The following is a 57,671-nucleotide window of genomic DNA, read 5'->3' on the forward strand; positions in this document are numbered from 1 at the left end:
CTCTGTGGGAGCGGGCTTGCTCGCGAAGGCATGATCAGCAACCCCCAAGGACTACCGGCCAACCACCTTGGCCGGTTTCAACACCAGCCACAACGCCACGGCAATCAACACCCCGCCATAGATATGCGCCATCGACAACGGTTCATCGAGAAACAAGGCCCCCCACAACACCCCGAACGGCGGGATCATGAACGTCACCGTCATCGACTTCACCGGCCCGACCGAAGTCAGCAGGCGGAAGTAAATGATGTACGCGAGCGCCGTGCACCCAAGGCCCAATCCCAGCAGCGATAACCAGACACTCCAGCCACCCCAGCTCGCCGGCGGCTGGGTGATCACGCTGTAGCCGAACAGTGGCAACAGGAACAGGGTCGCCCCGAGCATGCTGCCCAGCGCCGACAAACGGCTGTCGAGACCGCCGGCCTGATCCAGCCAGCGCCGGGCAAGAAACCCGGCGAAACCGTAGCAGGTCGTGGCCAGCAGGCAGGCGAGGGCGCCCATCAGCAACTGCAGATCGAACGCCACCGGCCCGGCACGGGTCAGGATTCCGACGCCAACCAATCCCAGGAACACTCCGCCCAACTTCGCCGGAGTCAGCTTTTCACTGAAGAACAGCCCGCCGATCAGCACGCCCATCAACGGCGTGGTGGCATTGAAAATCGCCGAGTAGCCCGCCGGCAGCACCTGGGCTGCTACGGAATACAGGGTCGCCGGGATGCCGGAGTTGATCACCCCGAGCAGCATCACTGTCTTGAGTTTGCCCTTAAAGTCCCAGCTGATGCGCATCAGTCCCAAGATCACCAACAGGCTGGCAGCGGCGATCGACACCCGAAAAAACCCGGTGGGCACGGTGCCGATGACCGGCGCGATGATGCGCATGAACAGAAAGCTCGCACCCCAGATGGCTGCCAACGACAGCATGCGAAAAATATCGACGGGGTTCACGGCACGGTCCTTCCTTGATTGGCGCGCAAGTGTCGCGCCAGTCGGGGCACAAGGCAATGGTTGCGTTGCGTAACAAAGGGCCACTAAGCTCAGGCTCCAATGACAAGAACAGCCGCCGAGGTTTTACCTATGCCGCAGCAATGGCCAGCCGCCGATATCGCCCGAATGATCCTCGATGGCTTTGACGATTACCGCGAGCATTTCCGCCAGATCACTGACGGTGCGCGTGCGCGATTCGAACAGGCCCAGTGGCAGGAAACGCAGTCGGCATCGGCCGCGCGGATCAATCTCTACGAAGACAAAGTCGCTGAGACGGTGGAACGCCTGCGCTCCTCTTTCCAGACCGAGGCGTTGATGGACGTCAGTTGCTGGCCGCTGGTCAAGAGCGCGTATATCAGCCTGATCGACCTGCGCTTCGACGATGAACTGTCCGAGACCTGGTACAACTCGATCTTCTGCGGGCTGTTCAGCCATGACCTGATCAGCGACGGGTGCATGTTCATCCACACCACCCGGCCGAGCCTGCGCCGTGCTCGGGCCGCGCAAACGCGCATCTACAAGCCCCAGGGCCAGTTGTCCGGAATGCTCGCGAGCATTTTCTCCGACTACCGTTTTGGCGAAGATTACGCCGACCTGCCAGGAGACCTGCGCCGCCTCGAAGCGCAACTGCGCGAGAACTTGCCGGACTGGGTCTGCAAGGACCCGGAACTGAGCGTCGAACTGTTTTCCTCGGTGCTGTACCGCAACAAGGGTGCGTACCTGGTGGGGCGCATCTACACCCGGGACGAGCAATGGCCGCTGGTGATTCCGCTGCTGCACCGTGAAGGTCGCGGGATCCAGATTGATGCGCTGATCACCGATGAAGCCGACGTGTCGATCATTTTCTCGTTCACCCGCTCGTATTTCATGGTGGATGTACCGGTGCCGGCCGAATTCATTGGCTTCCTCAAGCGAATACTGCCGGGCAAGCACATCGCCGAGCTGTACACCTCGATCGGTTTCTACAAGCATGGAAAGTCCGAATTTTACCGGGCGCTGATCAACCACCTGGCCAACACCGACGACCAGTTCATCATGGCACCCGGCGTGCGCGGCATGGTGATGAGCGTGTTCACCCTGCCGGGCTTCAATACCGTGTTCAAGATCATCAAGGACCGCTTCTCGCCGTCGAAGAACGTCGACCGCGCCACGGTGATTGAGAAGTATCGCCTGGTGAAGAGCGTCGACCGGGTTGGCCGCATGGCCGATACCCAGGAATTCGCCGACTTCCGTTTCCCGTTGAGCAAGTTCGACCCGGCATGCCTGGAGGAGCTACTTGAAGTGGCAGCCTCCACGGTGTCGGTGGAAGGCGACACGGTACTGATCCGCCACTGCTGGACCGAACGACGGATGACCCCGCTCAATTTGTACCTGGAAAACGCCAATGACGATCAGGTTCGCGAAGCGTTGGAGGATTACGGCCTGGCGATCAAGCAACTGGCGGCGGCGAATATCTTTCCTGGCGACATGCTGCTGAAGAATTTCGGCGTCACCCGTCACGGCCGCGTGGTGTTTTATGACTACGACGAGATCTGCTTCCTGACCGAAGCCAACTTCCGCCATATCCCGCAACCGCGCACGCCTGAAGATGAAATGGCATCAGAACCGTGGTATTCGATCGGGCCGCTGGATGTGTTCCCAGAAGAATTTCCGCCGTTCCTGTTTGCCGACGCGGGGCAAAGGAAGCTGTTCGATCAGTTGCATGGCGAGTTGTACAACGCCGATTACTGGAAAAGCCTGCAGGAGGCAATTCGGGCGGGCAAGGTGATTGATGTGTTCCCGTATCGGCGCAAGGGCCTCGATAACGAGTGACTTGTTGCGCCCGCTGCGCGGCCGATCGCGAGCAGGCTCACTCCCACACTGGAACTATTGCGACCACAAGAATGGGGGCGCCGCAGTCAAATGTGGGAGTGAGCCTGCTCGCGATCGGCCGCGCGCGGTCGTAAAATCTGCGACAATCGTCCGCCTGCGCCACTAGACGACTGAATTGCGTACCCGATGACCGACGAATCGCCCTCCATCGACAAACTGCTGAAAAACCTCGATCACGCCATGCTCGCCGACCGCCACCGGCTGCGTCGGCAGCTGCTTGAGCTGCGCAAGAAGCCGGACGAAGCCAAGCTGGCGCAGTGGGTGACTCGCATGCAGGCGTCCTGCGACCAGGTGCTGGCGCGGCGTGCCAGCCTGCCGGTGGTGCGTTATGACGACAGCCTGCCGATCGCCGCCAAGCGCGATGAGATCAAGGCTGCGTTGCTCAAGCATCAGGTATTGATCATCGCGGGCGAGACCGGCTCGGGTAAAACCACCCAGTTACCGAAAATCTGCCTGGAAATCGGCCGTGGCCAGCATGGCCTGATCGGCCACACGCAACCTCGTCGAATTGCCGCCCGCAGCGTGGCGAGTCGGGTTGCCGAAGAACTGGGTACGCCATTGGGGGCGCTGGTCGGCTATCAGGTGCGGTTCGAGGACCAAAGCGATTCCAACACCCTGATTAAACTGATGACTGACGGCATCCTGCTGGCGGAAACCCAGAACGATCGTTACCTGGAACGCTATGACACGATCATCGTCGACGAAGCCCACGAACGCAGCCTGAACATCGACTTCCTGCTGGGTTACCTGAAAACCCTGCTGCCCCGTCGCCCCGACCTTAAGGTCATCATCACGTCGGCCACCATCGATCTGGAGCGCTTCTCCAAGCATTTCGATGATGCGCCGATCGTTGAAGTCTCCGGTCGCACCTTTGCGGTGGAAACCTGGTACCGCCCGCTGACCCTGGAGCAGGACGAAGAGGGTAACCGCGTCGAAGATGACTTGACCGTGGATCAGGCGATCCTGGCCACCCTCGACGAAATTGCCGCGTTCGAACGCAGCGAGCGCAAAAGCCCTGGCGATGTGCTGGTGTTCCTGCCCGGCGAACGAGAAATCCGCGACGCTGCCGACATGCTGCGCAAGGCCCAGCTCAAGCACACTGAAATCCTGCCGCTGTACGCACGGCTGTCGCCGGCCGAACAGCAGCGGATCTTCCAGTCGCACCCGGGCCGTCGGGTGGTACTTGCCACCAACGTTGCGGAAACCTCGCTGACCGTGCCCGGCATCCGCTACGTGATCGACAGCGGCACCGCGCGTATCAGCCGCTACAGCTATCGGGCCAAGGTCCAGCGCCTGCCCATCGAAGCGATTTCCCAGGCCAGCGCCAATCAGCGTAAAGGCCGTTGCGGCCGGGTCGAACCGGGCATTTGCGTACGCCTGTACAGCGAAGAGGATTTCATTGGGCGCCCGGAATTTACCGACCCGGAAATCCTGCGCACCAACCTCGCTGCCGTGATCCTGCAGATGCTGCATCTGCGCCTCGGCGAGATCACCGATTTTCCGTTTATCGAACCACCCGATGGTAAAGCCATCAGCGACGGTTTTAACCTGCTACAAGAGCTCTCGGCGGTAGACCGCAACAGCCAGCTGACACCGCTTGGTCGCCAGCTGGCGCGGCTGCCGGTAGACCCGCGCATGGGCCGTATGCTGCTTGAAGCCGCTAGGCTCGGTAGCTTGCAGGAAGTGCTGATAGTCGCCAGTGCCATGTCGATCCAGGACCCACGCGAGCGTCCACCCGAGCGCCAGCAGGCTGCTGATCAGGCCCATGCCCAGTGGAAAGATGTGGACTCGGATTTCGCCGGGCTGGTCAATCTGTGGCGTGGTTTCGAGGAGCAGCGCCAGGCACTGACCGCCAGCCCGCTGCGCAACTGGTGCCGCAAGAATTTCCTGAATTACCTGCGCCTGCGCGAATGGCGTGACTCCCATCGCCAGCTGAGCCTGATCTGCCGCGACATGCAACTGAGCCTCAATAAAGAGCCGGCGGATTACCCGAAACTGCACAAAGCCGTGCTCTCCGGTCTGCTTAGCCAGATCGGCCAGAAGGCCGACGAGGGCGATTACCTCGGTGCTCGTCAGCGACGTTTCTGGATTCATCCATCGTCCGGCCTGGGCAAGAAACGTCCGCAATGGCTGATGACCGCCGAGCTGGTGGAAACCACCAAGCTCTATGCGCGTATGGTCGCCAAGATCGACTCTGACTGGATCGAGCCGCTGGCCGGCCACCTGATCAAGAAAAACCACTTTGAACCCCATTGGGAGAAGAAGCGCGGGCAGGTGGTGGCTTACGAGCAAATCACCCTGTTCGGGCTGATCGTGGTCGGTCGCCGTCCGGTGCATTACGGTCCGATCGATCCGGTGGTTTCGCGAGAGCTGTTCATCCGCGAAGGCCTGGTGCGGGGCGAGATTCAGTCCAAAGCCAAATGCCTGTCGGCCAATGCGCAGTTGCTGGAACAGCTCGACGAACTGGAAGCCAAGGCCCGTCGTCGCGACATCCTGGCCGACGAAGAAACCCTGTTCGCCTTCTACGATGCGCGGTTGCCGGCGGAGATCCACCAGACCGCGACCTTCGACAGCTGGTATCGCGTCAACAGCCAGAAAGATGCGCAGTTGCTGATCATGCGCGAGGAAGACGTGTTGGCCCGGGAGGCCAGCGAAGTCACCGCGCTGCATTATCCGGACACCCTGCACATCGGCGATCTGGAGCTGGCCCTCAGTTACCATTTCGAACCGAACCATCCCCGGGACGGCGTGACCCTGCGCGTGCCAGCGCCATTGCTACCGATGCTGCCACCGGAGCGCCTGGAATGGCTCGTGCCTGGCGTAATCGAGGCCAAGTGCATAGCCCTGGTGCGCAACCTGCCCAAGGCTCTGCGGAAAAACTTTGTGCCGGTGCCGGATTTCGTCAAGGCCGCACTGCAGCGCATGACGTTTGCCGAGGGCTCATTGCCCCAGGCACTGGGGCGCGAATTGCTGCGCATGACCGGCGCGCGGGTCAGCGATGAAGCCTGGGCTGAGGCGGCGCAGCAGGTTGACAGCCATCTGCGCATGAACCTGGAAATCGTCGATGGCCAAGGCAAATTCCTCGGCGAGGGGCGCGATCTGGCCGAACTGACTGCGCGTTTTGCCGAGGCCAGTCAGGCCGCGCTGGCCGTGCCGCACACTGCCAAAAGTCAGCAGCCGGTGGAGGCGAAGGTGTTTGCCGCAGTGGCGGAGAAAACCCAACAGAAGATCGCCGGGCTGTCGATGACGGTCTACCCGGCGTTGGTGGAAGAAGCCGGCACCGTCAAGGAAGGGCGTTTCTCGACCCCGGCCGAAGCCGAATTCCAGCATCGTCGCGCCTTGCAGCGCCTGCTGATGCAGCAACTGGCGGAGCCGGCCAAATTCCTCCGTGGCAAGTTGCCGGGGCTGACTGAGCTGGGGTTGATGTACCGCGACATGGGGCGCATCGACAGCCTGGTGGAAGACATCCTGCTGGCCAGCCTTGACAGTTGCATTCTTGAGGGCGAAGACCCGCTGCCCCGCGATGGCGCCGGACTCGCGGCATTAGCTGAGCGCAAACGCGGGGGGTGGACCGAGCACGCCGAGCGCTTGGCGAGGTTGACCCTGGACATTCTCAAGCTCTGGCATGGTCTGCAGAAGCGCTTCAAGGGCAAGATCGACCTGGCACAAGCCGTGGCCTTGAACGACATCAAGCAACAACTTGGCAACCTCGTGTATCCGGGCTTTGTGCGCGAGACGCCAATGCAGTGGCTCAAGGAATTGCCGCGTTATTTGAAAGCCATCGAGCAGCGCTTCGAAAAACTTGGCGCGCAGGTGCAGAAGGATCGGGTCTGGAGTGGCGAACTGTCCGGTCTGTGGGCGCAATACCAGACTCGCGCGAACAAGCACGCCCAGGAAGGCAAGCGCGATCCGCAACTGGAGTTGTATCGCTGGTGGCTGGAGGAATACCGGGTTTCGCTGTTTGCCCAGCAGTTGGGCACCAAGGTGCCGATCTCGGACAAGCGCCTGAATAAGCAGTGGACCCAAGTCGAGCCATAAACGCTGTAGCAAGGAAGATTACCTGTGGCGAGCGAGCTTGCTCGCGCGGGGCTGCGCAGCGGCCCCCAAATTTTGTGAGCGCTGCGCACCCAAGCGGCAGCAAGCTCCCTCGCCACAAAAGCTCCCTGCCACATTGGGTCCGTGTTTCATCCAGCAAATAGGGCCAAACCCCGCGCTTTATGGCAAACTTCGCGCCTATAAACGCCGGCCCTGCGGTTTTGAGCCTTCGCGGCTGCAGGCGCACCGGAATAAAGCGATGCCAGGTTTGCGTCCCCCGGATGGGAATAGACCCTTTGTGTGTTGGTACGTCGGTGCCAATGCTTTCTGCCTGAACAGATTAGAGAAACGACCATGCATAATGTCGTCATCAGTGGCACCGGCCTGTACACCCCGGCCAACAGCATTTCCAACGAAGAGCTGGTGCAGTCTTTCAACGCTTATGTCGCGCTTTTCAACGCCGACAACGCCGAAGCGATCGCTCGCGGCGAAGTCGAAGCCTTGACCGAGTCCAGTGCCGCGTTTATCGAAAAAGCCTCTGGCATCAAGAGCCGTTTTGTCATGGACAAGGACGGCATCCTCGATCCGCGGCGCATGGCGCCACGTCTGCCGGAACGTTCGAATGACGAATGGTCGGTGCTGTGCCAGATGGCCATCGGTGCTGCCGAGCAGGCTCTGCAACGCGCCGGCAAGACCGCTACGGACATCGACGGTGTTATCGTCGCCTGCTCCAACCTGCAACGCGCCTACCCGGCCATTGCCATCGAAGTCCAGGAAGCGTTGGGCATCCAGGGGTTCGGCTTCGATATGAACGTTGCCTGTTCGTCAGCGACCTTTGGCATCCAGGCTGCAGCCAACAGCGTGCAACTGGGCCAGGCCCGGGCCATCCTGATGGTCAACCCGGAAGTCTGCACCGGCCACCTCAATTTCCGTGATCGTGACAGCCACTTCATCTTCGGTGACGCGGCCACAGCGGTGATCATCGAGCGTGCCGACCTCGCTACCTCCAAACACCAATTCGATGTCGTCAGCACTAAGCTGCTGACCAAGTTCTCCAACAACATCCGCAACAACTTCGGCTTCCTTAACCGCGCGGCGCAAGAGGGCATCGGTGCCAAGGACAAGCTTTTCGTGCAGGAAGGCCGCAAGGTATTCCGCGATGTATGCCCAATGGTGGCCGAGCTGATCGCCACTCACCTGGAAGAAAACCAGTTGAACGTGACTGACGTGAAGCGCTTCTGGCTACACCAGGCCAACCTCAGCATGAACCACCTGATCGTGAAGAAGCTGCTGGGCCGCGAGGCTACGGAAGAAGAAGCACCGGTGATTCTTGATACCTATGCCAACACCAGCTCTGCGGGTTCGGTGATTGCGTTCCATAAGAACCAGGAAGACCTGGCGGCGGGTTCGCTGGCGGTGCTCAGCTCGTTCGGCGCCGGCTACTCGATCGGCAGCGTGCTTCTGCGCAAGCGCTGAAGTTCATACCCACCTATACACATTCACTGTAGGAGCGAGCTTGCTCGCGATGGTCGTCAACAATGCCGCTGGGAGCCTGGCACCCCGCGGCGCTCTCACGACCATCGCGAGCAAGCTCGCTCCTACCGTGGAACGGGGGAATGTGCGAACGCAAAAAACCCGCAATGCACTATCGGACGGATGATGGGGACCGATAGCGCAAAGCGGGTTTGGAAAGGCGACTCGGGCATCCCTGCCCGAGCCGAACAGCGGGTTATCAGAACTTGGCTTCAGCATCCAGTTGCAGGGTGTTGATTTTCGAGTCGCGCAAGGTGGCGTTGGTGTAGTCGGATTTCGCCATCAGGTAAGTCGCGCCGAGGGAGAAGTTCTTGTCCAGCTCGTAGCTCACCTTCAGCTTGCTGCCGCGCGAACCGGTGAAACCGTTGGCGAAGTCAGAGTCGGTGAAGGCGCCAACCACTGCGTTACGCTGTACGTCGCGATAGTTGTAGTCCAGGCCGAAACCGTAGACCTTGGTCTTCACACCTGCCAGCCAGCCCATGTCCTGATCGTTGCTGGCATCCTGGTTATTGACCACCTGGCCATACAACGACAGCGGCATTGCCAGGCCACCGATGTCCAGCTGACCGAAGCCTTCGTACAGCTTGAATTGCTCGTTCGGGGTGTTGCCGTTGGTGGCCAGTACCGATGGAATGCTGGTGCCGCCTGCGGTGATGTCGTCGTCGTTGTCATAGCCGTAGATGCTGCCACCCAGGGTCAGCTTCAGGTTGTCGGTGATGGCAAAGCGCGCGCCCAACTGGCCGGCGTACAGGCGCAGGTCGTGCTTGAACTGCACGCCTTCACCGTCGACGTTATCCTTGAGGGTGTAGTGACCGGCGCTGCCGAACAGTTCGGTGCTCGCGCCCAGCGGGTATTTGTAAGTGACGGCCAGGCCTTCCGGGCTGATATCGCTATCCCAGATGATGTCGCCCATGCTCACCCATTGCTGCGGCATCTTGCCGCCTACGATGTGCAGGTTCTTGATCGCGTCTGGGTGGTAGTCGACGTAACCCTGGTCCAGCCAGATAGACTTCTTGTCAAAGTAGTTGTCCAGGCTCTGGTTGGTGGAGCGAGCGTCGTCGTTGTTGCCGGTAGCGATACGGATACCGGTGTCGACTTGCGGGTTGATCTCGGTGTAGGCACCCAGGCGGGCACGAACGCGTTGGCGATTCGCATCCCGGTTGTTGGAAACGCCATCGTTCTTGATGGTTTCCTGACGGAAACGCACGTCGCCTTTGAACTGGGTCTTGGCCGCCCAGGCCAGTTTCTGGTCGAAAGTGCTCAGTGCGTCTGTCTTCTTCGCGGTGGCCGCGATCTGCTCGTTGGTCTCTTGCTGAGCCTGACGGGCGATTTGCTGGTCTTTCTGATCCCTGGCCAGCTCGGCTTGCAGTTCGCTGTATTGCGCATTGGTAATCGAGCCGTTTGCCTTGAGCATGTCGAGCAGTTTGGCGTCGACTGCGGCACTGGCCGGAACGCTCATGGCCAGCAACAGACCACCACACAGGGCCGCCGCAGTTTTCGTGGAAGCAAGACGCATATCAATCTCCGAAGATGAGAGTGGATGACTGAGCCATCCAGGGCACAACCGACCTTTGATGGACGGAACACAGTGGCGGGGTAGACCCCGACGCTCTAAAAACAGGCGCCAGTATCGCGATCGTTTATGACAGCGCGGTGGCAAAGTGATGGCGTTGCGATGACGATACGAATTCGCCTGGAATGCCTTTTCCAGAGCACTGCGGTCGGATAGGTCGTGTAGCTTGCGCCGCGATAAGCGATACTCGCGGGGCTTTCACGCATTCAGGTGAAGAGGAATTTATGCCGTTGCAGCGACTGGAAAATCTGTCCGAAATTGCCCCGCATACCTGGGATGCCCTGGTTCCGGAGGCCCAGCCGTTTCTGCGCCATGCCTTTCTCAGTGCCTTGGAAGACAGCGCCAGCATCGGCCCGCACTCCGGCTGGCAGCCCGAGCATCTGTTGCACGTCGAGGGCGATCGGCTGATCGCCGCGCTCCCCAGTTACCGCAAGTGGCACTCCTATGGTGAGTACGTGTTCGATCACGCTTGGGCGGATGCCTGCGAGCGGGCGGGTATCGACTATTACCCCAAGCTGCTGACTGCCGTGCCGTTCAGCCCGGTTAGCGGGCCGCGCCTGCTGGCGGCCAGCGTGGAGGAAGGCTTTGAATTGCTGCAAAGCCTGCCGGGTTACCTGGAGATCGAAGGACTTTCCAGCGCCCACATCAACTTCACCGATCCTTTTACCGATGCCGCACTGGCGCAGCAGCCGGGCTGGTTGCAGCGAATCGGCTGCCAGTACCACTGGCAAAACCGTGGTTACCGGGATTTCCAGGATTTCCTCGACGCCCTCAGTTCGCGCAAGCGCAAGCAGATGCGCAAGGAACGCGAGCAGGTCGCGGGGCAGGGCATCGAGTTCGAGTGGCTGGAAGGGCGGCAACTGAGCGAGGCGCAGTGGGATTTTGTCTATGCCTGTTACGCCAACACTTATGCGGTGCGGCGACAGGCGCCCTACCTGACGCGGGCGTTTTTCAGCCTGTTGGCCGAGCGTATGCCCGAGTCAATTCGGGTGGTCCTGGCCAAACAGGGCGCACGCCCGGTGGCGATGGCCTTCAGCCTGGTGGGGGGCGGCAGTTTTTACGGGCGCTACTGGGGCTGCCTGGCGGAATTCGACCGCCTGCACTTTGAGACCTGTTTCTATCAGGGCATGGATTATGCCATCGCCAATGGCTTTCAGCGCTTCGACGCCGGCGCTCAGGGCGAGCACAAGTTGATCCGCGGCTTTGAACCGGTGATCACCCATTCCTGGCACTACTTGCGCCATCCCGGTCTGAAGTCGGCGGTCAAAGACTTCTTGCAGCAGGAGCGTCGGGGTGTGCTGGCTTACGCCGAGGACGCGAGGACCGCCCTGCCTTATCGACAGGAATGATCCTCGCACCCGGTCTCAGCCGTCTTCCTTGCCCAGCCAGCGGTAGGTCACTCCGCCGACCACCGCACCGAGCAACGGCGCGACCCAGAACATCCACAACTGCGCGATCGCCCAGCCTCCAACGAGCAGCGCCGGACCGGTACTGCGGGCCGGGTTGACCGAGGTGTTTGTCACGGGGATCGAGATCAGGTGGATCAGCGTCAGGGCCAAGCCGATGGCGATTGGTGCCAGTCCCGCCGGCGCGCGCTTGTCGGTGGCGCCGAGGATGATCAGCACGAACATTGCCGTCATTACCAACTCGCAGACAAAGCCTGCCGCCATCGAGTACTTGCCGGGAGAGTGTTCGCCGTAGCCGTTGGAGGCCAGCCCCGCCGACAGATCGAACCCTTCCTTGCCGCTGGCGATGTAGTAGATCAGGCCTGCAGCGATAATCGCGCCGATCACCTGAGCGACGATGTAGGCAGGCAGTTCCCGGGCCGGGAATCGACCGCCGACGTACAAACCGACAGAGACTGCCGGGTTCAGATGACAACCGGAGATATGGCCAATGGCGAAGGCCATGGTCAGTACCGTGAGGCCAAACGCCAGGGCCACACCCAGTACCCCGATTCCAAGCGGAGAAGACGCGGCCAAGACCGCACTGCCGCAACCTCCCAACACCAGCCAGAACGTGCCGAACAACTCAGTAACTGAACGTTTGAACAGAGACATGAGAGCGTCCTTGATAGGCTTCCTATCGAGACTGTATCGAGTTATGCATCCTGCAGATTTACGACAGGCTCGTCTCCAGAACCTTGCCTGAGTACAGCAGGATTTTTGTGGAATGCCAGCGCCGAAAAAACCGCCAGGGCGCGTGGTCAAGGGGCTATGGCGGTTTTATGTTTGTAAGTTGCTCCCACAGGGGCGGGGGGAACTCAGTCGATCCCGACGAATCCGCCCGTCTGGTGCTGCCACAACCGCGCATACAATCCGCCATGGGCGAGCAATTCGGAATGGCTGCCGGTTTCCGCGATCCTGCCGTTTTCCAGCACTACCAGGCGGTCCATCCGCGCGATGGTCGAAAGCCGGTGGGCGATGGCGATCACGGTCTTGCCTTGCATCAGGGTTTCGAGGCTTTCCTGGATCGCGGCCTCGACTTCCGAGTCCAGTGCCGAGGTGGCTTCGTCCATGATCAGGATCGGCGCGTCCTTGAGCAGCACCCGGGCAATGGCGATCCGCTGGCGCTGGCCGCCGGAGAGTTTCACACCTCGCTCGCCCACATGCGCATCAAACCCGGTACGGCCTTCAGAGTCCGACAGCAGCGGTATGAACTCATCGGCGCGGGCCTTGCGCACGGCTTCCCAGAGTTCAGCGTCGGTGGCGTCGGGTTTGCCGTAGAGCAGGTTGTCGCGAATCGAACGGTGCAGCAGCGAAGTGTCCTGGGTGATCATGCCGATGCGCTCGCGCAGGCTTTCCTGACCGACTTCGGCGATATTCTGGCCGTCGATCAGGATGCGCCCGCCTTGCACGTCATACAGGCGCAACAGCAGGTTGACCAGGGTCGACTTGCCGGCACCGGAGGGCCCGATCAAACCGATCTTTTCACCCGGCCTGATGGTCAGGTTGAGGTCGCCGATGATCCCGCTCTTCTTGCCGTAGTGAAAATCGACCTGTTCGAAACGCACCTCGCCACGAGGCACTGTTAGCGGTTTGGCCTGATCGCGGTCGGTCACGCTGACCGGTTGCGCGATGGTCTGCAAACCGTCCTGGACCATGCCGATGTTTTCAAAGATGCCGTTGACCACCCACATGATCCAGCCGGACATGTTGACGATGCGAATCACCAGGCCGGTCGCGAGGGCAATGGCGCCAACCGAGATCAGCGACTGGGTCCACAGCCATAGCGCCAGGCCGGTGGTGCTGACGATCAGCAGGCCGTTCAAGCTGGTGATCACCACGTCCATGCTGGTGACGACGCGGCCGGCCAACTGGGCCTTTACCGTTTGTTCCTCGATGGCCTCCTTGGCGTATTGCTGTTCGAAGTTGGTGTGGGCAAACAGCTTCAGCGTGGTGATGTTGGTATAGCCGTCAACGATCCGCCCCATGAGTTTGGAGCGGGCATCAGAGGACACCACCGAGCGTTCCTTGACCCGTGGGACGAAATAGCAGAGCGCGCCAATGTACGCCGCGATCCACGTCAGCAAGGGCATCATCAGGCGCCAGTCGGCTTCGGCGAACAGCACCAGCGAACTGATCGCATAGATCAGGACATGCCACAGCGCATCCACCGCTTGCACGGCGGAATCGCGCAGGGAGTTGCCAGTCTGCATGATGCGTTGGGCGATGCGGCCAGCGAAGTCATTCTGGAAGAAATTAAGGCTTTGTTTGAGCACGTAGCTATGGTTCTGCCAGCGGATCAGGCTGGTCATGCCGGGGCTGAGTGTCTGGTGCACCAGCAGGTCATGCAAGCCGACAAAAATCGGCCGAAAGACCAGAGCGACCACCGCCATCCAGGCCAGTTCGATGCCATGCTCCTGAAAAAAATTGACGTTGGGTGTGCCCTGGGTCAGATCGATGATGCGGCTCAGATAACTGAACAGAGCCACTTCGATCAGCGCACCGATCAGGCCGACAACCAGCAGGGCGGCGAAACTCGGCCAAACCTGCTTGAGGTAATAGGTGTAGAAGGGGAGAACCCGATCTGGCGGTGCCGCCGTAGGTGCATCACGGAAAATGTCGATCAGTTGTTCAAAACGGCGATAAAGCATCGGCTCTCCGCCCGCGCACGGGCTCTCCTTTGACAATGCGAACGGCGCCGTCACAGGCGCCGCTCGGTACTGGCCGTGCAGCTTAGTCGATGCGTTTGGCCGACTTGATGAACACAGGATCCGCCGGCACATCTTTCATGCCGCCGCGCATGGTAGTCGGTGAGTTGACGATGATGTCGACCACGTCCATGCCCTTGACGACTTTGCCGAACACCGCATAGCCGTCGCCCTGGTCGAGGAAATCGTTATCCTTGACGTTGATGAAGAACTGGCTGGTGGCCGAATCCGGCGCCGAAGTGCGGGCCATGGACAAGGTGCCACGTACGTTGACCAGGCCGTTCTTGTGCTCGTTCTTGATCGCCGCCTTGGTGTCTTTTTGTTGCATCTGTTGAGTGAAGCCGCCGCCCTGGACCATGAAGCCAGGGATCACGCGGTGGAAGATCGTGTTGTTGTAGAAGCCGCTGTCTACGTACTCAAGAAAGTTCTTGGTACTGATCGGCGCTTTGACTGGGTCCAGTTCGATTTCGATCTGGCCATTGGTGGTTTCCAGCAGCACGTGCGGCGCCTTGGCGGGTGTGGCGGCCATCAGGTTGGCGGCAAACAGAACGGTGCCAGCGGCGAGGGCGATTTTTTTCAGCATGGGTCAGTGATCCTGAGTGTGGTGGTGTCGACTGCGGTGAGAAACTCGAGCAGGGTTTTGTTGAAATGTTCGGGCTGATCAAGCGGGGTGGCGTGGCGCGAATCGGCAATCACTACCAGCCGCGCATCAGGCAGCAGTTTTACATAGTTTTCTTTAAGGGCGACCGGGGTGTAGTCACGGTCTGCGCTGATGATCAGGGTTGGACAGGAGACCCTGGAAAGTCGTTCCTGAACGCCCCAGCCGACTATGGCATCGAAGCTGGCGAGATACGCATGTTTGTCGTTTTTTGCCCAGCGCTGCGCCATCTTCTGACGAAGGTCGGCCTGCTCCGGCTTGGGAAACAGTTTGGCGCCCAGGGCTTTGCCGATGGTGCCCAGGGTTAACGCGCGCATCATGCTCCAGCGCTTGAACCACTGCCAGTAATCATCGCGGCTGCGCAGTTTGACCTCGGGTGCACTGTTAACGATACAAAGGCTTTTGAGCAACTGCGGCTGATCCACGGCCAGTTGGAAACCGATCATGCCGCCCATCGACAGGCCCACATAATGCACGGCGCCAACATTCAAATGCTCGATCAGGGCGATCAGATCGGCGCTGAACCCGGTAATGCTATAGCGCTCGCGGGGTTTGTCGGAACGCCCGTGGCCGCGGATATCCGGGACAATCACCCGGTAGCGGGCTGATAGCGCCGGGATCTGCATCTCCCAGTCCAGGGTGCTGGAGCCGAGGCCATGGACCAGCAGCAACGGGGTGCCACGGCCATATTCCTCATAGTGCAGGTTGCAACCTTCATGTTCAAAATAGGCCATGCAGTCACTCCATGTCAGGCTTGTTCTGGGGCCGCAAACGGCGCATCCAGCGGCGCGGTGTCGAAGGTGCGCAGCAGGTCGATGAGGATCTGCGTCGCCGGGCCCAGGGGTTTGTCCTTGTTCGAATACAGGTAGAAGCTCGGATTACGACTACCGCCCTGATCCAAAGGTAGCAGCTTGAGCGAACCTTCCTTCAATTCGCGTTCGATCATGTGCCGGGGCAACCAGGCAAAGCCCAGGCCGCTGCTGACAAAAGTCGCTGCGGTGGCCAGGCTGCCTACAGTCCAGCGCTGTTCGGCACCCAGCCAGCCGACATCCCGGGGTTGCTGGCGACCGGAGTCGCGAATCACCACCTGCATCTGGCTTTCCAGGTCCTGAAAGCTCAATTCACGGTTCAGGCGATGCAGTGGATGATCGGGGTGGGCCACGGCGACAAATTCGACGTCGCTCAATTCCGCGCCCAGGTAGCCTGGAATGCTAAATCCGGTGATTGCCAGGTCGGCAACCCCTTCCAGCAACACTTCCTCGACGCCGGACAGCACTTCTTCGCGCAGCCGCACCCGACAGCCGCGACTTTGCGGCATGAATGCGGTCAGGGCTCGCACCAGGCGTGCGCTCGGGTAGGCGGCATCGACCACCAGGCGCACTTCGGCTTCCCAACCCTGTTCCATATGGTGAGCCAAGTCTTCGAGCTGACTCGCCTGTTTCACCAACTGCCGGGAGCGGCGCAGCAGCACCCCGCCGGCTTCTGTCAGCACGGCCTTGCGGCCATCGATACGCAGCAGTGGTACGCCGAGTTGGTCCTGCATACGCGCTACGGTGTAGCTGACAGACGATTGCGAGCGATGCAGCGCTTCGGCGGCCTGGGCGAAACCGCCGTGATCGACCACGGCCTGCAACGTTCGCCATTGATCAAGGGTCACGCGGGGCGCTTTCATGTTGAGCTCCTCTTGTCCTAAGCTGGCAGCACTTATTGGAGACTGCCGAATGAAAAAATTCTGTTATCTGGTGCTGGCGATGTTGCCATTGACTGCCTTTGCCTATCCGATCGACGTCACCAAGCAGCTCAATGGCATGAGCATCGACTACAACGCTTCCGACACGGATAGCGACATTGCCTCCATCCAGGTCAACAACTACGGCACTGTCGATGCAACCTGCAAGGTGGTCTTCACTAACGGCCCTGAAGCGCCGCGCACTCGCAAGATCGAGGTACCCGCCGGGAAACACAGCTTCGCCACCGCCAAGTTCACCCGTACCATTATCAAGATGCGCATCCAGCTGACTTGCTCTCCGAAATAACTTCAGGATGATGAGGAAGACTCTGTGGGAGCGAGCCTGCTCGCGATAACGGTGTGCTCGTGTCCAACAATGCGGACTGACCGACCGCTATCGCGAACTGACTCACTCCTACAGGTGCGAGCTCAAGCTGTATGCTGAGTTTATAAACGAATTTATCGATGGGTTGTAGCAGTTATTTGCGCTTTTTAATCGATATGGCTCTGTTTAACCTTCACTCCATCGTCTTACAGCATTCTCAGATGGAGCCTACAACCTATGTCACGCGTCCTGATCATCGAAAGCAGTGCCCGCCAGCAAGATTCGGTTTCCCGTCAACTGACCCAAACCTTCATCAGCCAGTGGAAAGCCGCGCACCCGGCCGACCAGATCACCGTCCGTGACCTCGCTGCGAATCCGGTGCCACACCTGGACAGCACGCTACTGGGTGGCTGGATGAAACCGGCGGATCAGCGCAATGACAGCGAACAGGCCTCGTTGGAACGCTCCAACCAGTTGACAGACGAGTTGTTGGCCGCCGATGTCCTGGTGATGGCCGCGCCGATGTATAACTTCGCCATTCCTAGCACCCTGAAAGCCTGGCTGGACCATGTGTTGCGTGCCGGCATGACGTTCAAATACACCGAAACCGGCCCGCAAGGTCTGCTCAGCGGCAAGCGCGCCTACGTGCTGACCGCACGCGGCGGGATCTATGCCGGCGGCCCGGCGGATCATCAGGAACCGTACCTGCGCCAGGTGATGGGGTTCATCGGCATCAACGATGTGACTTTCATCCATGCCGAAGGCATGAACCTGGGTGGGGACTTCCAGGAGAAGGGCCTGAATCAGGCAAAAGCCAAGCTGGCCCAGGTTGCTTGATATGTTAATCGTCAGATAATCGCTGGATGTTCTAGTGACCTGGCGTGACCCCTTCAAGGTTTTTACGCGCATCGAACCTCCCTTTGCACTTGTGCTCCTGAGTGCTGCCGCCCGATTGAACGCTTTAGCGAGATCGGGCTTTTTTTTGCCTATGGTTTTTTTGACCCTGTACATATCCATTCCTGCGTAAGGGCGGAACCAATATCAGCCCTCACCCAAACAATGGATATGTACAAAATTCAAACTGCGATAACCCAAAAAAACCGTTATCGTCGCCGCCATTCAAAACGAGGCGACCCATGGGCTATCTACTTTTCGTGACGTTGATCCAGGCGTTTTCCTTCAGCCTGATCGGCGAATACCTCGCCGGGCATGTCGACAGCTACTTCGCAGTGCTGGTACGCGTAGTGCTGGCAGGATTGGTGTTCATCCCCCTGACACGCTGGCGCTCGGTAGAGCCGGCGTTCATGCGTGGGATGCTGCTGATCGGGGCACTGCAGTTCGGCGTGACCTACGTCTGCCTGTACCTGAGCTTCAGGGTACTGACCGTGCCTGAAGTGCTGCTGTTCACCATCCTCACGCCGCTGCACGTAACCCTGATTGAAGACGCGCTGAACCGCCGCTTCAACCCCTGGGCCCTGGTCGCTGCACTGGTAGCTGTGCTGGGCGCCGCCGTGATTCGTTATGACCGGATCAACCCGGACTTCTTCATGGGCTTCCTGTTGCTGCAGCTGGCGAACTTCACCTTCGCCGCCGGGCAGGTGCTCTACAAACATCTGGTGGCTAAACACCCAAGCGATCTGCCGCACTATCGGCGTTTCGGTTACTTCTACCTGGGCGGGTTCGCCGTGGCACTCCCCGCATTCCTGCTGTTCGGCAAAGCCGACTTCCTGCCCGAGGCGCCGCTGCAATGGGGTGTACTGGTATTCCTCGGCCTGGTCTCGACCGCGCTCGGGTTGTACTGGTGGAACAAGGGGGCGTGCATGGTCAACGGCGGGACGCTGGCGGTGATGAACAACCTGCACGTGCCAGTGGGGTTGTTGCTCAATCTGCTGATTTGGAACCAGCATGAAGAACTGGGACGGCTGCTCTTTGGTGGGATGGTGATCCTGGCGGCGGTGTGGATCAGTCGGTTGGGTATCCGAAGGCCGGCAGTCGCACAGTAAAAACTGTGGGCTTGCTCGCGAATGCAGTGTGTCAGTCGACATTAATGTTCAATGGCACACCGCATTCGCGAGCTCCCACAAGTGAGAGTCGGTATTACATGACGTGTTTTTGTGGTTCTGGAACCGCACTCGCGCCTAGCACAGCCGGCAACAGACCCGCTCGCAAATCCCCGCCACTGGGTTGCTGATAAAGACTCAAGCCAAACTCCGGCAGCACCGCGAGCAGGTAATCGAAAATATCCCCCTGAATCCGCTCGTATTCAGCCCACGCCGTGGTGCGGGTGAAGCAGTAAATCTCCAGCGGAATGCCCTGGGCAGTGGTTTGCATCTGGCGGACCATGCAGGTCATGTTCGGCTGAACCTCCGGATGGCTCTTCAGATACGCCAGGGCATAGGCGCGGAATGTGCCTATGTTGGTCATCCGCCGCCGGTTGGCCGCCATCGCCGCGACGTTGCCCTGGGCTTCGTTCCACGCCTTGAGTTCGGCGTGCTTGCGACTGATGTAGTCGGTCAGCAGATGCACCTGGGACAGCTTCAGCTCTTCGTCATCGCGCAGAAAGCGCACGCCACTGGCGTCGATGTTCAGGCTGCGCTTGATCCGTCGTCCACCAGACTGCTGCATGCCGCGCCAGTTCTTGAATGACTCGGACATCAGGCGCCAGGTCGGGATCGACACGATGGTCTTGTCGAAATTCTGCACCTTCACGGTGTGCAGCGTGATGTCGACCACGTCGCCATCGGCGCCGACCTGCGGCATTTCGATCCAGTCGCCGACCCGCAGCATGTCATTGCTGGTCAGTTGCACGCTGGCGACAAACGACAGCAGGGTGTCCTTGTAGACCAAAAGGATCACCGCCGACATGGCGCCCAGGCCCGACAGCAGCAACAGCGGCGAACGATCAATCAGGGTGGCTACGATGATGATGGCACCAAACACGTACAACACCATTTTCGTCAGTTGCACGTAGCCTTTGATTGAGCGGGTGCGTGCGTGTTCGGTGCGCGCGTAGATGTCCAGCAAGGCGCTGAGCAGGGCGCTGAACGCCAGCAGCAGGAAGAGGATGGTGAAGGCCAGTGCGACGTTACCGAGGAAGACCAAGCTGGTTTTGCTCAGCTCTGGAACCAGATGCAGGCCGAACTGGATGACCAGCGACGGGGTCATCTGTGCCAGGCGATGGAAGACTTTGTTGTGCCGCAGGTCGTTCATCCAGTGCATGGCTGGCTGACGCCCGAGGAGTTTGGCGGCGTGCAGGATGAGGTAGCGCGCCACTCGTCCGAGGACCAGGGCAACCACCAGCAACACCACCAGCGCCAGGCTGGAATGCAGGAGCGGGTGCTGATCTAGGGCACCCCAAAGGTCTTGGACGTTGAGCCAGAGCTGTTTGATATCCATAAGCTAAAACGGTTCTTCTGTAGGACGCGACGGGTCGATTAGAGCATTTAAGACGCTTCGTATTACGTCTTGAGACAAACAAGGCAACAAAAAAGCTGCTGATTAGCGCTGTTTGTATAAAGAAACTCGGCCTACGCTCTCGAAACCGGTAACCTATGCAGCTGTTTTTTTGTATTTCTTCGAGGTAGCACCCGTGTTTTCCCAATTCGCCCTGCACGAACGCCTGCTCAAAGCCGTGGCCGAGCTTAAATTTGTCGAGCCAACGCCTGTGCAAGCAGCGGCTATTCCGCTGGCGCTCCAAGGGCGTGACCTGCGGGTGACTGCGCAAACCGGTAGCGGCAAAACCGCTGCTTTCGTTTTGCCGATCCTCAACCGTCTGATCGGCCCGGCTAAAGTCCGCGTCAGCATCAAGACCCTGATCCTGCTGCCGACCCGCGAGCTGGCCCAGCAGACCATCAAGGAAGTCGAGCGCTTCGCCCAGTTCACGTTCATCAAGTCCGGCCTGATCACCGGCGGTGAAGACTTCAAGGTCCAGGCTGCCATGCTGCGCAAGGTGCCGGACATCCTGATCGGTACGCCGGGGCGGATGATCGAGCAACTGAACGCCGGCAACCTCGACCTCAAGGAAGTCGAAGTGCTGGTGCTCGACGAAGCCGACCGCATGCTCGACATGGGCTTTGCCGAGGACGTCCAGCGTCTGGTGCAAGAGTGCACCAACCGTCAGCAGACCATGCTGTTCTCCGCGACCACCGGTGGTTCGGGCCTGCGGGAGATGGTCGCCGCGGTGCTGAACAACCCTGAGCACCTGCAACTGAACAACGTCAGTGACCTGAACGCGACCACTCGTCAGCAGATCATCACCGCTGACCACAACCAGCACAAAGAGCAAATCGTCAACTGGCTGCTGGCCAACGAGACCTACCAGAAGGCCATCGTGTTCACCAACACTCGCGCCATGGCCGACCGGATCTACGGTCGCCTGGTGGCGCAGGACTACAAAGCGTTCGTGTTGCACGGCGACAAGGACCAGAAAGACCGCAAGCTGGCCATCGACCGCCTGAAGCAGGGCGGCGTGAAGATCCTGGTGGCAACTGACGTTGCAGCTCGCGGCCTTGACGTCGATGGCCTGGACCTGGTGATCAACTTCGACATGCCACGCAGCGGCGACGAATACGTACACCGTATTGGTCGCACCGGCCGTGCCGGTAACGATGGCCTGGCGATCTCGTTGATCTGCCACGGCGACTGGAACCTGATGTCGAGCGTCGAGCGCTACCTCAAGCAGAGCTTCGAGCGCCGTACCATCAAGGAAGTTAAAGGCACCTACGGCGGACCGAAGAAGGTCAAGGCTTCGGGCAAGGCTGTTGGCGTGAAGAAGAAAAAGGTCGACGCCAAAGGCGACAAGAAGAAAACCGGCGCCAAGGCGCCGACCAAGCGCAAAATCGCCAACCGTCCGAAGACCGACGCCCTGTCGCTGGTCAGCAAGGACGGCATGGCCCCGCTCAAGCGCCGCAAGCCGCAAGCGCCGGCCACTGAATAAGCGGTAAAAGCGATGCATAAAAAACCCGGACCAGTGTCCGGGTTTTTTACGTCTTCTGATCTTGTTGCTAGCTCTCAGCTTTTTTTTCTGCCGAACTCATCTCTTTGAGCCGCTGATCAATCAACTGGCACTTGTCCGGCAAATCCGCACTGGCAGTCCCCAGATCCATCTTCTGCAACTCGTCGTTGATCTCCTTGGCTTTTGCCGGATTTTGCTCGGTCAGCCGCGTAACTTCTTTGGCCAACTGTTCGCGTTTGGCTGTGGCTTCTTCGGGCGTACAGGCCCAAACAGGCAGGGCGCAGGCAAGCATGGCGGCAAGCGTGATCTTCAGCAGTGTCTTCATGGGGGTGGCCTCGTTTCCGGTTAAGGCGGTATAACGGGTTGAGCATCCAGAGGCGCAAAAAGTTCAGAAACGCGGCCGCCCAAACATTCAGCGGTGGCAGCAACTGGCCGGTGCTTGCTTCTCATAGCGGTCGTGGTGGCGCACCCACTCCATGATTTTCTCTTCATTGCGGCCCTTGGGCGTAAGATCCAGATAGTTGTAAGCGCCAACCAACAGGTCGAGGCCCCGGGCATAGGTGGAATAAGTGTGGAAAATTTCTCCGGCTTCGTTGCGATAGAAGACGCTGAGGCCAGGGAGTTCTTTCTCTGCACTGTCAGACCTTTCGTAGTTGTAGGTGGCTTTTCCCGCAGCGATATCCTCGGCCCGTACCGAAACCCCAAAGTCGTAGTTAAAATTGCCGCCTTGTGATGACACCCAGTCAAACTTCCAGCCCATGCGTTGCCTGAAAGCCTCGAATTGGGCATAGGGCGCATGAGAAACCGCAACCACGGCGACGTCGTGATGGGTCAAGTGCTGGTTGGCTCCGTCGATATGATCGCTCAGGAACGAACAGCCTGGGCACCCTTCGTCCCAGCCCTCTGCAAACATGAAGTGGTAGATGATCAGCTGGCTATGGCCGCCAAACAGGTCAGCCAGTTTCAATTCACCGGCAGGGCCCTGGAAGTGGTAGTCCTTGTCGATCTTGACCCATGGTAAGGCGCGGCGTTCGGCACTGAGTTTGTCGCGTTCCCGAGTGAAGGCTTTTTCATGGGCCAGGTGTTGCCGGCGCGCGGCAATCCATTCTTCCCGGCTCACGACCGGATGATTCTGAACGTTCATGGTGGGTTCTCCTGCGCTTAGCTGGGAGGTGACTGACACCAACTAGTCGTCTGGTCCGCGCCCAATTCGACACACCGCCAGTCGATGCCGTTGAAAATCCAGGCTGAACGGCCAGGGCCGGCGCAGGTCAAACTTTATGAAGGCCATCTAACTCTCTGGCTTGGAGGTTAAATCAGGATGACGACTTATAACTGGGATTTGATTGAATGCTTGCTGCATGAAGTGCAGGGCGATGACACAAGCTTCGCGCCCCGTGCCTATGCAGAAAAGTACGCAGCGGCGAAGGCGACTGAAGGTGCAGAAAGCGAAAACCTTGATCACCTGAAAGCGGTGGCAGGTGAGTACGAAAAATTGCTGCTGGAGCGCGGCTATATTGAACCTCGGCCAGACGAGCAGGGGGGGTCGGGGTCCAACTACATTTTGACTGCGCGAGGTTCTAGTTTGTTGAGCCTGATCGACAGCAGTATTCCGGGTAATGACCACCCGCGCCAGGTCCTGGATGAGCAGGACGATGCGCTGGCTGAGCTGACGTTCGATGAAGTAGCGTCAAAAGCGCAGATTGCCTGAAGCGTTGAAAATGTAGGAGCGAACTTGTTCCGGGCGAGGTTGCGACAAGGGACTTGAAGGCACCGCAGGGTGTCAGGTTTCCAGCGTTACCGTTGACGACCATCGTCAGAGCGCCGCCCGGAACAAGCTCGTTCCTAGAGCGCCGCCTTTAAGCATTTCAGTTCAGTGAAGTCCTTTCGCACTCCCTTGATCTTCTTCAGCAACCGCTCCCGTTGAGCAGGAGTACTTTCAGCCATCAAATCAACAAACAGCGACCGCGCCTGTGCTTCGGTTTTTGCGTAAGCCTGGCGATAAGCCTGCGTCCACAAACTCTCCCTATTTACCAGAAGGGTCTCGATGCGCTGCGCGAACTCCGGACTCTGGCGTTGTCCAACCGCCGCGCTGAATTGCTTCTGCCAATGCGCACGGTTGGCGATCCATTGGGTGTTCTGGTCACCCAGTGCCTTGGACCAGTCGGCTACCCGTTGCTTTTGAGTTGTACTCAACGGACCCAGCCAGTCATCCAAACGTTTCTCCATGCGCTGGGCACGCTCCTTGATCTGCTGATCCAGGGATGGTTTGAGGTATTCGTCCTGACGCTTGCGCTGATCCTTGGCAAACGCATCATTCATTTCTGCCACTTGCTTGTCGTCCAGGCCCTGCAAGAGCTCGATGGCAGACGGGGTGATTTCCCTGGCGGTCTGGGCGATGGCGTCCTTGGCTTCCTGGGTCCGGGCTTGCAGCGCCGCTTCGGTCACTTGGTTGTTTTCCACCATGACCTGCAGGCTATCCAGCCAATCCAGATACCCCGGCAGTTGGGTCGTACAATGCCAGCTCAGGTGTTCCTTGAGGCGCTCGTTGAACCAGCCCTTCTGCTCGCCGTTCATGTCCAGGTAGTCGCTGAGCGTCCAGGGAATGATCACGTCGAGGTTGCGATAGGCCAGGCCCACGCGGCTGCATGCGCCGAGGGCGAGGCTGAGGGCGAGGCTGAGGGTGAGGATGACGGCGAGACATTTAAACCAGCGCAACATGGTCGAATCCTTGCAAAAGCCGGGCTACTTGAAGAGATTCTTATGTGAACGCAGGACCAGCCTCGCAGTTCATATGATCAGTCGAAGCCGCTCGACCGCTCAGTAGAAGCTGCGCTCAGCCCTGAGGGTCACCAGCCCGTCGCACTGACTGTTGTGCCCCGAATAGGCGGAGCAGTCACTGCCGCTGAGATTGGAATCGCTGTAAATCAAGTCCAGGTCGATACCCATTAGGGGGCGGGAGAGCTGCACCGACCAGTCGGTAAAACTGCCGATATAGCCGCCGTCTACCGAGATCGGCGCGTTTAACTGGTGGCTGGTGTACTTCATGCTCACACCAATACCAAACGGCTTGTTGCCGCCGAGATCGGCAAACAACGTGCTGTTCTGCTTGTCCGGATCGTTGCTGAACGCGGCGCCGAAACGGCTGCCCAGAAAGGTCAGGCCGCCGAACAGCTCCTGGCTGTCGAGGGTGTCCACTTTCGGATAGCTGTAGTGAATCATGCCGACTTCGTAGCCAAGCGTCTGGTCGAAGGGCTGCTTGAAGCCCATGTAGGAGTCGACTTCCAGATTGTTGCCTGAACTCAGGCCCATGCTGGGCGACCATTGACCGACGTAAAAACCGCTGTCGTGGCTCAGATCGAGGCCGCCGTGGAATGAGCCGACAGTGGCCGGTTTGACCAGGCCCTGGGCCATGCTGCGGCTGGGGGTGGTGCCCAGCTTCAGGTCGAACTCGCCCAACTCGCGCTGGAAGACTTGCGCATGGGCGAGCGAACACGACAGCAGGGTGCCGAGCAATATGAGTGGGGGTTTGAACATACGTCACTCCATGAACAGCGCCAGGCAGGAACGTAAAAGCTGCTGAAACGCTTGATCTAGACGTATGCAAGGATACCGGCGAATGCTCGGCGCTGAAGTCCGTTCGTCGATTTTTGAGAATTTGGAATTTGCACAGGTACTTCGAGGGGTTCCAGTCCAAGCGCTTCGAAGCTCAAAGCGCCTACGGACCAGTTGATGCGGTTGTTATTTTTTGCCTAGCGTGATCTGCTTGGACGGGCCGAATGTCTGGCCGCTGACGCCTTTGGCAATTTGCTGGATCTCGCCGCCGGACTTGAGGAACGCAGCGATCTGGTTGTTGATCGATTCGCTGGTTTCAACGGCTGGAGCTGGCTTTGCTTTGCTGTTGGATGCTTTTACACGCATGGCGGCCATTAACCTGTAGAAAATTAACTTGGCCAAGTATAGTACAGGAAATACTTGACAATTGCTTGGTAAATATCACCCGATTTAATCTATGCAACAGCGTGATTTAACCCGGGCGAAGATTCTCGTGGCCGTCCTAAGCTCCTGTTTTAACTAAAAACGTGTCGATGCCAGGGAGGTTTTTGAGCAATCGATATCGGCTGAAACTCTGCGGGCTGGTCGGACGAGTGGCCCTTATCCGTGCAGCAAACCCGTGAAATACAAGCTTTTCAGGGGATTTTGTGGCGCAATCGGGCTGGGCGCAGAACGCTGGCCGTAAAACCGGGTAGAATGCCGCCCACGCAATGAGGGTATTGGACATGGCTTTAATCGGGCGTTACAACAGTTTGCAAGTGGTTAAACACACTAACTTCGGTTTATATCTGGACGGCGGTGCGGATGGCGAAATCCTCCTGCCTAATCGTTATATTCCTAAAGATATTCCCAGCGAAGATGAAGATTGGCTCAACGTTTTCATTTATCTGGACAGCGATGACAAACTCATCGCAACTACCGAAAAGCCGAAAGTTCAAGTCGGTGAGTTTGCCAGTTTGAAAGTTGTTGAAGTCAACAGCATCGGTGTATTCCTCGATTGGGGACTGCCGAAAGACCTGCTGCTGCCGTATTCCGAAGAAAAGCGCCAGATGACTGCGGGCGAGTATGTCGTGGTGCACGTCTATCTGGACAAGCACACCCGTCGCATCACCGCCACTGCACGGTTGGATCGCTACCTGGACAAAACCCCTGCCCATTACACTCCAGGCCAGGAAGTGGATCTGTTGGTGGCCGAAGCGACCGATATGGGTTTCAAGGCGATCATCAATAACAAGCACTGGGGCCTGATCCACAAAAACGAAATTTTCAAGTTCATGCGTGCCGGCAAGGAAGAAAAGGGCTTCATCAAGGAGGTCCGTCCCGACGGCAAGATCAGCTTGAGCCTGCAGCCGGTTGGCGAAGAAGCTGCCACCAGCCTGAACTCGAAGATTCTCGCCAAGTTGCGTGAAAACAATGGCAGCCTGCCGGTCAGCGACAAAAGCGATCCTACCGTGATCAGCAGTCTGTTCGGCGTCAGTAAAGGCAACTTCAAGAAGGCGATCGGCGCGTTATACAAGAACGGTCAGATCGTTATTCATGCCGATCGTATTGAACTAAGCTGATGGCCCACCAGCCCCATGCTTATCAACAGAGGGGGTGGACGAACATGAAAAAAGAGTTATTTGCCTATGCGGGCACCTTGCTGGCGTTTCTGGTGCTGGATGGCCTCTGGCTCGGCGTGTTGATGGCGTCGAAGTACAAGTCGCTGCTCGGTTCGCTGATGCTCGACAAACCGCTGCTGGGGCCGGCAGCGGTTTTCTATCTTCTGTATGTTTTCGGTTGCGTGGTGTTCGTGGTGCTGCCATCGACCAGTTGGCAGCGTGCGGCGTGCATGGGTGCCTTGTTGGGCCTGGTGGCGTATGGCACGTATGACCTGAGCAACTGGGCGACGCTGAAAGGTTGGTCGGCCCAGTTGGCATTCATGGACATGGCGTGGGGCGCCTTTGCCACGTGCATCGCCTGCACCGTCGGTTACTGGGCGGCCCGCAAAGCGTTGTGATGGCCTGCCACCTCAACGGTGAACGATGGTTGCACGGTCACTGGCGCTAGTCCTCCGTGCAGCATTGATGGGGCTGACCGACAGCACGCCCGCGATCAGCAAGCCGCTGCCGGCCACGATCAACGCAGGCTGCAAACTGTTGCTGTAATGGCTGCTTAACGCAGCCAGCAACGGGCCTGCGAGCTGACCCACGGCGAAGCACGCGGTCAATAATCCCGCGTTGCGCTGGGTGGTATGGGGCGCCAGCTCCCGGGAGCGTTGCATCACCAGTTGCATGCAGGCCAGGAATGGCCCGCCACACAGGAGCACACCCAACGCCAGGCCCGTGCCACTGCCCAGCAGGCAGGCGAAGACGCCCGCCGCCTGCAGCCATAACGTCGCCATCAACCAGTGCCGGGTGGCGTTCGGATTGTGCCGGCGCATGCTCACCACCCCTACACCGGACGCAGCGGCCAGGCCGAAACATGGCCAGAACAGATCGGCTTGCCATTGGCCCTGGAACTGCGCGCTGGCCATCTGCGAGAGAAAGGTGGCGGGAATGATGTAGCCCAATCCGTACAACCCATAGACCAGGCCCAGGCGGCCGATGCCTCGGTGGCCGCTGCCTGTATCCACGGGCGCGGTAGGTGCTGCGGCAACCGGCCGGGGCAGAAACGGCAGGATGCCCAGCAACATCACCAGCCCTACTGCAGCGTACACCAGCCATAAAGTAGCCGAGGTCTGCCTCAGTAAGTTCGAGCCCAGCGCCAGCAGCCCGGTCAGAAAAATCCCCAGGCCCGGTCCGGCAAATACCAGGGCGCCGAGCCGCGGACGACCCGCTGCGACGGCCAGGGGCTGACTCAGGGCGGTAATCATCACCAGCACCCAGGCGCTGGCCACGCCGGTTCCGAATCGCAACAGCAGATGCGACCAGAAACCGTCGGCCCAGAACGAAGCCAGGGTCAGCAGGACACATAACCACAAGCCACCCTGCAATCGTCTTCGGACCTGTGTGGGCCTTCGAGAAAACATGGAGTCCACTGCGCCGACGAAATAACCCAGGTAATTGGCGGCGGCGATCAGTCCCGCAGCGGTCAGGTCGATCTGGCCTTCACTGAGCAGGTGCGGCAGTTGAGGCGTCAGGGCGAAGCGGCCGATGCCCATGGCCATCATCAAGGCGATAAAACTGGCAGACAAGCGAATCAAGGGGGTCATGGTGAAGACCTGCTGAAGATCAATGACCGTCAGGCTAGGACAGATTGACTTTCTTTAAAAATGAATAATAGTGAGTAACTTATTCTTATTTGGAGAATGGTGTGGAATTCAGTCAGTTGCGCATCTTCCAGGCCGTTGCCGAGGAGGGCTCCATTACCCGAGCCGCTGAGAGGTTACATCGGGTGCCGTCAAACCTGTCGACCCGGGTTAAGCAGTTGGAGGAGCAGCTTGGTGTAGAGCTTTTCCTGCGCGAGCGTCAGCGCCTGCAACTGTCGCCTGCGGGAAAAGTCCTGCTGGACTACACCGCCAAACTGTTCAGCCTGCATGACGAAGCACAGTCGGCCGTGCAAGGTGGGCAACCGGCGGGAGACTTTGTGCTCGGTACCATGTACAGCACGGCCGCCATCCACCTTCCAGCGCTTCTGGCGCGCTATCACCGCAGTTACCCTGCGGTGAACCTGCAGGTCCAGTCGGCCCCCAGCGGCGAGTTACTGGAAGGACTGCTGACCGGTCGGCTGGATGCGGCACTGGTCGACGGCCCACTGGAACTGGCCGGACTCGACGGCTTGCCTCTGTGCGACGAACGGCTGGTACTAATCAGCGAGGCCGATCATCCGCCGGTGCGTAGTGCACTGGATGTGCAGGGGCGTTCGGTGTTCACGTTTCGCCAGGGGTGTTCCTACCGGATGCGCCTGGAAGCCTGGTTTGCCCATGATCATGCAGCCATGGGCCGTGCCATGGAGATTGAGTCTTATCCGGGAATGCTCGCCTGTGTGATCGCAGGCTCTGGTGTGGCACTGATGTCGGAGTCCATGCTCGCCAGCCTGCCAGGACGGGAAAGCGTGGCCGTGCACCCGCTGGCCGAGCCCTTTGCCAGTGCGACCACCTGGCTGATGTGGCGTAAGGGCATGGTCGGGGCCAATCTGAATGCATGGATAGAGCAGCAGCAGGCGGTCTACCCGGCGCTGTCGACACCGGTCCAGGCGATTGCTTGAACTATCTGATCGGGATTTGGATCAATTCAGTAACAGATCATTGTTTCTTTTGCCGAGCATTGCGTAGGACTTCGGACTATTATCAGTGCGAAGCGACTTCAGAATTCCGGTCGCTCGGCACTACCCTGAAGGGGGGCACCATGAAAGAGAAAATCCAAAACTGGCTGCACGACTTGGGTGTCGCACTCGGTTTGATCGAACCGCCTCTGCAACCTGTGCCAATCCGTACAGACGACGAACAGCGTCGACGCCAGCAGCGCCGCCGTTAGTTGTTGTAGGCGCTAGCTTGTTCGCGATGGTCGCAAATGATCACACGGGCAAGCAGGCTGCATGCGGTGCTCCAACCAATGGCGAGCAAGCTCTGCTCCCACAGGACTCCCGCAGTCAGGTAGAGCCTCAGTAATCCTTTGGCAGGTACGCTAGTGCCTCCCAATCTCAATCAAAAAACGGCTCAGATCACCGGCCGTTTTTGCACTTCTGATCATCCGATCTTCCTCGCCGGTAAACGCCGTCAACCCTAGTTCATCCTCCAGATGGAAGATCATCTCCTCAATATCCTCCTTGTCCAACCCCAGTTCATCAAGCTTTGAGTCGTCGTCGAAATCCTCCCTCGATTCCAGCAGGCGGCTGATAAAACGATGCACGGTGGCACGAATGGCTGCTCTTTTCATGATCGATCTTCGCGGGCTAGTTATTGTTGTCCCACTCTTGAGTACAGCAGGCCGCTGCTGAACCAGGGCTGCCGCTCGTCTTGCATTCACCTTTTCTGCAAGCGAAAAAAAACGGGTGTGGCAACCGACGCCACACCCGTCGAAGAAAACGTTAAGTCATTTTTTCGCTATCAGATCATGCTCGCCGCCACTGACGGGCGACGGGACATCAGGCTTACCACCACAAAGCTCACCAGGCCGACAGCCAGGCTGTAGTAGATTGGCGTGTTGGCATCGAGGCCGTCCTTGAACATGAACACCAGTGCGGTGGCAAAACCCATGCCCATGCTGGCAATGGCGCCGGCGGTCGTTGCGCGTTTCCAGAAAATGGCCCCGATCAGCGGGATCAACATGCCACCCACCAGGAGGTTGTAGGCCAGGGTCAGGGCGCTGATAACGTCATTGACCACCAGTGCGATGCCAAGTACGGCGATGCCGGTCAGCAGGGTAAACAGCCGGTTGATGCGCAGGCTCGACTGTTTGCCACCACGCAGTTTCGGCAGCAGGTCCTCTGTCAGTGTGGTAGACGCCGCGAGAAGGCCGGCGCTGGCGGTGGACATCATGGCGGCCAGTGCGGCAGCAATGACCAGGCCACGGATGCCGTCCGGCAAGGACAGTTTGACGATGGCGGCGAAGGCGTTGTTGACGTTGTCCAGGTCCGGAATCAACACGTGGGCGGCCATGCCTATCAGGGCGCAGGCCAGTCCGTAGAGGATGCAGTAGAAGCCAGCGAAAGTACCCGCATACTGGGCAATTTTCGCGGTCTTGACGGTGAACACCCGCTGCCAGATGTCCTGGCCGATCAGAATCCCGAAGAAGTAGATCATGAAGTAGGTGATGATGGTGTCCCAGCCGATGGTGGTGAAGCTGAAGGCGCTAGCCGGCAGTTTCAGCACCAGTTCATCCCAGCCGCCGACGCGGTACAGGCAGATGGGTAACAGGATGAACATCAGGCCGACGGTCTTGATCACGAACTGGACGATGTCGGTCAGCGTCAGGGACCACATGCCGCCGATCGCCGAGTAAACCACTACCACACCGCCGCCGAGCAGTACCGAGACCCAGAAAGGCAGGCCAAACAGCACTTGCAGGACGGTACCGATCGCCAGGATCGAGGTCACGCCGATCATCAGCGCGTACGCCAGCATGATCGCTGCGCTCGCGGAGCGGGCCATCGGGTTGTAGCGTTTTTCCAACACCTGGGTGACGGTGTAGATCTTCAGCTTGAGCAGTGGCTTGGCGAGGAACAGGTTCAACGCCACGATCCCGCAGCCCAGCGCCGCGCACAGCCAGAATCCGGAAATACCATGGACATAGCCCAGGCGCACGGTGCCGACGGTGGACGCACCACCCAGGACGGTTGCGGCCATGGTACCCATGTACAGGGTCGGGCCGAGGTTGCGACCGGCAACCAGGTAGTCTTCGTTGGTCTTGGCCTTGCGCATGCCGAAGTAGCCGAGGACCAGCATCGCGGCGGCGTATATGAGAACGACGAATAAATCCAAAGCCATGATGGCGTGTCTCCGATTGTCTTTTTTATGATGAGGCTGGAAAGCAGTGTGGTAATCAGGCCACAGGTATTCACCTCATTACCGTGTCAGTTGTATTCAGGTGGCTTGTCTTATGACCGGCTTACCAAGCGGCTCCATGCCTTTGCTGCGTAAATCATTCGGGCCAAACACCGCCCTGGGTTCGGGGAACAGGCTCAGCAGTACCAGGTACACCACCGAGGCCAGGCCCAGGGTGACTGGCAGGCTGATGTCGATGCCGTCGGCCAGGTTGCCCAGCGGTCCAACGAATTGTCCTGGCAGGTTGACGAAGCACAGACCCACCAGCGCACTCGGGATCCATGCCCCCAGGCCACGCCAGTTCCAGCCGTGGGTGAACCAGTAGCGGCCACCTTTTTCGCCGCGGGTGAATACCTGCAAATCATCCGGGCAATAAAAACCACGGCGCACCACCAGGCCAATGATCATGATCACCATCCATGGCGTGGTGCAGGTGATGATCAGTACGGCGAAAGTCGAAACGCTTTGCACCAGGTTGGCGGCGAAGCGACCGATGAAGATGAAGGCAATCGACATCACCCCGATCAGCAGCGTGGCCTTGACCCGGGACAGCACACGCGGAAACACGCTGGACATGTCCAGCCCGGTGCCATAAAGGGAAGTGGTGCCCGTGGACATGCCGCCGATCACCGCGATCAGGCACACCGGCAGGAAGAACCAGCTGGGCGAAACGGCCAGCAGCCCGCCGACATAGTTATTGGCGGCGATGTAGTTCGGTGCCTTGATTGCCACGATGGTGGCAGTGGCCAGGCCGAACAGGAACGGGATCAGGGTGGCAAGCTGTGCCGCGATCACCGCGAACATGATCCGGCCCTTCGGGGTGTCACGCGGGATGTACCGCGACCAGTCACCTAGGAACGCGCCGAAGGAAATCGGGTTGCTCATGGCCACCAGCGCCGCACCGATAAACGCTGCCCAGAAGCCGGCCTGGCCCATGGCGACGGTGCCGGCGAACTGGCTGTCGAAGGTCGGGGCGAAGGCGAAGATGCCGAGCAGGAACAGCGCGCTGGCCGCCCATACCGCAATGCGATTGACCCACAGCATGAAGCGGAAGCCGTAGATACACACGGTCAGCACCAGGATCGCAAATAATCCGTAGGCCAGGCCCAGGCTCAGGTCGGTTTCCGGCAGGCCGATCAGGCGTTTGGCGCCGCCGATCAACGCATCGCCCGAGCTCCACACCGACAGTGAGAAGAAGGCGATGGCGGTGAGCAACGACAGGAACGAACCGACGATCCGCCCGTGCACGCCGAAGTGCGCACCGGAAGACACGGCATTGTTGGTGCCGTTGATCGGGCCGAACAGGCCCATTGGCGCAAGGATCAGAGCGCCGAGCACGACGCCCAGCACGATCGCCCAGACACCGGCCTGGAAGGACAGGCCAAACAACACCGGGAAGCTGCCGAGCACGGCGGTTGCGAAGGTGTTGGCGCCGCCGAAGATCAGGCGAAAAAGGTCGTTGGGACGGGCATCGCGTTCGTGATCCGGGATCTGTTCGACCCCGTTTGTTTCAATGCTGCTAAGGCTTTTTTCTTTGTTGTTATTCATGATCTGCTCCGATCATAAAGGCGCGCTCATCGTGTGTGAGCGTCACCTGTTTGGCTAAGGGTTTGGCAGCCCTTCCGGCATCGCGGATAAATGTTCGTGGCAGGCCAGCCAATGGCCTTGTTGTTCTTGGCCAGACGGCTGTTTTCTGAAAACAATCGTCTCGCGCTCTTGGCTGAAGTGTTGCTCCCCTTGCATGCGCAGCTCGGTGGCCACGTCATGGATGAAAATCGCCACATCACCCTGGAGGCTGACGAAAGCGTTGCTTGAGGTGCACGAGAGCACCTCGAAGCCATCCACGGAGCGCCAGCTGTTCCACAACGCTTGATAGGCATCGCGCGACAGCAGGGGCTGTTCGAGGGTGTAGAAGACGAAGCTGGCATCGGCGCTAAAAGCGCCGAAGTAGGCTTCGTGGTCGTTACGGGCAAAGGCCGACACCAGATCGGCGGCGGCTTGCAATACTTGATCGCGCTCGTTCATGACCAGCCCTCAACGATGAACCACGCCCGGGAGTACGCAGAGCATTTCGTACAGCAGGTTGGCGGCCAGCAGCGAGGTATTTCCGGTGGTGTCGTAAGCGGGCGAGACTTCTACCAGATCGCAACCGACCAGGTCGAGGCCTTGGCAGCCACGCACGATCTCGATCGCTTGAATGGTCGTCAGGCCGCCGATCTCCGGGGTACCGGTGCCCGGAGCCCAGGCCGGATCGATGCCGTCAATGTCAAAACTCAGGTACACCGGACCGCCACCGACTTTCTCCCGAACTTCAGCCATCAGCGGCGCGAGGGATTTGTGCCAGCACTCTTCTGCCTGGACGACGCGAAAGCCCTGGTTGCGGCTCCAGTTGAAGTCGTCGGCGGTGTAGCCCTGGGCGCGCAGGCCAATTTGCACTACGCGGTCCGGGTCCAGCAGGCCTTCCTCGACAGCGCGACGGAAGGTGGTGCCGTGGGCGATTTTCTCGCCGAACATGTGATCGTTGACATCCGCGTGGGCGTCGATGTGCACCAGGCCGACTTTGCCGTGCTTTTTGTGGATGGCACGCAGGATCGGCAGGGTAATGGTGTGGTCGCCGCCCAGGGTCAGGGGGATCACGTCGTGTTCGAGGATGTTGTCGTAGGACTCTTCGATGATCCGTACGGCGTCCAGCAGATTGAAGGTGTTGATTGCGACGTCGCCGATGTCGGCCACCGACAGCGAATCGAACGGAGCAGCGCCGGTCGCCATGTTGTACGGGCGGATCATTACCGATTCGGCGCGGATTTCCCGAGGTCCAAAACGGGTGCCAGGGCGCAGGGAGGTACCGATGTCCAGGGGCACGCCAACGAAGGCAGCGTCCAGGCCGGCAGCGGTAGGCACATGGGGAAGTCGCATCATGGTGGCGATGCCGCCGAAGCGCGGCATTTCGTTGCCGCCCAGTGGTTGGTGAAGGATCTTGTCCACGGGTTCAGGCCTCATCATTTTTTTGTATTAGGCGCCGATTCTGCGAAATGTAGTGGCGGGGAAGAATCGCTACGGACAAATACTTAGTTCAGGTTTTTCTAAACTAATGCAGAGCACACAGATAGACTGTCGACGCGAACACAACCCCTGTGGCTAGGGAGCTTGCTCCCGCTGGGCTGCGAAGCAGCCCCAAAACCATTACCCCATTGCATCAGATGTAACGCATCAGGCATTTCACGACTGCTGCGCAGCCGAGCGGGAGCGAGCTCCCTCGCCACAAAAGCGACGTACCGAGGAGCTCCCATGGCCAACGCTTTACCTGACCTGAAACTATTGCGCATTTTTGTCAGCGTGGTTCGCCATCAGGGGTTTGCCACTGCCCAGCAGGAGCTCAACCTCTCGACCTCGGCCATCAGCACCTACATGAGCCAGCTCGAAGCTGCCCTCGGCCTGGTGCTCTGCCATCGCGGGCGTGGCGGTTTCAGCCTGACCAGCAAGGGTGAGCTGTTCCATCAGGAAACCCTGCGGCTGCTGGCCGAGCTCGAAGGGTTCGAGCAATATGCCGCAGCGCTCAAGGGCGAGTTGCGCGGCACGCTGAACCTGGGGGTCATCGACTCCACCGTCAGCGACAAGGCCCTGCCGTTCGCCGAGGCCATCGGCGCCTACAGCCAGGAGCACCCGGCCGTGCATCTGCACTTGTCGGTCATGAGCCCCTACGAGCTGCAACTCGGCGTGCAGGACAATCGCCTGGACCTGGCCATAGGCGCGTTTTCCACGCGCATGAGCGGGCTGGTCTACATGCCGCTGTACCGGGAGCAACACTGGTTGTACTGCAGCAGCCGGCATCCGCTGTTCACCGAGCGGCGCATCCCTGAGCAGGTCATCACCCAGCAGCGCATGGTCGGTCGGGGCTACTGGAGCCAGGCGGAACTGGCGCGGCACGGCTTCAAACACAGCGCTGCCACGGTGGAGAGTATGGAAGCGCAGTTGATCCTGGTGTTGTCGGGTGCATACATCGGCTACCTGCCCGAACACTACGCCCAGGCCTGGGCCGACAAGGGTGATCTGCGGGTGTTGCTGCCGGCGACCTTTGGTTACCAGGCGCCTTTTTCCATGATCGTGCGCCGTGGTCGCAGCCGCGAACCGTTGATCCAGACGTTCCGCGACCTTCTGAAAGCGCAACTCAATCAGGCTTGAAATAATGTCCAGAAACCATTGCCCGCGCTGCCTGCGCCCAGAAGCCCATTGCCTTTGCCCCTTGATCCCGAGTCTCGACAGCCGAACCCGGGTGCTGGTGCTGCAGCATCCGAGTGAAGTGAGCCACGCGTTGAATACTGCACGGTTGGCTGCGCTTGGCCTGACCAATGCCGTGTTGATCGTCGGTGAAGTGTTTGCGGATCTGCCGGCTCTGTTGAATCAGCCGGGGTACCAGGCGCGGCTGCTGTTTCCGGGCGAGGATGCGCAAACGTTGCAGGGCTATGTCGCGGATGATCAGGCGCTATTGCTGGTGGTCCCGGACGGTACCTGGCGCAAGGCGCGCAAGATGCTGCACCTCAACCCGCAGCTGGCGGCGTTGCCCAGGGTGACGCTGGCGCAGGGCGGGGTGTCCCGGTATCGACTGCGCAAGGCGCCGGGGCCGGGGGCTTTGTCAACGGTGGAGGCGATTGTGCAGGCGTTGCAGGTGCTGGAAGCGCCGAGTTCTTTTGAGCCGCTGCTGAAGCCGTTCGAGGCGTTGATCGAGGGACAGATTGCGGCGATGGGGGAGGAGGTTTTTTTGCGTAATCATGGGCCGAAGTAGGTGTTGCCCGCGAAGACGGTAGACCTATCACCACAACTCCAGGCCAGACCTACCGCTCGCGCATCGCCTCGGTCCGCGCCTTCAGCACAGGCTTGAGCAGGTAATCCAGCACACTCTTCTCCCCGGTGATGATATCCACCGTCGCCACCATCCCCGGAATGATCAGCAATGGCTTGACATCCCCACCCAGGTGATTCTTGTCGGTGCGCACCTGAATCAGATAAAAGCTGTTGCCCTTGTCATCGGTGATGGTGTCCGCGCCAATCAACTCCAGCTTCGCCTTCAACCCGCCATAGATCGTGTAGTCGTAGGCACTGAATTTAACCATCGCCCGCTGCCCAGGATGCAGGAACGCCACGTCCTGCGGACGGACCTTGGCCTCGATCAGCAGGTTGTCTTCCAGCGGCACGATTTCCATCATGTCGCTACCTGGTTGGACCACGCCACCGATGGTGTTGACCTTGAGCACCTTGATAATCCCGTGAACCGGCGAGACAACAGTGGTGCGGGTTACGCGGTCGTCGATGGCGATGCTCGAAGCGGTGATTTTCGACAGGTCGGTGCGTTTCTCGTTGAGCTCCTTGGCGGCGTCCGAACGGAAGGATTGTTCGGACTCGTCGATCTTGCTTTTGATTTCAGCGATCGCCGATTCAGCCCGAGGGATGGCCAGGGTCGTGGCATTCAGCGAGCCGCGAATTTCCACCGCGCTGCGCTTGAGCCGAAGGATTTCCACTGGCGACACCGCACCGGTACCGACCAGCGGAGCGGACATGTTCATCTCTTGTTGGAGTAATGCCAGGCTCGAACTGAATTGCCCTTGTTTCGAGCGAAATTCCGCCAGCTCTTGGGTTTTTTGCCGAAGTTGTTCGCTGAGCGTGCGCTGTTCACTGGCCAGTCGACGCTGCCGTTGTTCATAGAGCGAGCGTTCGTCTTCGGCCACCTGCGGCGCCTTGGCGATCACCTCGGCCGACAGCTTGAAAGGCCGGCCTTCCGCCTCGGCGGACAGGCGTTCAACTTGGGCGGTCAAGGCATACCGATCCACCTCGCTTTCACCCTTATTCGATAAAAAACGCGTGTCGTCCAGGCGCAGCAGGGTATCGCCCTTGTCCACCATTTGCCCCTCGCGGACAAAGATCTCGGTGACGATGCCGCCTTCCAGGTTTTGAATTACCTGAACCTTGCTCGACGGAATCGCCTTGCCTTCACCCATGGTGACTTCCTGGAGCACGGCGTATTTGGCCCAGACCACTGCGCTGACTATCAGCCCGGCTGCCAGCCACACGGTGATTCGCGACCAGCGTGGTGAATCCTGCAATGTCGCGCCGGCGGTCTCCGGCATGAACTCGCTCTCGGCGCTTTTCCTGAAACTGCCGAAGTAACCGCGCGGCTTTGAATCAGACGTGTCGGATGTTGATCGGGCCATGGGCAACTCCTAGACCGCTGCAGAGCCGACGCGGCCCTTGCGCAGTGCATCGATGACCGCTTCTTTTGGACCGTCGGCGACGATCCGTCCGTTATCCAGTACTACCAGCCGATCCACCAGGCTGAGCATGGAGGTCCGGTGGGTGACCAGCAGCAAGGTTTTGCCCTGGACCCAGCCGTGGAGTTTTTGCCGCAGGACGTCTTCGCTGCTGTTGTCCATGGCGCTGGTGGGCTCGTCGAGCAGCATGATCGGCGGATCGAGCAACAAGGCCCGGGCCAGCAGCACGGCCTGGCGCTGGCCACCGGAAAGCAACTGCCCGCGTTCACCCACGGGCCGGTCGAAGCCTTGGGGGTGCTGACGGGCGAGTTCGGTGACGCCGGTGAGTTCCGCTACTTCCAGCATCCGCGCATCACTGATGTAGCGAGCGCCCAGTGTCAGGTTGTCGCGCAAGCTACCGGCCAGCAAAGGCAAGTCATGCGCAACGTAACCAATTTGCTGGCGCAAATCGGCGACGTCGAGTTGTCGCAGATCCAGGCCGTCGAGCAGCAACTGGCCCTCTTCGGGTGTGTAGAAACCCATCACCAGGCGGGCGAGGGTGCTTTTTCCCGAGCCGCTGCGGCCGATGATCCCGATGCGCTCACCGGGTTTCATGCTGAAACTGACGTTGTGCAGCGCCGGGGCACTCTGGCCGTTGTAGTGAAAGGTCACGCCACTGACGTCGAGGGCGCCTTGCAGTTGCGTGCGCTCCAAGGGCCGTTGCCGGGCGTCACGCTCCTGAGGCAGGCCCATCAGCGCGTCGGTACTTTTCATGGTCAGCTGTGCTTGTTGGTAACGCGTGATCAGGCCAGCGATTTGCCCGAGCGGCGCCAGCACCCGGCTGCCGAGCATGTAGGTCGCCACCAGTGCACCGACGCTGAGGTTACCGGCGATGATGCTGTAGACCCCGGCGACGATGGTCGCCATACCGGAAAATTGTTGGATGAACAGGGTGCCGTTGGTGGCCAGGGCTGAGAGATTGCGCGCGTGGCTGTCGAGGCGGGTCAGGGCGCCGTGGGTGGTTTCCCATTTGTGCTGACGTTCGCTTTCGGCGCTGCAAGCCTTGAGGGTTTCCAGGCCACCCAGGGTTTCAATAAGTAGGGCCTGACGTTCCGCACCCAGGGTCAGGCTTTTTTGCACGGTGTCGCGCAGGCGCGCCTGGATAATCATTGCGAAGAGGATGGTGATCGGGAATGCCAGCAATGGGATCACCACCAGCCATCCACCCAGCAGGCCGATCACCACCAGCATCAGCGCGGCGAAAGGCAGGTCGATCAGGCTGGTGAGGGTCACAGCGGTGAGAAATTCACGCAGGCCCTGGAAGTCATGGATGCTCTGGGCAAACCCACCGATGGTGGCGGGCCGAGCTTTCATCGACATGCCGGTGATCCGCTCGAACAAGGTTGCGGAGAGAATCACGTCGGTTTTCTTCCCAGCGGTGTCCAGCAAGTGGGCGCGCACCACGCGCAGGACCAGTTCGAAGCCGGTGCCGATGAGCAGACCGATGGACAGCACCCACAGGGTTGATGTGGCCTGGTTCGGCACGACCCGATCGTAGGTCTGCATGACGAATAGCGGCACCATCAGGCCCAGGAGGTTGATCAGGAAACTCGCCAGGATGGCGTCGCTGTACAGCCATTTGGACAGTTTGAGCGTGTCGCGAAACCACGCTTCCACCCGCGGCACCAAAGGAGAGCGCAGGTCTTCGAGTTCATGGCGTGGCCGGGCAAACAATGCCTGGCCACTGTAATTTTCAGTCAGCTCTTCACGGCTGACCCATTGTTCGCCGCCGTCGGCTTCGCTGGGCAGAATCAGCAACCGGCCATCGTCGCCGAGACGTCGCAGGATTGCCGTGCGACCGTTGCCGAGAATCAGCATGACGGGCAAGTTGAGAGGGGAAATATCTGCCAGCTCCCGGCGCAGCACACGCGCCTGCAAACCGGCTCTGGCTGCTGCGCGGGGCAGCAGGTCGAGGCTCAGGCGTTGTTTGTTCAGGGGTAGCCCGGCACTCAGGCTGGCGCGACTGACTGTCGCGCCGTGGAGTTTGCAGAGGATCAATAGCCCGTCAAGAAGCGGGTCGTCGAAGCCAAGACGCGGATCGACACCAGTGTTGCCGGTTTCCATGCTGGTCAAATTGATCGCTCCAGTTGAACGGGCTGCCACATCCAAACAACACACACACACACATCGCACGGGTAGGAGCTGCCGAAGGCTGCTATCGGTTGATCTTGATCTTGAAAAAAATCAAAAGTTCGTCCGAATGCGGCCCAAGCATCCGGCAGCTCCTACAACGCGAATTACCTCAGTTCAGGCAAGCGGGCCTCGTTCTTCACTTCGCTCTGGGCGATCGCATCGGCAGGCAGCACCACGCGTTGTTTGCTCAGCAACAGACCCATGTTCGACAGGATGCGGTACATCGAGAATTCCTCGGTGTAGCGAACTTCAGTGTAGCGACGGTTGGCGTTGTAGAGCTCGTTTTCACTGTCGAGCACGTCCAGCAGGGTGCGCTGGCCGAGGCCGAACTGGTCCTGATAGGCCGCACGTACACGTTTGGTGGTTTCGGCGTACTCGCGAGCGGTCGGCGTCTGCTTCTTCGCGTTGAGCATGGCATTCCAGGCCAGGTGGATGTTTTCGTTGAGCTGGCGCAGGGCGTTGTTGCGGATGTCCATCGCCTGGTTGATCTGGTGCGCGTTGGACTGCAGGCGGGCCTTGTCGCTGCCGCCGCGGAACAGGTTGTAGTTCATCACCACACCGACCCGCCACTCGTTGTCGTGCCCTTGATCGCCCTGCACGTTGTTGTTCGCACCCACTGCCGCTTCAGCGTCGAAGCGTGGGAAGAACGGCGACTTGGCGACTTCGTACTGGCTCTCTGCGGACTGCACGTCAGCCTGGGCGGATTTCAGGTAAGGGTTGTTCTCTACCATGCTTTGCTGGGCTTCCTGCAGGGAGGCAGGCACTTCGCCGCGAGTCGACGACGGTGTTTCCAGCTCATCCGGCAGGCGACCTACCACGGCGTAGAAGTTCGATTCGGCATCGGCCAGGTCGACTTCAGCGGTGTCCAGGTTGTTCTGCGCCAGTGCCCGACGAGCGGTGGACTGGTCGGCGTCGGCGATGCTGCCGATCCCGCGCTCGGTGCGCAGGCCGATCTGGTCGTTGACGCGAAGGTGAGCTTGCAGGTTGTTCTTGGCCAAGGTCACCAGTTCGCGACGCTTGAGCACTTCGAGGTAGACCTCGATGGTGCGCAGTGCCAGGTCCTGTGCGGTGCCTTGGGCGTAATAGGCCCGGGAATTGACCACGCCTTCTGTGCGTTCGACTTCGTTGGCGGTGTTGAAGCCGTCAAACAGCATCTGCCGCAGGCGCAACTCCGACTGGGTGTAAGTCAGGATCTCCGTGTGGTGATTGCCCTGTGCGCGGGTGCTGGTGTTATCGCTGTAGCCGCGGCCGTAAGCAGCGTTCAGATCGACAGATGGATAGAAGCCCCCTTTGGCGATTTTGACTTCTTCGTTCGCGGACAGCCGCGCATCCACGCGTGAGGCAAGTTCCGGGTGAGTTGCAATAGTGCTTTGGATGGCCTCGGTCAAGGACATCGCCTGGGCCTGAGACGTGCAGGCCATTGCCAGCAAAATCGCGCTGCAGAGGGGGGTTAAAACGCGCATGGGTACATCTCCCTGATTCCTAATGATGCTTATCAGTCGCCAAATATTTGACGGCATTTATAGTGAAAACCGTTTCAAGCATGTAACAACAGAGCTAAGAACATTCTAGAGCAAAGCTAAGAAATATTTCTCATAACTCTTATGCCAAAAAAAACTTATGCGCTCTGAAAAATCCAGCACATTGTTCACTCGTGGAACCCTTGTATTACGAGCTCTAGGGAGCTTGCAAGGGCAAATCGAAAGTTCCATCCATTTATCGACAACGGACGATGAAGTGCTGGAGGGGAAGGAGGCGGGGCAGTTTGGGGGTGACGTTTTTCTGTCACTTTGCTGGTTCAGGACTGTTACGCATCGCTGGCAGGTGATCATTTTCGCCGATTAGTAGCCCAAAGCCATTGAATATATTGGGTTTATTTGAATCAGGCGCTGATCGCCCACGAGCGACAGGCTTGGCGAGAATGTCGCCAGGGCCAACGGTTTCTTCGGGATTACCCCAGGAAAAAATCGTAGCCCGGCACACGATCCACCCGGCGACTGGCTTTACCCATGAGCACAATCTTCGCAAAAAACAGGTTGCCGGCAACGGTTGGCAGCGGAGGAAATGCACATGGCTACGCTTATCGGTATCGTCACTAAAGTCATTGGTCAGGTAGTTGCTGTAGCGGGTGATGGCACCCGACGCGCGCTGGTCGAAGGCGATCGGCTGTTTGCCGGCGATCAATTGGTCACCGGAGCCGAAGGGGCGGTGGCGGTGAAGCTGCAGAACGGCCAGGAGCTGACGCTTGGGCGTGGCAGCAGCTTGCAAATGACCTCCCAACTGCTCGCGCATCAAGTGCCCCACGTGCAGTCCTCGGAGGTGGTGACACCCAGCGAAGCGCAGTTGACTGACGTCGAACGACTGCAGAAAGCCATTGCCGCTGGCGACGACCCGACCCAAACCGCTGAAGCCACTGCAGCCGGGCCCACGGGCACTAACGCTTCCGGAGCACTGGGAGGCGGCCACAGTTTTGTCCAGCTCCAGGAAGTCGCAGGCCGGGTCGATCCGACCGTTGGCTTCCCGACTGTAGGATTCAACGGCATTCCAGAGTTTCCGCTGGAGCGCATCTTCAATGATCCCGACAACAACCTCGCCGACGTCACACCTCCCGTCGTCGTCCCGCCGCTGGTGGTGAACAACCCCGTTACCCTCGGTGGCCTGAACACCACGGGCGGCGAGCTGACCCTCAACGAGGCCAATCTTCCGGACGGTACTGCCAGCAACCCCTCGGCCCTGACCCAGAACGGCACCTTCACTGTGACGGCGCCCGATGGCCTGTTTAACCTGAACGTGGGCGGTATCAGCGTGTTCAGCGGTGGAGTGGCGGCAGGCTTCCCGCAATCGATCACCACGCAACTGGGTAACACGCTGACGATCACCGGCTATGACCCGGCCACAGGCGTGGTGAGTTACAGCTACACCCTCAATGGCAACGACATCCATCCGGCGGGTGATGGCGCGAACTCGCTCAGCGAACAGTTCACCGTGGTAGCGGGCGACGCCAATGGCGACACGGCTACTGGCTTCCTGGACATCAACATTACCGACGATGCGCCGAAAGCGATCGATGACAGCAATGCAGATACGGCCTCGGAAACCCTGTTGACCCTGACCGGCAGCGTGCTGCCCAACGATATCCAGGGGGCCGACCGCATTCCCACCGGACCCAATAGCGGACCGGTAATTGGCGGTACGTTCACCGGTACCTACGGCACCCTGGTGCTCAATCCGAACGGCACCTACACCTACACGCTAAATCCCAATGACGCGGATTTCAAAGCCTTGCACGGCGGCGGCAGCGGCACGGAAAACTTTGTCTACACCCTGACCGATTCGGATGGTGATACCAGCACTGCCACGCTGGTGCTGAACATTCACAACAACGATGACCCGATTGATATCGGCGGGCTGGGCGTATTCGGCGGCGAGCTGAGCGTCTACGAGAAGAACCTCGGCGATGGCAGTGCTCCAGATTCTGCAGCACTGACCCAAAGCGGCACGTTGACCATCACCGCACTCGACGGCGTGCAGAGCCTGAGCATCGGCGGGATCAGCGTGGTGAGCGGTGGCGTGAGCGCAGGCTTCCCGCAATCGATCACCACCCCGTTGGGCAGCACGCTGACCATCACCGGTTACGACAGCGCAACTGGCGTGGTCAGCTACAGCTACACCCTTGTCGATGCCGAAACCCATGCGAATGCCGACGGCGCGAACAATCTGTCCGAGCAGTTTGCGGTCACCGTGGTCGATGACAACGGCACCATCGCCAATGCCAGTCTCGACGTCAACATCGTCGATGACCTGCCCAAAGCAGTGGATGACAGCAACGCCAATACCGCCTCGGAAACCCTGCTGACCCTCAACGGCAACGTGCTGACCAACGATGTGCAAGGCGCTGACCGGGTAGTGACCGGGGAGAATGCCGGCCCGATTACGCCCGGCACCTTCAACGGGCTCTATGGCACCCTGGTGCTGAACGCCAACGGCACTTACACCTATACGCTCAACACCAGCGACGCAGACTTCAAGGCGCTGCACGGCGGCGGCAATGGCACTGAAACTTTCGCCTACACGCTCACCGATTCCGATGGCGATACCAGTACCGCGAACCTGGTGCTGCAGATCCACAACAATGACGATCCAGTGACCATCGGCGGTCTGAACATCAACGGTGGCGAGCTGACGGTCTACGAGAAAAACCTCGGCGATGGCAGCGCGCCGGATTCCACTGCGCTGACCCAAACCGGCACCTTCACCATCACCGCGCTCGACGGCGTGCAGAGCCTGAGCATCGGCGGGATCAGCGTGGTGAGCGGTGGCGTGAGCGCAGGCTTCCCGCAATCGATCACCACCCCGTTGGGCAGCACGCTGACCATCACCGGTTACGACAGCGCAACTGGCGTGGTCAGCTACAGCTACACCCTTGTCGATGCCGAAACCCATGCGAATGCCGACGGCGCGAACAATCTGTCCGAGCAGTTTGCGGTCACCGTGGTCGATGACAACGGCACCACCGCCAATGCCAGTCTCGACGTCAACATCGTCGATGACCTGCCCAAAGCAGTGGATGACAGCAACGCCAATACCGCCTCGGAAACCCTGCTGACCCTCAACGGCAACGTGCTGACCAACGATGTGCAAGGCGCTGACCGGGTCGTGACCGGGGAGAACGCCGGCCCGATTACGCCCGGCACCTTCAACGGGCTCTATGGCACCCTGGTGCTGAACGCCAACGGCACTTACACCTATACGCTCAACACCAGCGACGCAGACTTCAAGGCGCTGCAGGGCGGCGGCAACGGTACTGAAACCTTCGCCTACACCCTCACCGATTCCGATGGCGATACCAGTACCGCGAACCTGGTGCTGCAGATCCACAACAATGACGATCCAGTGACCATCGGCGGTCTGAACATCAACGGCGGCGAACTGACCGTCTACGAGAAAAACCTCGACTGGGGCACCCAACCTGACTTGCCTGCACTGACCCAGACCGGCACCTTCACCGTAACAGCGCTCGACGGCCTGAATTCCCTGGTCGTGGGTGGCTTCGCGGTGGTGGCCGACGGAGTGGTGGTCGGCTTGCCGCACACCGTGATCACCCCGCTGGGTAACTTCCTGACTATCAACGGGTTCGATACCTCCACTGGCGTGCTTAGCTACAGCTACACCCTGGTGGGCAGCGAGACCCATCCAACGGCCGATGGCGCCAACGGCATTGTCGAGAACTTTGACGTGGTGGCATTCGACACCGATGGCGACTCTGCATCGGGCCAGATCAACGTCAACATCATTGATGACTTGCCGACCGCCAATCCGGACTTCGCTCATGTGCAAGAAGGTGGGACGGTTAGCAACAACGTGCTCGGCAATGACATCGGTGGCTCCGACGGCCCGGCAGTCACAGGTGCCGTGGTCGGCGTGCGCGCGGGCAGCGATACCTCGACCTCCGCCAGCGGCGGTCTCAACACCAACATCAATGGCGCCTACGGTTACCTGACGCTGGATGCCAACGGCAACGCGACCTATCACAGCAACCCGAACACCGTCAGCGGGCCAGGTGCGACCGATGTCTTCACCTACACCGTGCGCGATGCCGATGGCGATGAAAGCACTACCACCATCACCATCGATGTCTGCAACAGCAAGCTCATCGCCGCCACCGATTCCGATGTGACGGTCTACGAAAAAGCCCTCGACCAGAGCAAGGATGGCCTCGACCTGGCGGCCGGCACCGTCGTCGGCAGCGATCCGGGTAATACCGGCGAAACCGCTTCCGGCACGCTGGTGGGCTCGGTCACCGGCGCTGTGGGTGCGATAACCTACGCTCTGGTCGGCAGCGCCATGGGCAGCCATGGGCAGATTCAACTTAATGCCGACGGCACGTACACGTACACCCTGACTTCGCCGGCAAGCACCACCCCGCAGGCCGACGATGGTCCGAACACCCTGAGCGAAACCTTCACCTATCAGGCAACCGATTCCCTCGGCAACATCACCACCAGCACCATCGTGGTAAACATCGTCGATGACGTGCCGAAGGCTGTGGACGACAGCAACGTCAACAATGCGTCGGAAACCCGATTGACCCTCGACGGCAATGTCCTGGCTAACGATGTGCAAGGCGCGGACCTTGTCGCGACCGGCCCGAACACCGGCCCGATCACCCCGGGCACCTTCACCGGCACCTATGGCACCCTGGTGCTGAACGCCAACGGCACTTACACCTATACGCTCAACACCAGCGACGCAGACTTCAAGGCGCTGCAGGGCGGCGGCAATGGCACTGAAACCTTCGCCTACACCCTCACCGATTCCGATGGCGATACCAGTACCGCGAACCTGGTGCTGCAGATCCACAACAATGACGATCCAGTGACCATCGGCGGTCTGAACATCAACGGTGGCGAACTGACCGTCTACGAGAAAAACCTCGACTGGGGCACCCAACCTGACTTGCCTGCACTGACCCAGACCGGCACCTTCACCGTAACAGCGCTCGACGGCCTGAATTCCCTGGTCGTGGGTGGCTTCGCGGTGGTGGCCGACGGAGTGGTGGTCGGCTTGCCGCACACCGTGATCACCCCGCTGGGTAACTTCCTGACTATCAACGGGTTCGATACCTCCACTGGCGTGCTTAGCTACAGCTACACCCTGGTGGGCAGCGAGACCCATCCAACGGCCGATGGCGCCAACGGCATTGTCGAGAACTTTGACGTGGTGGCATTCGACACCGATGGCGACTCTGCATCGGGCCAGATCAACGTCAACATCATTGATGACTTGCCGACCGCCAATCCGGACTTCGCTCATGTGCAAGAAGGTGGGACGGTTAGCAACAACGTGCTCGGCAATGACATCGGTGGCTCCGACGGCCCGGCAGTCACAGGTGCCGTGGTCGGCGTGCGCGCGGGCAGCGATACCTCGACCTCCGCCAGCGGCGGTCTCAACACCAACATCAATGGCGCCTACGGTTACCTGACGCTGGATGCCAACGGCAACGCGACCTATCACAGCCGGCCGGACTCGGTGGGGGCTCCGGGCGCCACTGACGTCTTCACCTACACCGTGCGCGATGCCGATGGCGATGAAAGCACCACCACCATCACCATTGATGTCTGCAACAGCAAGCTCATCGCCGCGACCGACTCCGATGTGACGGTCTACGAAAAAGCCCTCGACCTGAGCAAGGATGGCCTCGACCTGGCAGCCGGCACTGTCGTCGGCAGCGATCCGGGCAATACCGGCGAAACCGCTTCCGGCACGCTGGTGGGCTCGGTCACCGGCGCTGTGGGTGCGATAACCTACGCTCTGGTCGGCAGTGGCACCGGCGCCTACGGGCAAATGCTCCTCAACCCCAATGGCACCTACACCTACACGCTGACCTCGGCGCCGAAAACTTCGCCCAATGCCAACGACGGGCCGAACAGCCTGAGCGAAAGCTTCACCTACAAGGCTACCGATGCCCTGGGCAACACCAGCACCAGCACCATTGTGGTGAACATTGTCGATGACGTGCCCAAGGCGGTTGCCTCGGAACGCTCGGTGGCGGCGGTGGAAATCGATTCCAACCTGCTATTGGTTATCGACGTATCCGGCAGCATGGCCGATGCGTCCGGCGTGCCGGGCCTGTCGCGCCTGGCCTTGGCCAAGCAGGCGATCAGTGCCTTGCTCGACAAGTACGACGATCTTGGCGACGTGAAGGTGCAGATCGTCACCTTCAGCAGCAACGCCACCGACAAGACCGCGATCTGGGTCGACGTGGCTACGGCCAAATCGATCATTTCCGGCCTGACGGCGGGCGGCGGGACCAACTACGATGCCGCCGTGGCTACCATGAAAACCGCGTTCAATACCGCCGGCAAGCTGACCGGAGCGCAGAACGTCGGCTACTTCTTCTCGGACGGTAAACCCAACGAAGGTGACATCAATGCCGCCGACGAAGCTGCGCTGAAAGCCTTTCTCGACGCCAACAACATCAAAAACTACGCGATCGGTCTGGGCAGCGGCGTCAGTAATGCTTACCTCGACCCTGTGGCCTATGACGGCAGCACCCACACCAATACCAATGCGGTGGTGGTCACCGATCTCAACCAGCTCAACTCGGTACTCTCGGGCACCGTGCAGGGGGCGCCGGTCACGGGCACCTTGCTGGAGGGCGGAAACTTTGGTGCCGATGGCGGCTTCATCAAGTCCATCGTGGTCGATGGCACCACGTATACCTACGACCCTAAAGCGCTGGGCAATCAGGGTTCGCTGAGTTCCAGCGGCGGGGACAACCACGGCACGTTCAACACGGCGAACAATTCCCTGAGCGTCGCCACGAATAATGGCGGTACGCTGGTTATCAACCTCGACACCGGTGAATACAACTACACCTCGCAGAAAGCCACGAACGTAGTAATCACCGAAAATATCGGCTTCACCGTCAGCGACAACGACGGCGACCTGGCGAGCTCGACCCTGGTGGTCAAGGTCGTGCCGAACTCCGCGCCGGTGGCCGTCGACGACCACATCATCACCAACGTGTTGTCCGGCAGTGTCGTGGTACCGGGCGAGTTGCTGCTGGCCAACGACACTGATCCCGAAGGCGATACGCTCACCGCAACGCCGACTACCTTCAACACCGGGTGGGCGGCCAAGGGCGCGGACTTCGTCGGCACCGGCGCAATCAACTTCAAGGGCACCACCAATACTGCAGCTAACCAGGTCCTGGCGGATGTGCGTGGGTCCTTCGCGGCCAACACCGCCGCTATGACGGCCTTGCTGGTGATCAGCGGTTACCTGGGCAGCGTGACCAATGCCAACGCCAACGATGAAGACCTCATCACTGTGAAACTCAAAGAGGGTGAAACACTCAACCTGGATCACAACCTGGCAGCGGGTCACATCACCCTGGAGTACTCGCTCAATGGCGGCGCGTTCGTGGCCATTCCCGATGGCGGTACCATCACGGCCGCCGCCGATGGCACCTATCAGATCCACGTGACCAACATCACCAACACCACCGGCGGCGGCGCCAACAATGCCGAGAACTACCAGCTGACCATGACGGTCAACTACGCCGGAGCCCATGACATCACCCCGGACTTCAACGGCGCCTACAGCGCCAACGACACCCATGGCGGTACTGATGCGGCGAATGTGACCATCAGCTATCAGGACGGCCACACCCTCACCGGCACGGCGGGAGATGACGTATTGGTGGCGGGCGCCGGCAACAACGTCCTCAACGCCGGCGACGGCAACGACGTATTGACTGCCGGCACCGGCAACAATGAACTGCACGGCGGCGCCGGCAATGACCTGCTGTTCAGCGGGGTTGGCAATGACCTGCTGGACGGTGGCACCGGCATTGATACCGTCAGCTACGCCCATGCCACCAGCGGTGTCACGGTCGACCTGAGCCTGCTCGCTGCGCAAAACACCGGAGGCGCTGGCACTGACACCTTGACCGGGATCGAGAACCTGACCGGCTCTAACTTCAATGACAGCCTGACTGGCGACAACAACAGCAACATCATTACCGGTGGCCTGGGTAACGACGTCCTCAACGGCGGTGGCGGCGATGATTTCCTGATTGGCGGCCTGGGCAACAACACCCTCACGGGCGGCTCTGGCGCGGATACCTTCCAGTGGCTCAAAGGCAACTCCGGGCATGACGTGGTCACCGATTTCACCCCAGGCACCGACAAGCTCGACCTGTCGCAACTGCTGCAAGGTGAAAACAGCACGGCGGCCTCGCTGGATGATTACCTGCACTTCAAGGTCGTTGGCAGCGGCGCTTCGGTTCTGACCAGCATCGACGTCAGCGGCATGGCCGGCGCCACGCCGAACCAGACCATCGATCTGGCCGGCGTCAATCTCGCTAGCCATTACGGTGTCACGCCGGGAGCGGGTGGCTTGGTGGCCGGGGGGCATGACACGGCGACCATTATCAACGGGATGTTGAACGATCATTCCTTGAAGGTTGATACGGTTTGACCTGAGCGGGTGAGGGGCCGAGACCCGCCATTTCCCGGAAAGGGATGGCGGGTTTTTTGATCACAGTCTCGTTTCACTCGGCAGCGCCTGCAAAACGACGACAGAACTCACATCGGCTCAGGCGGCCCGATCAACCTCCCCATCACCCCATACACCCCCAACTCCCGGATCGTTTCAAACTCTCCCTTTGTCTCGACCATCTCCGCAATCAACGGCAAATCGATACTATTGGTCGCCCGGAAAACCGCATCAATGAACAGGCGCTTGTCACCCTGTCGATCAATACCCCGGATATACGCCCCATCAATTTTCAAATAAGCCAGCCCCAGTTGAGTCAGGTTGCCGATCTGGCTGAAGCTGCCGCCAAAATGCTGCAGCCCGATGCGATAGCCAGTGTCGAGCAGGCTATGACACAAGCGCTGCAACTCTGTCGGCGGTGGAAGCTGACGTTCGTCGATCTCCAGGGTCAGCAGCGGGGCCAGATCGGGTAACGATTCGAGCATGTCGAGGATTTTCGCCAACTGCACCGGATCGCGCAGAGTACTGCCGGAAAGGCTCAATGCCAGCGGCCAGCGGTTGACGATCAGGTAATCCAGGGTCGCTTCGAGCATCACCAGGTCCATGCGCGCCGACCAGCCCAGACGCTCGATCCAGGGCAGGAAATGTCCGGCGGCGATGGCCTCGCCGCTGGGGTCGCGCAGGCGAGCCAGGACCTTGTGGTGCAGCACCTGACTGGTGTCGGCGCATTGCACTACCGGCTGAAAGTACAACTGCATCTTGCCCTGCATCAGGGCTTCGTCGATCCAGGTGCGCCACTCGTGCTGGGACTGGTTCGGCACGCAATCATCGCCGTCCAGGTACATCCACGGCCGCTCGGGGTGTTGCCGGGCCTGGGTCAGGGCCTGATCGAGGCGCAGTACTACCGCACTGGCGGTTTCTCCCGGGTGATAGGGGACGATGCCCAGGTGCGCCACTGGCATGCTGTCACTGTCACCCGTCAAGCGCAGGTTTTCCAGAGTGGCACTGACTTGCGCAGCCAGACGGACCGCCTCCGCCTGGCCCAAGCCTGGCGTCAGCAAGCTGAACTCGCCGCCGCGATTGCGCGCAGCCAGCCAGGTGCGGCGCTCCGGTATTGCGCTCAGCCGCTTGAGCAATTCGGCGACTGCGCTGATCAACGCATCAGTGCGTTGTCCGCCCATGCGTTGGTTGAGGCCGGCCAGATCGTTGATTCGCAGCATCAGTAGGTGACCGTCACTGCTGTGCTCGGCGATCAGCAGATGATCCGCCAGTTGCTCATCCAGTAACCGTCGGTTGGCCAGCCCGGTGAGGCTGTCCAGATAGGATTCGGCGCGCAGTTTTTCGCTACGGGCTGCTTCTTCGGCGAACAGCGCCTTGAGTTTTTCGACCATCTGGTTCATCGCCAGCACCACGCGTTTCAATTCCGGAGTACGGGGCAGTTTCGGCAGGCTGCGAAATTCACGTTTGCTGATGGCTTCGGCCTGTTTGACCATCTTGTCCAGCGGGCGCAATTGCCGGCGCAGCAACCAGCCGCCAAACACCGCACTGAGCAATCCGCAGATGAGTAACCAAATCAGGCTGCCAAGGGTACTGTCCCAGAGCTTGGCCAGGGCGAATCGCGGGTTGCTCAGCACTTCGACCCGGGCGAATTGCTCCCAGCCGCGCATGATCAACGCTTCGCCACCCTGGGGGCGCAGATCGACCAGGCTCAAAAACCAGCCGGGCACACGTTCGCTGCGCGCTGGTGCGCTGCGCTCCAGCAGCACCTGTTCATCGGCAATGCTGACCACGCGGATGCTCGTGAAGTAGCCGCTGTCGAAAATCGAGCTGACCATCAATTCCATCATTGCCGGATCGTGGACTTGCGCAGTCAATGACAACCCCAGTGCCGTCGCTGCGTCCTGGGCGTGCGAGCGCAACTGGCCGAGCATCTGGTCGCGGGAGCTTTCCAGGCTGACAAAAAAGCTGCCGCTGAACGCCACCAGCAGGAACAGGCAAATGGCGAGAAACAATTGTTTGCGCAGTGACATAAAACGCTCCTTGCGAGGGGATTAGCCGTCGCCCACGGCGAGACCTTCTGCCTGCATTTTTTTCAACACATCCTGCCAGCGCGACAGTTTTTTCGAGTCGCTGGAACGCTTGCCACCGTTGGCGCCCGGCAGGTAAAGGCCCTCGGCATTGAAGGCATACACCGGCAGCAAGTCCTTGCGCCGTGAGGCGGGGGAGATCTCGCCGACCAGGTTGTCCAGCACCAACGGATCGGCCGTGGGGCTGCTGTAAAAAGTCAGCACCATGTGCGCCTGGTTCTGGGTCAGGGCTTTAACGTAGGTAATGCGCAGTTTGTCGCTGGGGATGCCGAGATGGCGCAAACTGAAATACTTGGCCAGGGCGTAGTCCTCGCAGTCGCCAGCGCCCTTGATCAGGGATTCGATGGGCGTGGCCCAGTAATCGATCTGGCGCCAGATGCGGGTATCGTCCTGGAAGGTCAGTTGTTGGTTGAAGAAGCGATTGACCGCATTGAGCTGCTCGCGCTCTGGCTGATCCTGTTGACCTTGCAGCAGTTGGCTCCAGGCCTCTATCCGCCGTTGCGCCGGACCGAGCGCACCATATCGGGCCTGGGCTTTTTGCAAGACCTGCGCATAATCCCAGCCGGCAAACACTGAGCCCAGGCCCGGCACCAGCCAAAATGCGAGCAGCAGCCACCCGCCGAACCGAAGTCGGAGCGTTGGCCATCCTGGACTACGCCGGCGACGAGGCATGTCGGGCTGCTCGGGGTGCAGATGGTTGGAGTCTAGGCGGTGTTTGCAGGGGGAGAGGGCAGATCGTCGGTTGGCAATGCAGTTGCAATGGTCAAGAGGGGTTCTGTGGTGAGGCGATCAGGGCTTGCGCAGGGTTTTCTGTTTGAGGATGTAAACGGTCACCAGCACCGCACTGGTCAACATGAAGCCCCGAGCCCATGGCATAGGCACCAGATAGCAGGAAAACACAATGCTCACCCACATCAGCCCGATGGCGTAGACCTTGCCCTTGAGCGGAATCCCGTTGCCGTCAAGGTAGCCACGGATCCACGGCCCAAGACGCGGATGCTCCACCAGCCAATGGTAGAAACGCGGCGAACTGCGGGCAAAACAGGCGGCTGCCAGCAGCAGGAAAGGAGTAGTGGGCAACACAGGCAGGAAGATCCCGATCACCCCCAACGCTACGCTCAGCCAGCCGACGGCCAGCAGCACGTAGCGCAAAATCAGGGAGCGGTTGCCTATGGGGGTGTCCATAGGCAGGACCTTAGTGGTGACGAGGCTTGAGGATGGCCGGTTTTTCGTCAGGCGCGTTGCACAGCAGGTAAAGCGCGGTCAGGGCTTCCGGGATCTGCACGATCATGTCGTCCATCAGGTTGGCATCAGCGGCGATATCGGAGAACTCCGGTTGTTCGTCGAACAGGCCCGAACCGACCATGATCGGCAGCAGCATCTCGCTGACTTCGTCTTCAGCGGTTTCAAACCAGGCCGCTTCGCGCAGGAAAACGCCTTCCATGAAGCCGATGCACCAGCCGCGCAGGTCGGAATCGTCCGGGTCTTCGCCAAGGTCAAGCTCGCAAGGCAGCTCGAATTCTTCATCGGAAGCCAGTTGGCGAGCGATGTGAGCCTTGAGCGCGAGCAGGGTAGATTCGATGGCCTCACGCTCGGTGTCGTCGGCGTAATGCGGCTCTTCGGCGAACAGTGCGTCGATCCATTCGCGGTCTGGAACGGTTTCGGAGCAGATCGACAGGGCCGTGAGGTAACCGTGGGCGGCCACGTAGTCCAGCGCCTCGTCATGCAGTTCATCGGCGTCGAGGAAGACTTGCAGGCGGGTTAATTGCTCAGCGAAGGACATTAAAGGGCTACCTTGGGAATTAAACAGATGCGCGAATTCTAGGCCTTCTTGAGCAGTCAGGCCAGCCGCGCGGCACATTTGCCCGTGGGGCTTGGCGAAACGGTTTGGCATACAACCTTAATGGTGACTGGTACCCCGCCATCGGGATCAGGCTCAATCCCACCGGGAATGCGGTGTTTGTCCTCATGTGTCTACTCAGCGGCACCCTTTGCAGAGGAGGCGTCGGGTATACTCCCGCGTTTTGCGATGCCCTGCTGGCGTCATGGCTGAGATGGACAGCGTCATGCAATCCGCACTTACGATTCGTCGGTGCAGACTGCGCGATTCTGGACCAGCCTTGCAGGGATGTTTCGGTGATTTTTGGAGTTTTTATGCTCGAACAGGCTCAACGCGTCCTCAAGGACATCTTCGGCTACGACAGCTTTCGTGGTCGCCAGGGTGCAATCATTGAGCGCGTGGCCAGTGGTGGCGATGCCCTGGTGCTGATGCCTACGGGTGGCGGCAAGTCCCTGTGCTTCCAGGTGCCGGCGTTGCTGCGCGAAGGCCTGGCCGTCGTGGTGTCGCCGCTGATCGCGTTGATGGACGATCAGGTCGCCACGCTCGAAGAGCTGGGTGTCGCCGCCGCTGCGTTGAACTCCACGCTGAGCGCGGAACAGCAACGGGACCTGGCCAACCGCATCAAGCGCGGTGAAGTGAAGATGCTGTATCTCGCGCCTGAACGTCTGGTTCAGCCGCGGATGCTGGCATTCCTGCAAAGCCTGGAAATCGCCCTGTTTGCCATCGATGAAGCGCACTGCGTATCGCAATGGGGCCACGATTTCCGCCGCGAATACCTGCAACTCGGCCAATTGGCCGAGTTATTCCCCAACGTCCCCCGCATCGCGCTGACTGCTACCGCCGACAAGCGCACCCGGGAAGAAATCGTCGAGCGCCTGCATTTGCAGGACGCCGAGCGCTTCCTGTCGAGTTTCGACCGACCGAACATCTTCTATCGCATCGTCCCCAAGGAGCAGCCGCGCAAGCAATTGCTGGCCTTCCTCGCCGAGCGGCGCAGCGATGCCGGCATCGTCTACTGCCTGTCGCGCAAGAAAGTCGACGAAGTCGCAGTGTTCCTCAGCGAGCAGGGGTTCCCGGCATTGCCGTATCACGCCGGGCTGCCCAACGAAACCCGCGCCCATCACCAGAAGCGCTTTCTCAACGAGGAAGGCCTGATTATGGTGGCCACCGTGGCGTTCGGCATGGGCATCGACAAGCCCAACGTGCGTTTTGTGGCGCACCTGGACTTGCCGAAATCCTTGGAAGCGTACTACCAGGAAACCGGTCGGGGCGGGCGTGATGGCCTGCCTGCCGATGCCTGGATGGCTTACGGCCTGCAAGACGTGGTGATGCTCAAGCAGATGCTGCAGAACTCCGAAGGCGACGAGCGTCACAAGCGCCTGGAGCAGCACAAGCTCGACGCCATGCTTTCGCTCTGCGAAGAAACCCGCTGCCGGCGGCAAACCCTGCTGGCCTACTTTGATGAAGACATGCCGCAACCGTGTGGCCATTGCGATAACTGTGTCGATGGCGTGCAAACGTGGGACGCCACCGAGCCTGCTCGCCAGGCCCTTTCGGCAATCTTTCGCACCGGCCAGCGTTATGGCGTCGGGCATCTGGTGGACGTGTTGCTGGGCAAGGACAACGAAAAGGTCCGTAGCTTTGGGCATCAGCACCTGTCGGTGTTTGGTGTCGGCAAGGGGATGGGCGAGAGCGAATGGCGATCGCTGTTTCGCCAGTTGGTTGCCCGCGGGCTGGCGGACATCGACCTTGAAGGTTATGGCGGCCTGCGGCTGAGCGCCACCTGCCGCCCGCTGCTCAAGGGCGAAGTGACCCTGGAACTGCGCCGCGACCTCAAGCCGCAAACCACCGCCAAAAGCAGCAAGAGCCAGGCGAGCCAGCTGGTTCGCGGCGAGGAGCGCGAGCAGTGGGAAGCCTTGCGCGCGTTGCGTCGCAAGCTTGCCGAAGAACACGGTGTGCCGCCGTACGTCATCTTCCCGGATTCGACTCTGCTGGAAATGCTGCGCAGCCAGCCGGGCTCGATGGCCGAGATGGCGCGGGTCAGCGGCGTCGGCGCGCGCAAGCTGGAGCGTTACGGCGAGGCATTTCTCGAAGTGCTGGGCGGCCAGGCCGAGGCGCCGAAAGTGGTGGCCGACTTGCGCCACGAGTTGATCACCCTGGCCCGTGCAGGCATGACGCCACTGCAGATCGCCGGCCAATTGCAGTGCTCGGAGAAGAATGTGTACACCCTGCTTGCCGAAGCGATTGGCAAGCAGCACTTGTCCCTGGAGCAGGCGCTGGATCTACCCGAGGAGTTGATGGGCGAAATCCAGGATGCATTCCTGGACGGCGAAGGCGAGCTGCCACCGGTCGCGGAGATCGCCGCGATGTTTGCTGGCCGGGTTCCAGAGGGCGTCTTGTATTGCGTCCGGGCTGCACTGCAGTCGGAATTTGAAATTTGAAACAAGCCTTGCTTTGATGTAACGATTCAGTACAAAGCGAGCCTTGCTTCAAGCCATCGACCATGCTTAGCTGACTAATAATTAGGTTTTCTCTATTTCAGTATAAACATGAGTTTTTTATGCCGTTAACCGATCAACACCGCTTTGGCATGCAGTTGGCGCAGATGTCCCGGGGCTGGCGGGCCGAATTGGACCGCCGCTTGGCCGGCTTGGGACTGTCCCAGGCCCGTTGGCTGGTGCTGTTGCACCTCGCGCGTTTCGCAGAGCCGCCAACCCAACGAGAATTGGCTGAAAGCGTTGCCGTAGAAGGTCCGACCCTCGCCCGGCTGCTTGACAGTCTCGAAAGTCAGGGACTGGTGCAGCGCCAAGCCGTGGTTGAAGACCGTAGGGCGAAGAAAATTGTCCTTTGCGCCCCGGCCCGTCCATTGATCGAACAGATTGAAACCATTGCCAACCAACTGCGCCTGGAACTGTTTGAAGGGGTCGACGAGGCGGATTTGAAGATTTGCATGCGTGTTCACGGACACATCCTGGCCAACCTGGAAAAATCCTGACTCATCGCCACTGCAGGACTGTTGAGATACCCCCGTTGGGCGGACGATAAAGAACTACTATGCATAATCGCGTTCGCACCGGATGTGCGAATGCGTACTGGTTGGTTCTGGCTATCTAAGGGATGCTCATGCTCGAGAGTTTGCACGTTGTCTTGCGGTATGGTGCCAGGCTGCTGCTGGTGGGTGGTGCTGTGTGCTTCTCGGCTATGGCTCCCGCGCTGGGATTGGGTGAAATCACCTTGCATTCCGCGCTGAATCAGCCGTTGCGGGCTGATATCGCGCTGGTGGACGCGGCGGGCCTCGAAGAGGGCGACCTCTCTGTCACCTTGGCGACGGCGGACGAATTCAGCCGTGCAGGCGTCGAACGCATGTTCTTTCTCAACGACCTGAAGTTCACGCCGATCCTTAAGGGCAACCGCAGCCTGATCCGGGTGAGCTCCACTAAAGCGGTCAATGAACCCTTCCTGAATTTTCT

The 57,671-nt window shown here is 59.8% G+C and carries 44 protein-coding genes and 1 pseudogene (1 of these 45 running past the window's edge); 19 read left to right on the forward strand and 26 right to left on the reverse strand.

Annotated elements, in window-relative coordinates:
* Window positions 1-51: 51 nt before the first annotated feature.
* On the reverse strand, window positions 52-945 hold the full coding sequence (locus tag L9059_RS06270) for a DMT family transporter (RefSeq protein WP_247289324.1): 894 nt from the start codon (window positions 943-945) through the stop codon (window positions 52-54).
* A gap of 129 nt (window positions 946-1,074) precedes the next feature.
* On the opposite strand from L9059_RS06270, the gene aceK reads away from it, so the two are divergent.
* The 3 genes from aceK to L9059_RS06285 all read left to right on the forward strand — a co-directional run bounded on the left by aceK (window position 1,075) and on the right by L9059_RS06285 (window position 8,367).
* Window positions 1,075-2,796: a bifunctional isocitrate dehydrogenase kinase/phosphatase gene (gene aceK, locus L9059_RS06275; RefSeq protein ID WP_247289326.1), complete on the forward strand. Its 1,722-nt coding sequence runs from the start codon at window positions 1,075-1,077 to the stop codon at window positions 2,794-2,796.
* A 186-nt stretch (window positions 2,797-2,982) separates the two neighbouring features.
* On the forward strand, window positions 2,983-6,894 hold the full coding sequence (hrpA, locus tag L9059_RS06280; RefSeq protein ID WP_247289328.1) for an ATP-dependent RNA helicase HrpA: 3,912 nt from the start codon (window positions 2,983-2,985) through the stop codon (window positions 6,892-6,894).
* Window positions 6,895-7,245: 351 nt separating this feature from the next.
* The gene (locus L9059_RS06285; RefSeq protein ID WP_247289330.1) at window positions 7,246-8,367 is read left to right on the forward strand and encodes a beta-ketoacyl-ACP synthase III; all 1,122 of its coding nucleotides are present in this window, start codon (window positions 7,246-7,248) and stop codon (window positions 8,365-8,367) included.
* A gap of 256 nt (window positions 8,368-8,623) precedes the next feature.
* Here L9059_RS06285 and L9059_RS06295 read toward each other — a convergent pair whose 3' ends face one another.
* Window positions 8,624-9,940 (reverse strand): putative porin, encoded by a 1,317-nt coding sequence (locus L9059_RS06295; protein WP_247289332.1) that lies wholly within the window; start codon window positions 9,938-9,940, stop codon window positions 8,624-8,626.
* 281 nt (window positions 9,941-10,221) lie between these two features.
* On the opposite strand from L9059_RS06295, the gene L9059_RS06300 reads away from it, so the two are divergent.
* A complete protein-coding gene (locus L9059_RS06300; RefSeq protein ID WP_247289334.1) occupies window positions 10,222-11,346 on the forward strand; it encodes a GNAT family N-acetyltransferase in 1,125 nt (374 codons plus the stop codon).
* A gap of 15 nt (window positions 11,347-11,361) precedes the next feature.
* On the opposite strand, the gene aqpZ is transcribed toward L9059_RS06300, so the two are convergent.
* From aqpZ to L9059_RS06325, 5 genes and pseudogenes are all read right to left on the reverse strand, one after another.
* Window positions 11,362-12,057, reverse strand: a complete 696-nt coding sequence (aqpZ, locus tag L9059_RS06305; RefSeq protein WP_247289337.1) for an aquaporin Z — start codon at window positions 12,055-12,057, stop codon at window positions 11,362-11,364.
* Between the two features lie 203 nt (window positions 12,058-12,260).
* Window positions 12,261-14,093, reverse strand: a complete 1,833-nt coding sequence (locus L9059_RS06310) for an ABC transporter ATP-binding protein (RefSeq protein WP_247289338.1) — start codon at window positions 14,091-14,093, stop codon at window positions 12,261-12,263.
* An 82-nt stretch (window positions 14,094-14,175) separates the two neighbouring features.
* Window positions 14,176-14,733 carry a peptidylprolyl isomerase gene (locus L9059_RS06315; protein WP_247289340.1) on the reverse strand — a complete coding sequence of 186 codons (558 nt, stop codon included), beginning with the start codon at window positions 14,731-14,733 and terminating at the stop codon, window positions 14,176-14,178.
* A 3-nt stretch (window positions 14,734-14,736) separates the two neighbouring features.
* Window positions 14,737-15,542: pseudogene (locus L9059_RS06320) on the reverse strand (alpha/beta fold hydrolase).
* A gap of 14 nt (window positions 15,543-15,556) precedes the next feature.
* Window positions 15,557-16,480, reverse strand: coding sequence for a PA3225 family LysR-type transcriptional regulator (locus L9059_RS06325; protein WP_247289345.1), 924 nt, complete (start codon window positions 16,478-16,480; stop codon window positions 15,557-15,559).
* 49 nt (window positions 16,481-16,529) lie between these two features.
* Here L9059_RS06325 and L9059_RS06330 point away from each other — a divergent pair, with 49 nt between their 5' ends.
* From L9059_RS06330 to L9059_RS06340, 3 genes are all read left to right on the forward strand, one after another.
* Window positions 16,530-16,844, forward strand: a complete 315-nt coding sequence (locus tag L9059_RS06330; RefSeq protein WP_247289347.1) for a 3-phosphoglycerate kinase — start codon at window positions 16,530-16,532, stop codon at window positions 16,842-16,844.
* Window positions 16,845-17,099: 255 nt separating this feature from the next.
* The gene (locus tag L9059_RS06335) at window positions 17,100-17,699 is read left to right on the forward strand and encodes an FMN-dependent NADH-azoreductase (protein ID WP_247289348.1); all 600 of its coding nucleotides are present in this window, start codon (window positions 17,100-17,102) and stop codon (window positions 17,697-17,699) included.
* Between the two features lie 299 nt (window positions 17,700-17,998).
* The gene (locus L9059_RS06340; RefSeq protein ID WP_247289351.1) at window positions 17,999-18,865 is read left to right on the forward strand and encodes a carboxylate/amino acid/amine transporter; all 867 of its coding nucleotides are present in this window, start codon (window positions 17,999-18,001) and stop codon (window positions 18,863-18,865) included.
* Window positions 18,866-18,959: 94 nt separating this feature from the next.
* Here the strand turns inward: L9059_RS06340 and L9059_RS06345 are convergent, their stop codons facing one another.
* Entirely contained in the window at window positions 18,960-20,258 is a 1,299-nt protein-coding gene (locus L9059_RS06345; RefSeq protein ID WP_247289353.1) for a mechanosensitive ion channel family protein, read from the reverse strand.
* Between the two features lie 193 nt (window positions 20,259-20,451).
* On the opposite strand from L9059_RS06345, the gene L9059_RS06350 reads away from it, so the two are divergent.
* On the forward strand, window positions 20,452-21,798 hold the full coding sequence (locus L9059_RS06350) for a DEAD/DEAH box helicase (protein ID WP_247289355.1): 1,347 nt from the start codon (window positions 20,452-20,454) through the stop codon (window positions 21,796-21,798).
* A 67-nt stretch (window positions 21,799-21,865) separates the two neighbouring features.
* Here L9059_RS06350 and L9059_RS06355 read toward each other — a convergent pair whose 3' ends face one another.
* Entirely contained in the window at window positions 21,866-22,141 is a 276-nt protein-coding gene (locus L9059_RS06355; RefSeq protein WP_247289357.1) for a hypothetical protein, read from the reverse strand.
* 87 nt (window positions 22,142-22,228) lie between these two features.
* Window positions 22,229-22,960, reverse strand: a complete 732-nt coding sequence (locus L9059_RS06360; protein WP_247289359.1) for a DUF899 domain-containing protein — start codon at window positions 22,958-22,960, stop codon at window positions 22,229-22,231.
* Between the two features lie 177 nt (window positions 22,961-23,137).
* Between L9059_RS06360 and L9059_RS06365 the strand changes: the two genes are divergently transcribed.
* On the forward strand, window positions 23,138-23,527 hold the full coding sequence (locus L9059_RS06365; protein WP_247289362.1) for a transcriptional regulator: 390 nt from the start codon (window positions 23,138-23,140) through the stop codon (window positions 23,525-23,527).
* A gap of 134 nt (window positions 23,528-23,661) precedes the next feature.
* Here the strand turns inward: L9059_RS06365 and L9059_RS06370 are convergent, their stop codons facing one another.
* The 3 genes from L9059_RS06370 to L9059_RS06380 all read right to left on the reverse strand — a co-directional run bounded on the left by L9059_RS06370 (window position 23,662) and on the right by L9059_RS06380 (window position 25,746).
* Window positions 23,662-24,537, reverse strand: a complete 876-nt coding sequence (locus L9059_RS06370; RefSeq protein WP_247289364.1) for a DUF6279 family lipoprotein — start codon at window positions 24,535-24,537, stop codon at window positions 23,662-23,664.
* Window positions 24,538-24,636: 99 nt separating this feature from the next.
* Entirely contained in the window at window positions 24,637-25,353 is a 717-nt protein-coding gene (locus L9059_RS06375; protein WP_247289366.1) for a TorF family putative porin, read from the reverse strand.
* A gap of 204 nt (window positions 25,354-25,557) precedes the next feature.
* Entirely contained in the window at window positions 25,558-25,746 is a 189-nt protein-coding gene (locus L9059_RS06380) for a hypothetical protein (RefSeq protein ID WP_017337097.1), read from the reverse strand.
* 350 nt (window positions 25,747-26,096) lie between these two features.
* Between L9059_RS06380 and L9059_RS06385 the strand changes: the two genes are divergently transcribed.
* A complete protein-coding gene (locus L9059_RS06385) occupies window positions 26,097-26,933 on the forward strand; it encodes a CvfB family protein (RefSeq protein ID WP_247289368.1) in 837 nt (278 codons plus the stop codon).
* A 44-nt stretch (window positions 26,934-26,977) separates the two neighbouring features.
* Entirely contained in the window at window positions 26,978-27,370 is a 393-nt protein-coding gene (locus L9059_RS06390) for a DUF2177 family protein (protein WP_247289370.1), read from the forward strand.
* 12 nt (window positions 27,371-27,382) lie between these two features.
* Here L9059_RS06390 and L9059_RS06395 read toward each other — a convergent pair whose 3' ends face one another.
* Complete coding sequence (locus L9059_RS06395; protein ID WP_247289372.1) at window positions 27,383-28,564, reverse strand: MFS transporter; 1,182 nt, start codon at window positions 28,562-28,564, stop codon at window positions 27,383-27,385.
* Window positions 28,565-28,665: 101 nt separating this feature from the next.
* Between L9059_RS06395 and ptrR the strand changes: the two genes are divergently transcribed.
* The gene (gene ptrR, locus L9059_RS06400) at window positions 28,666-29,559 is read left to right on the forward strand and encodes a putrescine utilization regulator PtrR (protein ID WP_247289374.1); all 894 of its coding nucleotides are present in this window, start codon (window positions 28,666-28,668) and stop codon (window positions 29,557-29,559) included.
* A 140-nt stretch (window positions 29,560-29,699) separates the two neighbouring features.
* Complete coding sequence (locus tag L9059_RS30635; protein WP_007914492.1) at window positions 29,700-29,828, forward strand: PA1414 family protein; 129 nt, start codon at window positions 29,700-29,702, stop codon at window positions 29,826-29,828.
* Window positions 29,829-29,978: 150 nt separating this feature from the next.
* On the opposite strand, the gene L9059_RS06405 is transcribed toward L9059_RS30635, so the two are convergent.
* The 5 genes from L9059_RS06405 to speB all read right to left on the reverse strand — a co-directional run bounded on the left by L9059_RS06405 (window position 29,979) and on the right by speB (window position 34,822).
* Window positions 29,979-30,230: an acyl carrier protein gene (locus L9059_RS06405; RefSeq protein ID WP_247289376.1), complete on the reverse strand. Its 252-nt coding sequence runs from the start codon at window positions 30,228-30,230 to the stop codon at window positions 29,979-29,981.
* A 170-nt stretch (window positions 30,231-30,400) separates the two neighbouring features.
* Window positions 30,401-31,780 carry a sodium:solute symporter family protein gene (locus tag L9059_RS06410; RefSeq protein ID WP_247289379.1) on the reverse strand — a complete coding sequence of 460 codons (1,380 nt, stop codon included), beginning with the start codon at window positions 31,778-31,780 and terminating at the stop codon, window positions 30,401-30,403.
* A 96-nt stretch (window positions 31,781-31,876) separates the two neighbouring features.
* Window positions 31,877-33,385 (reverse strand): purine-cytosine permease family protein, encoded by a 1,509-nt coding sequence (locus L9059_RS06415; protein WP_282615358.1) that lies wholly within the window; start codon window positions 33,383-33,385, stop codon window positions 31,877-31,879.
* 54 nt (window positions 33,386-33,439) lie between these two features.
* A complete protein-coding gene (locus L9059_RS06420) occupies window positions 33,440-33,862 on the reverse strand; it encodes a YybH family protein (RefSeq protein ID WP_247289381.1) in 423 nt (140 codons plus the stop codon).
* A 9-nt stretch (window positions 33,863-33,871) separates the two neighbouring features.
* Entirely contained in the window at window positions 33,872-34,822 is a 951-nt protein-coding gene (gene speB / locus L9059_RS06425) for an agmatinase (RefSeq protein WP_045058686.1), read from the reverse strand.
* A gap of 303 nt (window positions 34,823-35,125) precedes the next feature.
* Here speB and L9059_RS06430 point away from each other — a divergent pair, with 303 nt between their 5' ends.
* Both L9059_RS06430 and L9059_RS06435 read left to right on the forward strand, forming a co-directional pair.
* Window positions 35,126-36,019, forward strand: a complete 894-nt coding sequence (locus L9059_RS06430; RefSeq protein ID WP_045058685.1) for a LysR family transcriptional regulator — start codon at window positions 35,126-35,128, stop codon at window positions 36,017-36,019.
* 4 nt (window positions 36,020-36,023) lie between these two features.
* A complete protein-coding gene (locus L9059_RS06435; protein ID WP_247289383.1) occupies window positions 36,024-36,620 on the forward strand; it encodes a tRNA-uridine aminocarboxypropyltransferase in 597 nt (198 codons plus the stop codon).
* Between the two features lie 49 nt (window positions 36,621-36,669).
* On the opposite strand, the gene L9059_RS06440 is transcribed toward L9059_RS06435, so the two are convergent.
* From L9059_RS06440 to L9059_RS06450, 3 genes are all read right to left on the reverse strand, one after another.
* Window positions 36,670-38,043 (reverse strand): HlyD family type I secretion periplasmic adaptor subunit, encoded by a 1,374-nt coding sequence (locus tag L9059_RS06440; RefSeq protein WP_247289385.1) that lies wholly within the window; start codon window positions 38,041-38,043, stop codon window positions 36,670-36,672.
* 9 nt (window positions 38,044-38,052) lie between these two features.
* The gene (locus L9059_RS06445) at window positions 38,053-40,212 is read right to left on the reverse strand and encodes a type I secretion system permease/ATPase (RefSeq protein WP_247289388.1); all 2,160 of its coding nucleotides are present in this window, start codon (window positions 40,210-40,212) and stop codon (window positions 38,053-38,055) included.
* Between the two features lie 164 nt (window positions 40,213-40,376).
* Window positions 40,377-41,735: a TolC family outer membrane protein gene (locus tag L9059_RS06450; protein WP_247289390.1), complete on the reverse strand. Its 1,359-nt coding sequence runs from the start codon at window positions 41,733-41,735 to the stop codon at window positions 40,377-40,379.
* A gap of 607 nt (window positions 41,736-42,342) precedes the next feature.
* Between L9059_RS06450 and L9059_RS06455 the strand changes: the two genes are divergently transcribed.
* On the forward strand, window positions 42,343-50,256 hold the full coding sequence (locus L9059_RS06455) for a retention module-containing protein (RefSeq protein WP_247289392.1): 7,914 nt from the start codon (window positions 42,343-42,345) through the stop codon (window positions 50,254-50,256).
* A gap of 107 nt (window positions 50,257-50,363) precedes the next feature.
* On the opposite strand, the gene lapD is transcribed toward L9059_RS06455, so the two are convergent.
* The 4 genes from lapD to L9059_RS06475 all read right to left on the reverse strand — a co-directional run bounded on the left by lapD (window position 50,364) and on the right by L9059_RS06475 (window position 54,144).
* Window positions 50,364-52,304, reverse strand: coding sequence for a cyclic di-GMP receptor LapD (lapD, locus tag L9059_RS06460; RefSeq protein ID WP_247289394.1), 1,941 nt, complete (start codon window positions 52,302-52,304; stop codon window positions 50,364-50,366).
* Window positions 52,305-52,325: 21 nt separating this feature from the next.
* Window positions 52,326-53,033 (reverse strand): cysteine protease LapG, encoded by a 708-nt coding sequence (gene lapG, locus L9059_RS06465; protein WP_247289396.1) that lies wholly within the window; start codon window positions 53,031-53,033, stop codon window positions 52,326-52,328.
* Between the two features lie 117 nt (window positions 53,034-53,150).
* Entirely contained in the window at window positions 53,151-53,546 is a 396-nt protein-coding gene (locus L9059_RS06470; RefSeq protein ID WP_247289399.1) for a YbaN family protein, read from the reverse strand.
* Window positions 53,547-53,556: 10 nt separating this feature from the next.
* Window positions 53,557-54,144, reverse strand: a complete 588-nt coding sequence (locus L9059_RS06475; protein ID WP_045058676.1) for a UPF0149 family protein — start codon at window positions 54,142-54,144, stop codon at window positions 53,557-53,559.
* Window positions 54,145-54,515: 371 nt separating this feature from the next.
* Between L9059_RS06475 and recQ the strand changes: the two genes are divergently transcribed.
* The 3 genes from recQ to L9059_RS06490 all read left to right on the forward strand — a co-directional run.
* A complete protein-coding gene (gene recQ / locus L9059_RS06480) occupies window positions 54,516-56,642 on the forward strand; it encodes a DNA helicase RecQ (protein WP_247289401.1) in 2,127 nt (708 codons plus the stop codon).
* A gap of 119 nt (window positions 56,643-56,761) precedes the next feature.
* The gene (locus tag L9059_RS06485; protein ID WP_247289403.1) at window positions 56,762-57,196 is read left to right on the forward strand and encodes a MarR family transcriptional regulator; all 435 of its coding nucleotides are present in this window, start codon (window positions 56,762-56,764) and stop codon (window positions 57,194-57,196) included.
* A 128-nt stretch (window positions 57,197-57,324) separates the two neighbouring features.
* Window positions 57,325-57,671: the start of a motility hub landmark protein FimV gene (locus L9059_RS06490; protein ID WP_247289406.1), read on the forward strand. It continues 1,414 nt past the right edge of the window; 347 of the gene's 1,761 nt are visible here — the first part of the coding sequence; its start codon is at window positions 57,325-57,327; its stop codon lies off the right edge, out of view.

The organism is Pseudomonas violetae (assembly GCF_023072615.1).
Taxonomy (GTDB): domain Bacteria; phylum Pseudomonadota; class Gammaproteobacteria; order Pseudomonadales; family Pseudomonadaceae; genus Aquipseudomonas; species Aquipseudomonas violetae.

What these genes read in the sequence shown, in the direction of transcription:
- aceK (WP_247289326.1), top strand. Translation starts at nt 1,075, where the DNA reads ATGCCGCAGCAATGGCCAGCCGCCGATATCGCCCGAATGATCCTCGAT.
- hrpA (WP_247289328.1), top strand. Translation starts at nt 2,983, where the DNA reads ATGACCGACGAATCGCCCTCCATCGACAAACTGCTGAAAAACCTCGAT.
- L9059_RS06285 (WP_247289330.1), top strand. Translation starts at nt 7,246, where the DNA reads ATGCATAATGTCGTCATCAGTGGCACCGGCCTGTACACCCCGGCCAAC.
- L9059_RS06295 (WP_247289332.1), bottom strand. Translation starts at nt 9,940, where the DNA reads ATGCGTCTTGCTTCCACGAAAACTGCGGCGGCCCTGTGTGGTGGTCTG.
- L9059_RS06300 (WP_247289334.1), top strand. Translation starts at nt 10,222, where the DNA reads ATGCCGTTGCAGCGACTGGAAAATCTGTCCGAAATTGCCCCGCATACC.
- aqpZ (WP_247289337.1), bottom strand. Translation starts at nt 12,057, where the DNA reads ATGTCTCTGTTCAAACGTTCAGTTACTGAGTTGTTCGGCACGTTCTGG.
- L9059_RS06310 (WP_247289338.1), bottom strand. Translation starts at nt 14,093, where the DNA reads ATGCTTTATCGCCGTTTTGAACAACTGATCGACATTTTCCGTGATGCA.
- L9059_RS06315 (WP_247289340.1), bottom strand. Translation starts at nt 14,733, where the DNA reads ATGCTGAAAAAAATCGCCCTCGCCGCTGGCACCGTTCTGTTTGCCGCC.
- L9059_RS06325 (WP_247289345.1), bottom strand. Translation starts at nt 16,480, where the DNA reads ATGAAAGCGCCCCGCGTGACCCTTGATCAATGGCGAACGTTGCAGGCC.
- L9059_RS06330 (WP_247289347.1), top strand. Translation starts at nt 16,530, where the DNA reads ATGAAAAAATTCTGTTATCTGGTGCTGGCGATGTTGCCATTGACTGCC.
- L9059_RS06335 (WP_247289348.1), top strand. Translation starts at nt 17,100, where the DNA reads ATGTCACGCGTCCTGATCATCGAAAGCAGTGCCCGCCAGCAAGATTCG.
- L9059_RS06340 (WP_247289351.1), top strand. Translation starts at nt 17,999, where the DNA reads ATGGGCTATCTACTTTTCGTGACGTTGATCCAGGCGTTTTCCTTCAGC.
- L9059_RS06345 (WP_247289353.1), bottom strand. Translation starts at nt 20,258, where the DNA reads ATGGATATCAAACAGCTCTGGCTCAACGTCCAAGACCTTTGGGGTGCC.
- L9059_RS06355 (WP_247289357.1), bottom strand. Translation starts at nt 22,141, where the DNA reads ATGAAGACACTGCTGAAGATCACGCTTGCCGCCATGCTTGCCTGCGCC.
- L9059_RS06360 (WP_247289359.1), bottom strand. Translation starts at nt 22,960, where the DNA reads ATGAACGTTCAGAATCATCCGGTCGTGAGCCGGGAAGAATGGATTGCC.
- L9059_RS06365 (WP_247289362.1), top strand. Translation starts at nt 23,138, where the DNA reads ATGACGACTTATAACTGGGATTTGATTGAATGCTTGCTGCATGAAGTG.
- L9059_RS06370 (WP_247289364.1), bottom strand. Translation starts at nt 24,537, where the DNA reads ATGTTGCGCTGGTTTAAATGTCTCGCCGTCATCCTCACCCTCAGCCTC.
- L9059_RS06375 (WP_247289366.1), bottom strand. Translation starts at nt 25,353, where the DNA reads ATGTTCAAACCCCCACTCATATTGCTCGGCACCCTGCTGTCGTGTTCG.
- L9059_RS06380 (WP_017337097.1), bottom strand. Translation starts at nt 25,746, where the DNA reads ATGGCCGCCATGCGTGTAAAAGCATCCAACAGCAAAGCAAAGCCAGCT.
- L9059_RS06385 (WP_247289368.1), top strand. Translation starts at nt 26,097, where the DNA reads ATGGCTTTAATCGGGCGTTACAACAGTTTGCAAGTGGTTAAACACACT.
- L9059_RS06390 (WP_247289370.1), top strand. Translation starts at nt 26,978, where the DNA reads ATGAAAAAAGAGTTATTTGCCTATGCGGGCACCTTGCTGGCGTTTCTG.
- L9059_RS06395 (WP_247289372.1), bottom strand. Translation starts at nt 28,564, where the DNA reads ATGACCCCCTTGATTCGCTTGTCTGCCAGTTTTATCGCCTTGATGATG.
- L9059_RS30635 (WP_007914492.1), top strand. Translation starts at nt 29,700, where the DNA reads ATGAAAGAGAAAATCCAAAACTGGCTGCACGACTTGGGTGTCGCACTC.
- L9059_RS06405 (WP_247289376.1), bottom strand. Translation starts at nt 30,230, where the DNA reads ATGAAAAGAGCAGCCATTCGTGCCACCGTGCATCGTTTTATCAGCCGC.
- L9059_RS06410 (WP_247289379.1), bottom strand. Translation starts at nt 31,780, where the DNA reads ATGGCTTTGGATTTATTCGTCGTTCTCATATACGCCGCCGCGATGCTG.
- L9059_RS06415 (WP_282615358.1), bottom strand. Translation starts at nt 33,385, where the DNA reads ATGAATAACAACAAAGAAAAAAGCCTTAGCAGCATTGAAACAAACGGG.
- L9059_RS06420 (WP_247289381.1), bottom strand. Translation starts at nt 33,862, where the DNA reads ATGAACGAGCGCGATCAAGTATTGCAAGCCGCCGCCGATCTGGTGTCG.
- L9059_RS06430 (WP_045058685.1), top strand. Translation starts at nt 35,126, where the DNA reads ATGGCCAACGCTTTACCTGACCTGAAACTATTGCGCATTTTTGTCAGC.
- L9059_RS06435 (WP_247289383.1), top strand. Translation starts at nt 36,024, where the DNA reads ATGTCCAGAAACCATTGCCCGCGCTGCCTGCGCCCAGAAGCCCATTGC.
- L9059_RS06440 (WP_247289385.1), bottom strand. Translation starts at nt 38,043, where the DNA reads ATGGCCCGATCAACATCCGACACGTCTGATTCAAAGCCGCGCGGTTAC.
- L9059_RS06450 (WP_247289390.1), bottom strand. Translation starts at nt 41,735, where the DNA reads ATGCGCGTTTTAACCCCCCTCTGCAGCGCGATTTTGCTGGCAATGGCC.
- L9059_RS06455 (WP_247289392.1), top strand. Translation starts at nt 42,343, where the DNA reads ATGGCTACGCTTATCGGTATCGTCACTAAAGTCATTGGTCAGGTAGTT.
- lapD (WP_247289394.1), bottom strand. Translation starts at nt 52,304, where the DNA reads ATGTCACTGCGCAAACAATTGTTTCTCGCCATTTGCCTGTTCCTGCTG.
- lapG (WP_247289396.1), bottom strand. Translation starts at nt 53,033, where the DNA reads ATGCCTCGTCGCCGGCGTAGTCCAGGATGGCCAACGCTCCGACTTCGG.
- L9059_RS06470 (WP_247289399.1), bottom strand. Translation starts at nt 53,546, where the DNA reads ATGGACACCCCCATAGGCAACCGCTCCCTGATTTTGCGCTACGTGCTG.
- L9059_RS06475 (WP_045058676.1), bottom strand. Translation starts at nt 54,144, where the DNA reads ATGTCCTTCGCTGAGCAATTAACCCGCCTGCAAGTCTTCCTCGACGCC.
- recQ (WP_247289401.1), top strand. Translation starts at nt 54,516, where the DNA reads ATGCTCGAACAGGCTCAACGCGTCCTCAAGGACATCTTCGGCTACGAC.
- L9059_RS06485 (WP_247289403.1), top strand. Translation starts at nt 56,762, where the DNA reads ATGCCGTTAACCGATCAACACCGCTTTGGCATGCAGTTGGCGCAGATG.